The sequence below is a fragment of the Paeniglutamicibacter selenitireducens genome (assembly GCF_051550675.1).
GTDB lineage: Bacteria > Actinomycetota > Actinomycetes > Actinomycetales > Micrococcaceae > Paeniglutamicibacter.
Genome location: NZ_JBPULF010000001.1, coordinates 170,808 through 228,478 on the forward strand (window position 1 = coordinate 170,808; position 57,671 = coordinate 228,478).

General features: G+C 65.9%; 47 protein-coding genes, 1 tRNA gene and 1 pseudogene (2 of these 49 cut by a window edge). 14 read left to right on the plus strand and 35 right to left on the minus strand.

Annotated elements, in window-relative coordinates; all coding sequences use genetic code 11:
* On the minus strand, positions 1 to 2,089 hold the 5' portion of the coding sequence (locus ACSYDW_RS00735) for an SH3 domain-containing protein (RefSeq protein ID WP_438336791.1). 209 nt of this gene lie to the left of the window's left edge; only the first 2,089 of its 2,298 coding nucleotides appear in the window; it begins with the start codon at positions 2,087 to 2,089; its stop codon lies off the left edge, out of view.
* 222 nt (positions 2,090 to 2,311) lie between these two features.
* On the opposite strand from ACSYDW_RS00735, the gene ACSYDW_RS00740 reads away from it, so the two are divergent.
* Entirely contained in the window at positions 2,312 to 3,382 is a 1,071-nt protein-coding gene (locus ACSYDW_RS00740) for an alkene reductase (protein WP_438336792.1), read from the plus strand.
* A 129-nt stretch (positions 3,383 to 3,511) separates the two neighbouring features.
* Positions 3,512 to 4,540: a M12 family metallopeptidase gene (locus tag ACSYDW_RS00745; protein ID WP_438336793.1), complete on the plus strand. Its 1,029-nt coding sequence runs from the start codon at positions 3,512 to 3,514 to the stop codon at positions 4,538 to 4,540.
* A gap of 31 nt (positions 4,541 to 4,571) precedes the next feature.
* Here ACSYDW_RS00745 and ACSYDW_RS00750 read toward each other — a convergent pair whose 3' ends face one another.
* From ACSYDW_RS00750 to ACSYDW_RS00760, 3 genes are all read right to left on the minus strand, one after another.
* Complete coding sequence (locus tag ACSYDW_RS00750; RefSeq protein WP_438336794.1) at positions 4,572 to 5,258, minus strand: DNA alkylation repair protein; 687 nt, start codon at positions 5,256 to 5,258, stop codon at positions 4,572 to 4,574.
* Between the two features lie 124 nt (positions 5,259 to 5,382).
* The gene (locus ACSYDW_RS00755; protein ID WP_438336795.1) at positions 5,383 to 6,870 is read right to left on the minus strand and encodes an amino acid permease; all 1,488 of its coding nucleotides are present in this window, start codon (positions 6,868 to 6,870) and stop codon (positions 5,383 to 5,385) included.
* Between the two features lie 103 nt (positions 6,871 to 6,973).
* Entirely contained in the window at positions 6,974 to 7,369 is a 396-nt protein-coding gene (locus ACSYDW_RS00760) for an HsmA family protein (protein ID WP_438336796.1), read from the minus strand.
* Between the two features lie 870 nt (positions 7,370 to 8,239).
* On the opposite strand from ACSYDW_RS00760, the pseudogene ACSYDW_RS00765 reads away from it, so the two are divergent.
* The 5 genes and pseudogenes from ACSYDW_RS00765 to ACSYDW_RS00785 form a co-directional block, all read left to right on the plus strand.
* A pseudogene (locus ACSYDW_RS00765) lies at positions 8,240 to 8,443 on the plus strand (helix-turn-helix domain-containing protein); the annotation flags it as partial.
* A gap of 389 nt (positions 8,444 to 8,832) precedes the next feature.
* Complete coding sequence (locus ACSYDW_RS00770; RefSeq protein ID WP_438336797.1) at positions 8,833 to 9,249, plus strand: transposase; 417 nt, start codon at positions 8,833 to 8,835, stop codon at positions 9,247 to 9,249.
* Between the two features lie 844 nt (positions 9,250 to 10,093).
* Positions 10,094 to 10,399 carry a hypothetical protein gene (locus ACSYDW_RS00775; RefSeq protein ID WP_438336798.1) on the plus strand — a complete coding sequence of 102 codons (306 nt, stop codon included), beginning with the start codon at positions 10,094 to 10,096 and terminating at the stop codon, positions 10,397 to 10,399.
* A gap of 1,211 nt (positions 10,400 to 11,610) precedes the next feature.
* A complete protein-coding gene (locus ACSYDW_RS00780; protein ID WP_438336799.1) occupies positions 11,611 to 16,821 on the plus strand; it encodes an AAA family ATPase in 5,211 nt (1,736 codons plus the stop codon).
* Positions 16,818 to 17,978, plus strand: coding sequence for a hypothetical protein (locus ACSYDW_RS00785; RefSeq protein WP_438336800.1), 1,161 nt, complete (start codon positions 16,818 to 16,820; stop codon positions 17,976 to 17,978). Before ACSYDW_RS00780 ends, ACSYDW_RS00785 begins: the two co-directional genes overlap by 4 nt.
* A 497-nt stretch (positions 17,979 to 18,475) precedes the next feature.
* Here ACSYDW_RS00785 and ACSYDW_RS00790 read toward each other — a convergent pair whose 3' ends face one another.
* The 12 genes from ACSYDW_RS00790 to ACSYDW_RS00845 form a co-directional block, all read right to left on the minus strand.
* Positions 18,476 to 18,763 (minus strand): phospholipase D-like domain-containing protein, encoded by a 288-nt coding sequence (locus ACSYDW_RS00790; protein WP_438336801.1) that lies wholly within the window; start codon positions 18,761 to 18,763, stop codon positions 18,476 to 18,478.
* Positions 18,760 to 20,048 (minus strand): IS3 family transposase gene (locus tag ACSYDW_RS00795; protein ID WP_438336802.1). Its coding sequence is split into 2 segments (ribosomal slippage): positions 18,760 to 19,775 and positions 19,775 to 20,048, totalling 1,290 coding nucleotides; the frame shifts between segments, so codons are not numbered across the junction. The genes ACSYDW_RS00790 and ACSYDW_RS00795 overlap by 4 nt, the downstream gene beginning before the upstream one ends.
* A 357-nt stretch (positions 20,049 to 20,405) precedes the next feature.
* Positions 20,406 to 21,380 carry a class 1b ribonucleoside-diphosphate reductase subunit beta gene (nrdF, locus tag ACSYDW_RS00800; protein WP_438336803.1) on the minus strand — a complete coding sequence of 325 codons (975 nt, stop codon included), beginning with the start codon at positions 21,378 to 21,380 and terminating at the stop codon, positions 20,406 to 20,408.
* 149 nt (positions 21,381 to 21,529) lie between these two features.
* A complete protein-coding gene (gene nrdE / locus ACSYDW_RS00805; RefSeq protein ID WP_438337312.1) occupies positions 21,530 to 23,650 on the minus strand; it encodes a class 1b ribonucleoside-diphosphate reductase subunit alpha in 2,121 nt (706 codons plus the stop codon).
* 17 nt (positions 23,651 to 23,667) lie between these two features.
* Positions 23,668 to 24,147 carry a class Ib ribonucleoside-diphosphate reductase assembly flavoprotein NrdI gene (nrdI, locus tag ACSYDW_RS00810; protein ID WP_438336804.1) on the minus strand — a complete coding sequence of 160 codons (480 nt, stop codon included), beginning with the start codon at positions 24,145 to 24,147 and terminating at the stop codon, positions 23,668 to 23,670.
* Between the two features lie 47 nt (positions 24,148 to 24,194).
* Positions 24,195 to 24,440 (minus strand): glutaredoxin-like protein NrdH, encoded by a 246-nt coding sequence (gene nrdH / locus ACSYDW_RS00815; RefSeq protein WP_209997258.1) that lies wholly within the window; start codon positions 24,438 to 24,440, stop codon positions 24,195 to 24,197.
* A 517-nt stretch (positions 24,441 to 24,957) separates the two neighbouring features.
* Positions 24,958 to 25,461 (minus strand): hypothetical protein, encoded by a 504-nt coding sequence (locus ACSYDW_RS00820; RefSeq protein WP_438336805.1) that lies wholly within the window; start codon positions 25,459 to 25,461, stop codon positions 24,958 to 24,960.
* A gap of 165 nt (positions 25,462 to 25,626) precedes the next feature.
* Positions 25,627 to 26,388 (minus strand): YggS family pyridoxal phosphate-dependent enzyme, encoded by a 762-nt coding sequence (locus ACSYDW_RS00825; RefSeq protein WP_438336806.1) that lies wholly within the window; start codon positions 26,386 to 26,388, stop codon positions 25,627 to 25,629.
* A gap of 76 nt (positions 26,389 to 26,464) precedes the next feature.
* Complete coding sequence (locus ACSYDW_RS00830; protein WP_438336807.1) at positions 26,465 to 26,815, minus strand: zinc ribbon domain-containing protein YjdM; 351 nt, start codon at positions 26,813 to 26,815, stop codon at positions 26,465 to 26,467.
* Positions 26,816 to 26,896: 81 nt separating this feature from the next.
* Positions 26,897 to 27,220: a hypothetical protein gene (locus tag ACSYDW_RS00835; protein ID WP_438336808.1), complete on the minus strand. Its 324-nt coding sequence runs from the start codon at positions 27,218 to 27,220 to the stop codon at positions 26,897 to 26,899.
* Positions 27,221 to 27,273: 53 nt separating this feature from the next.
* Positions 27,274 to 28,026 (minus strand): DUF2071 domain-containing protein, encoded by a 753-nt coding sequence (locus ACSYDW_RS00840; protein WP_438336809.1) that lies wholly within the window; start codon positions 28,024 to 28,026, stop codon positions 27,274 to 27,276.
* Positions 28,023 to 28,379, minus strand: coding sequence for a metalloregulator ArsR/SmtB family transcription factor (locus ACSYDW_RS00845; protein WP_438336810.1), 357 nt, complete (start codon positions 28,377 to 28,379; stop codon positions 28,023 to 28,025). The genes ACSYDW_RS00840 and ACSYDW_RS00845 overlap by 4 nt, the downstream gene beginning before the upstream one ends.
* A 204-nt stretch (positions 28,380 to 28,583) precedes the next feature.
* Here ACSYDW_RS00845 and ACSYDW_RS00850 point away from each other — a divergent pair, with 204 nt between their 5' ends.
* Together ACSYDW_RS00850 and ACSYDW_RS00855 are read left to right on the plus strand one after the other, a co-directional pair.
* Positions 28,584 to 29,387 (plus strand): alpha/beta fold hydrolase, encoded by an 804-nt coding sequence (locus ACSYDW_RS00850; protein WP_438336811.1) that lies wholly within the window; start codon positions 28,584 to 28,586, stop codon positions 29,385 to 29,387.
* 64 nt (positions 29,388 to 29,451) lie between these two features.
* Positions 29,452 to 31,428: an ABC1 kinase family protein gene (locus ACSYDW_RS00855; protein WP_438336812.1), complete on the plus strand. Its 1,977-nt coding sequence runs from the start codon at positions 29,452 to 29,454 to the stop codon at positions 31,426 to 31,428.
* Between the two features lie 4 nt (positions 31,429 to 31,432).
* Here the strand turns inward: ACSYDW_RS00855 and arfB are convergent, their stop codons facing one another.
* Entirely contained in the window at positions 31,433 to 31,855 is a 423-nt protein-coding gene (arfB, locus tag ACSYDW_RS00860) for an alternative ribosome rescue aminoacyl-tRNA hydrolase ArfB (protein WP_438336813.1), read from the minus strand.
* A 127-nt stretch (positions 31,856 to 31,982) separates the two neighbouring features.
* Here arfB and ACSYDW_RS00865 point away from each other — a divergent pair, with 127 nt between their 5' ends.
* Positions 31,983 to 33,356, plus strand: coding sequence for an FAD-binding oxidoreductase (locus tag ACSYDW_RS00865; protein WP_438336814.1), 1,374 nt, complete (start codon positions 31,983 to 31,985; stop codon positions 33,354 to 33,356).
* Positions 33,357 to 33,379: 23 nt separating this feature from the next.
* Here ACSYDW_RS00865 and ACSYDW_RS00870 read toward each other — a convergent pair whose 3' ends face one another.
* A complete protein-coding gene (locus tag ACSYDW_RS00870) occupies positions 33,380 to 34,174 on the minus strand; it encodes a nucleotidyltransferase domain-containing protein (protein WP_438336815.1) in 795 nt (264 codons plus the stop codon).
* 53 nt (positions 34,175 to 34,227) lie between these two features.
* A complete protein-coding gene (locus tag ACSYDW_RS00875) occupies positions 34,228 to 34,932 on the minus strand; it encodes a TetR/AcrR family transcriptional regulator (protein ID WP_438336816.1) in 705 nt (234 codons plus the stop codon).
* Positions 34,933 to 35,062: 130 nt separating this feature from the next.
* Between ACSYDW_RS00875 and ACSYDW_RS00880 the strand changes: the two genes are divergently transcribed.
* The gene (locus ACSYDW_RS00880) at positions 35,063 to 35,995 is read left to right on the plus strand and encodes an NAD-dependent epimerase/dehydratase family protein (protein WP_438336817.1); all 933 of its coding nucleotides are present in this window, start codon (positions 35,063 to 35,065) and stop codon (positions 35,993 to 35,995) included.
* 32 nt (positions 35,996 to 36,027) lie between these two features.
* Here ACSYDW_RS00880 and ACSYDW_RS00885 read toward each other — a convergent pair whose 3' ends face one another.
* The 12 genes from ACSYDW_RS00885 to ACSYDW_RS00940 all read right to left on the minus strand — a co-directional run bounded on the left by ACSYDW_RS00885 (position 36,028) and on the right by ACSYDW_RS00940 (position 49,478).
* The gene (locus ACSYDW_RS00885) at positions 36,028 to 37,302 is read right to left on the minus strand and encodes a serine hydrolase domain-containing protein (protein WP_438336818.1); all 1,275 of its coding nucleotides are present in this window, start codon (positions 37,300 to 37,302) and stop codon (positions 36,028 to 36,030) included.
* A gap of 126 nt (positions 37,303 to 37,428) precedes the next feature.
* Positions 37,429 to 37,501: transfer RNA gene (locus ACSYDW_RS00890), tRNA-Ala, on the minus strand.
* 73 nt (positions 37,502 to 37,574) lie between these two features.
* Complete coding sequence (gene rsfS / locus ACSYDW_RS00895; protein ID WP_438336819.1) at positions 37,575 to 37,988, minus strand: ribosome silencing factor; 414 nt, start codon at positions 37,986 to 37,988, stop codon at positions 37,575 to 37,577.
* A gap of 43 nt (positions 37,989 to 38,031) precedes the next feature.
* Complete coding sequence (locus ACSYDW_RS00900; protein ID WP_438336820.1) at positions 38,032 to 39,945, minus strand: hypothetical protein; 1,914 nt, start codon at positions 39,943 to 39,945, stop codon at positions 38,032 to 38,034.
* Between the two features lie 12 nt (positions 39,946 to 39,957).
* Entirely contained in the window at positions 39,958 to 40,596 is a 639-nt protein-coding gene (gene nadD / locus ACSYDW_RS00905; protein WP_438337313.1) for a nicotinate-nucleotide adenylyltransferase, read from the minus strand.
* Positions 40,589 to 40,810, minus strand: a complete 222-nt coding sequence (locus tag ACSYDW_RS00910) for a hypothetical protein (protein WP_438336821.1) — start codon at positions 40,808 to 40,810, stop codon at positions 40,589 to 40,591. The genes nadD and ACSYDW_RS00910 overlap by 8 nt, the downstream gene beginning before the upstream one ends.
* A 103-nt stretch (positions 40,811 to 40,913) precedes the next feature.
* Positions 40,914 to 42,242, minus strand: a complete 1,329-nt coding sequence (locus ACSYDW_RS00915; protein ID WP_438336822.1) for a glutamate-5-semialdehyde dehydrogenase — start codon at positions 42,240 to 42,242, stop codon at positions 40,914 to 40,916.
* A 99-nt stretch (positions 42,243 to 42,341) separates the two neighbouring features.
* On the minus strand, positions 42,342 to 43,481 hold the full coding sequence (proB, locus tag ACSYDW_RS00920) for a glutamate 5-kinase (RefSeq protein ID WP_438336823.1): 1,140 nt from the start codon (positions 43,479 to 43,481) through the stop codon (positions 42,342 to 42,344).
* A 9-nt stretch (positions 43,482 to 43,490) separates the two neighbouring features.
* Complete coding sequence (gene obgE / locus ACSYDW_RS00925) at positions 43,491 to 45,062, minus strand: GTPase ObgE (RefSeq protein WP_438336824.1); 1,572 nt, start codon at positions 45,060 to 45,062, stop codon at positions 43,491 to 43,493.
* 150 nt (positions 45,063 to 45,212) lie between these two features.
* A complete protein-coding gene (gene rpmA / locus ACSYDW_RS00930) occupies positions 45,213 to 45,467 on the minus strand; it encodes a 50S ribosomal protein L27 (RefSeq protein WP_068737764.1) in 255 nt (84 codons plus the stop codon).
* A gap of 48 nt (positions 45,468 to 45,515) precedes the next feature.
* Positions 45,516 to 45,824, minus strand: a complete 309-nt coding sequence (rplU, locus tag ACSYDW_RS00935) for a 50S ribosomal protein L21 (protein ID WP_438336825.1) — start codon at positions 45,822 to 45,824, stop codon at positions 45,516 to 45,518.
* A 195-nt stretch (positions 45,825 to 46,019) separates the two neighbouring features.
* A complete protein-coding gene (locus tag ACSYDW_RS00940) occupies positions 46,020 to 49,478 on the minus strand; it encodes an Rne/Rng family ribonuclease (RefSeq protein ID WP_438336826.1) in 3,459 nt (1,152 codons plus the stop codon).
* A 561-nt stretch (positions 49,479 to 50,039) separates the two neighbouring features.
* Between ACSYDW_RS00940 and ACSYDW_RS00945 the strand changes: the two genes are divergently transcribed.
* Both ACSYDW_RS00945 and ACSYDW_RS00950 read left to right on the plus strand, forming a co-directional pair.
* Positions 50,040 to 50,675: a vitamin K epoxide reductase family protein gene (locus ACSYDW_RS00945; protein WP_438336827.1), complete on the plus strand. Its 636-nt coding sequence runs from the start codon at positions 50,040 to 50,042 to the stop codon at positions 50,673 to 50,675.
* Positions 50,668 to 51,066 (plus strand): ribosomal maturation YjgA family protein, encoded by a 399-nt coding sequence (locus ACSYDW_RS00950; RefSeq protein WP_438336828.1) that lies wholly within the window; start codon positions 50,668 to 50,670, stop codon positions 51,064 to 51,066. Before ACSYDW_RS00945 ends, ACSYDW_RS00950 begins: the two co-directional genes overlap by 8 nt.
* A 103-nt stretch (positions 51,067 to 51,169) precedes the next feature.
* On the opposite strand, the gene ndk is transcribed toward ACSYDW_RS00950, so the two are convergent.
* From ndk to ileS, 4 genes are all read right to left on the minus strand, one after another.
* Positions 51,170 to 51,586 (minus strand): nucleoside-diphosphate kinase, encoded by a 417-nt coding sequence (gene ndk / locus ACSYDW_RS00955; RefSeq protein ID WP_438336829.1) that lies wholly within the window; start codon positions 51,584 to 51,586, stop codon positions 51,170 to 51,172.
* 69 nt (positions 51,587 to 51,655) lie between these two features.
* Entirely contained in the window at positions 51,656 to 52,099 is a 444-nt protein-coding gene (locus ACSYDW_RS00960) for a DUF4233 domain-containing protein (protein WP_438336830.1), read from the minus strand.
* Positions 52,100 to 52,102: 3 nt separating this feature from the next.
* Positions 52,103 to 53,464 carry a bifunctional folylpolyglutamate synthase/dihydrofolate synthase gene (locus ACSYDW_RS00965; protein WP_438336831.1) on the minus strand — a complete coding sequence of 454 codons (1,362 nt, stop codon included), beginning with the start codon at positions 53,462 to 53,464 and terminating at the stop codon, positions 52,103 to 52,105.
* Complete coding sequence (gene ileS, locus ACSYDW_RS00970; RefSeq protein WP_438336832.1) at positions 53,461 to 56,766, minus strand: isoleucine--tRNA ligase; 3,306 nt, start codon at positions 56,764 to 56,766, stop codon at positions 53,461 to 53,463. Before ileS ends, ACSYDW_RS00965 begins: the two co-directional genes overlap by 4 nt.
* A 393-nt stretch (positions 56,767 to 57,159) precedes the next feature.
* Between ileS and ACSYDW_RS00975 the strand changes: the two genes are divergently transcribed.
* On the plus strand, positions 57,160 to 57,671 hold the beginning of the coding sequence (locus tag ACSYDW_RS00975; RefSeq protein WP_438336833.1) for an endonuclease/exonuclease/phosphatase family protein. The gene runs 529 nt beyond the window's last position; 512 of the gene's 1,041 nt are visible here — the first part of the coding sequence; its start codon is at positions 57,160 to 57,162; the stop codon falls past the right edge of the window.

Sequence of the window (57,671 nt, forward strand, 5' to 3'; positions counted from 1 at the left end):
GTGCCGCGGCGGAAAGCTTGGAGCTCTTCACCCAGCCGGTCTTCGATCCGAGCTTCGCCTGCGACCACGTGCCGGAGGTTTTCAGCAGCTGGACCTTCTCGTACTTGCCGACGCCCACCACTTTCGCCGCGCCGGAGTTCGCGCTCCGCAGCAGCTTGGTGTCCAGCAATGCGTAGCGGTAGCGCTTGCCGACCGGCTTGGGAGCCGACGCAAGGTAGCTGGAGGACACCCAGCCGGTCTTGCCGCCGTAGGTGGTCCGGCTCCAGTTGCCCGACGTCGCGGTGATCGCCAGCTTCTTGCCCGACGGGATGGTCAGCAGCCGCGCCGAGTCCGCGTCCGCGGCCGTGCGCAGGTTCAGTGCCGCAGTGGTCCACCGGCTGTAGTTCCGGGCCACGACGGGCGCCCCGGGCCTGGTGCTCTTCACCAGCCGCGTGGTCGCACTGACGCGTCCGGAATCGTCCCGCGCCCGGATGCCGAAGATCGCGGTTTCCCCGTAGGCCAGGGCCACCTCGGCAGAGGTCCCGGTGACGGTCCTTCCGGCCCACCAGATGCGCTCGTCATCGAGTGATCGCACCATGATCTGGTATTTGGTGGCCTTGTTGACCGGTTTCCAGGCGAGGGTGATCTTGCCGTCGCGGCTCACCGGGGAGTCGGCGGAGTAGTTCCCGCCGGCCCCGGGCGCCGCCAGCACCGGCCTGGCCGCCCCGTACGCGGCGGTGGCCTTGGCGATGCGGGTCGCGACCTCGGTGCGGATGGCGCCGAGCTTCGCGTAGAGGTACGTGCCGGGGCAAGCCGTCAGGTTGGTGTTGCGGTGCCCGAGGATGACAGGGACCGTCACCTTGACTCCGTTCGCGTACCTGGCTGTCGAAGGCCCGGCGGTGCTGGTCGTCAGCGTGGTGCTGCCTTTGACGTTGAGGTTGTGTTGGTAGCCCTTCCACGCCAGCAGTCGCGTGAGCGCCTCGATGGTGGCCTTCGGGGGTGCGACCTCGTCGAAGTTGCCCATGGCCGAGACACCGATGGTGTTGGCGTTGTAGCCACCGGCCTGGGCGCCGACAACCAGGTCGTTCAGGGACCCGCGCCGCCCTTCGTAGATGTTCCCGAAGCGGTCGACGATGAACTGGTAGCCCAGGTCGTCCCACTTCAGAACCTTGGTGTGGTAGTCGTAGATCCCCCGGATCTGCTGGAAGGCCTGCGCCTCGGTGTACTTGTTGCTGCTGGCCGTGTGGTGCACGTACATGGCCTGCAGTTTGGCGGAGCGGCGCGTGGTGGTGTTCGCCTGCGATTCGGTGGCGCCCCACTGGGCGCGGGTGATGACGGCGGGCCTGAGTGCGGCACCATCGGAGGAAGTGGCGGCGGCATCGGCCATCGGTGTCGCTGTCGCCGTCGCCGTCGCGGCCCTGGCCGTGCCGTCCGTCGCCGAGGTGCCCGCCGAGACCAGGTTGACCTCGAGGTTTTGAGGGGCCAGGCCGCTGTCCGTCAGCACGCGCGCCTGGATGCCGTCCGCGCCCAGGCTGAGCAGGGGTTCGGTGCCGGCCAGGGTCCCCTCGCCCTCGGAGCCCGGGTTAAGCACCTCAAGGCTCGTCCAGTCGGACCATTCCCCGTTTTCACGGACCTTGACCGCCGCTTCGATCACGGTGTCGTTGGCGTCCGGGGTCCAGGTCAGCCCGGCCGCGGTGAACTCCTGGGTGCTCCGCTCGGCCGACAGCGCCGCAAGCTGGTCGTCGTCCGAGGGGTCGGGTTCGATGGCGGAACCGCCAAGTCCCGTGGCACCCGCGTCCGCCGGCGCTGCCGGCGTGGGTGCAACGGCTTCCTCGCGGGCGCCCTCGCTCGCAGCGGCGGTTTCATCGACTCCCGGGACCGACAGCTGCCTCAGGGCCTCGCCGGTGACCGGTGCCGCATCCGCCGGGGCTGCCCTGGAGGGGCCCGCGTCCTCGCCGCCGGATTCGGCAGGAGCGGCGGAAACCGTCGCGGGGGCTGGCGGTGCCGCGTGGGCCGGTGCTGCGAGCGCGGGCGTGGCAACCAGCACTGCAGCAAGCAGCGCCGCAGACAGCCGGAAATTGCGAGCCTGTTCCCCGGAAGTAGTAGTCATTCCGCAACTCTATCGAAATGAAGGATTTCGCAAAGGGTTTTCACGGCATATTTCCCCGGCTTTTCCCCTTGCCCTTTTCCGGCCCCGGCGTTCACCGCCGCACCGCCGGGTGGCCGGGGCAGCGGCGGAAATTCCGGGACCTCGATCCCGCGCGAAATAATCGGCGGCCCGGTGCGGTTGTCGTTATCCAGAGACCACCACCCTGAGAGGAACCACTACCCCATGCTGTTTTCCCCCTTGAAGCTCGGCGCCCTGGAACTGCCCAACAGACTCGTCATGGCACCCCTGACCCGGGTCCGTGCCGGCCGGGACGGCGTGCCCGGCCCGTTGGTTGTCGAACACTACCGCCAGCGCGCCACGCTCGGGCTGATCGTCAGCGAAGGCACCTACCCCAGCCACGCCGGCCAGGGCTTCCCCGGCCAGCCGGGCCTTGTCACCGAGGAGCAGCTCGCCGGGTGGAGGGACGTCACCTCGGCGGTGCACGAGGCCGGTGGACGGATCTTCGCGCAGGTCATGCACGCCGGTCGCGTCACCCATGAGGACACCAACGGCGGGCACCGGGTCGTGGCACCCAGCCCCCTCGCCATCGACGGGGAAACCCGCACCTACGAGGGCAAGAAGCCCTTCCCCGTCCCCCACTCCCCGTCAACCGGAGAGCTGGCGGGGATCGTCGGGGAATTCGTCGGGGCATCGCGCAACGCCATCGATGCGGGGTTCGACGGCGTGGAGCTGCACGGCGCCAACGGCTACCTGTTGCACGAGTTCCTGGCTGCCGGGGCAAACACCCGCGAGGACGGCTACGGCGGGTCGCCCGCCGGCCGCGCGCGCTTCGTCATCGAGGTGGCCCGTGCCGTTGTGGCCGAGGTCGGCGCGCACCGGGTCGGCATCCGTCTCTCGCCCGAGCACAACGTCCAGGGCACCCTTGAGCTCGATCCGGCCGACGTGCGGGAAACCTACGGGATCCTCGTCGATGCGCTGGCCCCGCTGGGACTTGCCTACCTCAGCGTGTTGCACCGGGACCCGGCGAGCGCGCTCGTGCAGGACCTGCGTTCCCGGTTCGACGGCCCCTTCCTGCTGAACACCGGCTTCGGGGAGATCACCACGCGCGAGGAGGCCGTCTCCTTGGTGGATGACGGGCTGGCCGACGCTGTCGTCGTGGGGCGCCCCGCCATCGCCAACCCCGACCTGGTGCGCCGCTGGAGTGAGGGCCTCCCTGTGAACGAGCCTGACGCCTCGACGTTCTACGGGCCCGACGCCCGGGGCTACACCGACTACCCGGCGTACCGGAACTAGGCCGGGCCCGGGGCGGCACGTCCGCCCCGGGCCTTGTGCCTGCTGCGTCGGCGGCGGGTCCCGTGGTGTACTTCTGGCAGTGGCCCCGTGCCGCGGATGCGGCAGCGGCCCCGATCAAGGAGGAACACCATGGTTGAAGAAGCACTGCGTCCGGCCTGCAACGTCAAGCCGCGGATTCCGCTGGCCTTGCCCCCGGGGTTGCCCGACGAGCGCATGCGCCTGATCCGGATGATGTCCAGCAAGTGGGTCAACGGAACGGTGCTGCACTACTGGTTCCTGGACGGGCCGGCGGCCCAGCGGCAGGCCGTCCGGGACGCCTTCGCCGCGTGGAAGGCGCTGGGCATCGGCTTGGTGTTCACCGAGGTACAGGAGCGCAGCGAGGCGGAGGTGCGCATCGGCTTCGACCAGTCCGACGGTTCCTGGTCGTACGTGGGTCGCGACGTCCTGGGCATCCCGGCCACGGAGCCGACCATGAACTTCGGGTGGGACCTGACCACCGAGTACGGCCGCACCACGGCCTTGCACGAGATCGGCCACACCCTGGGCCTGCCGCACGAGCACCAGAACCCGTTCGCCGGCATCGTCTGGGACGAGCCGAAGGTCTACGAGTACTTCGCCGGCTCCCCCAACTTCTGGCCGCGCGAGCAGACCTTCTCCAACGTGCTGCGCAAGCTGGACCCCACCGAGGTCGAGGGCTCGAGCTGGGACCCGGACTCCGTGATGGAGTACTGGTTCCCCGCGGGCCTGATCCTCCAGCCGGCCCGGTACCATGCAGGCCTCGAGCCTGCCGGCGGGCTCTCGGCGCTCGACAAGGAGTGGATCCTGCGCTTCTACCCGAAGCTCGCGGCAGTGAACCCGCCGCTGGCCCCGTTCGTCTCGGTGCGGCTGTCCCTGGCACCCGGTGGCCAGGCCAACTTCAGCATCGTTCCGGGTGAAACGCGCAGGTACGAGCTGGGCACCTTCGGCTTCGCGGACACCGTCGTGGTGCTCTTCGAGGAGGTCAAGGGCAAGCTGCGCCACCTGGCCGCGAACGACAACAGCGGTACCGACCGCAACGCGAAGGTCCGGGTGAAGCTGTTCAAGGACCGCAAGTACGTGGCACGCGTGCGGCTGAGCTGGGCGGGGGCCTCGGGGCAGTGCGCGATCATGCTCTGGTAGCAGGTCCCGGCCAGCCTACGGCGGAAGGTTGCTACCCCTGGCGGGCCACCATGTGGTTGATCCAGATGGGCGCGAACGGGGAGGTGCACCCCGGGGGCGTCGGGTAGTCGGCAAGCACCTGCAGCCTCTCGCCGATGTCCAACGCCCGCCCCCGGTGCCCGGCATGCACGATCCCGATCTCCGCCAACGTGTGGTTCATGGCCCACTGCAGCCGTTCCGGGGCGTCCTTCATCCCGGATTCGATGGTGTCCAGGAGCATTGGCAGGTCCAGCAGCCCGGGGTTCTTGGACACCTGCATGACCGTCAGCTCCCAGCCGGCGCTGGCCACCACGGGATCGGGATCCCCGAACCACAACACGCGCAGGCCCTCGCAGTGCGGGCTCTTCTTGACCACGTAGCTGACCAGCCACTCCTGGACCTTCGGGACAACCGCTGCCCGCAGCATTCCATCGAGCTCGTCGAACCCGAACGCCTTGGGCCCGCAGATCAGCAGGGCCAGCAACCGGGCCTCGGAATCCCCGGTGCCCCACAACTCGACCGCCAGCTCCTGGTTGGTCTTGAGCGCCTTGGCTAGCGCGCGAAGCTTCGTCAGGTTGACCGCGTGGTCGTTGCCCTGCCGCTGGTTCACCGCCAGGATTCGCTCATCGTGCAGGCTTGCCAGGGCCGCCCGGATCTCCGGCACGCCGCTTGCGGGGGTCAGTGTGGTGTTCTCGGTCAAGATGGCGCCTTCCTCGTCGTGTACGGTTCCACCTTAGCCGCGGGTTTCCGGCCGGTCCCGGACCGACCCTGGGACGGGGCGTCCCCCGAACCAGGTGCGGCGCTCGCCGGGGCCTGCCCGCCTACTACGGCTTGCCGTCCGGGACGTTGAGCTTGCTGTGTTTCCTGGAGTAGGCGAAGTAGACGATGAACCCGAGCACCAGCCAGACGATGAACCGGATCCACGTCTCGAGGGACAGGTTCAGCATCAGGTAGAAGCAGAGCAGGGCCGAGGCGATGGGGATCACCGGAACCCACGGCACCTTGAAGGAACGCGGCAGGTCCGGCCGGCTCTTGCGCAGCACGATCACCCCGATGGAGACGAGGATGAAGGCGGCCAGGGTGCCGATATTGACAAGCTCCGCCAGCGTCGAGAGGGGAACGAACGTCGCAAGGATCGCAATCGGGATGCCGGCAAGGATCGTGAACCTGTAGGGCGTGCCGAAGCGCGGGTGCGTCTTGGCCAGCGAGACGGGCAACAGGTGGTCGCGGGCCATGGCGAAGCCCACGCGCGTCTGGCCGAGGAACAGGATCATGCACACCACGATCAACCCGATGCATGCACCGAGGGAGATGAGGTCCGCCATCACCGGCAGGCCCACGTTCACGAAGGCCGTGGCCAGCGGCGCACCGTCCTCCGGGTCGATGTCCCTGTAGTCCTGCATGCCGGTGATGACCAGGGACACCGCCATGTAGAGGACAGTGACGATCGCCAGCGACCCGAAGATGCCGATCGGCATGTTCCGTTGCGGGTTGCGGGTCTCCTCGGCCGTGGTGGCCACGACGTCGAAGCCGATGAACGCGAAGAAGACCATGGCTGCCGCGGCGAAGACACCCGCAACGCCGAAGACGCTCGGTTCAAGCCCGAACAGCGTCTGGACCAGCGGCAGGTGCAGCGCGCCGCCCTCGGTCGCGGGCGGGGTGCTGGCCGGCGGGATGAAGGGCGACCAGTTGGCGAGGTTGACGAAGAAGGCGCCGGCGATGATGACGGCGAGCACCACGAGGACCTTGATTCCCGTGACCACCTGGTTGATGCGGCTCGAGAGCTTCACCCCGGAGATCAGGACAAACATCAGCCCGATGACGAGCACGCCGGCGGGCAGGTTGAGGTAGCCGTCCTCGGCCGTCGCGATGGCCTCCGGAATGGCGAAGGGCGTCCCGTCGAGGATCACCCCCAGGTACTGGCTGAAGGATGTCGCAAGTGCCGCAGCTCCCACCGTGAATTCGAGGATCAGGTCCCACCCGATGATCCAGGCGAGCATCTCCCCCATGGTGGCGTAGGTGTAGGTGTAGGCGCTTCCGGCGGCCGGCACGCTCGAGGCCAGCTCGGCGTAGCAGAGTGCCGCCAGGCCGCACCCGAGACCGGCGATGAGGAATGAAAGCGCAATGGCCGGCCCCGCGTTCGTGGCAGCGGCGTGGCCTGTGAGGACAAAGATGCCGGCGCCGACGCTGACCCCGACGCCAAAGACAATGAGGTCCAGGGCACCGAGGTTCTTCTTGAGCTGGTGCTCGGGTTCCTCGGTGTCTCTCAGGGTTTGTTCGATGCTTTTCGTGCGGAAGATTCCCGATGACATGATGCCTCCTCCTGTCGGAACGAATCACGCAGTGCTGCACCTCACGATACGCCGGGGAAATCGGCTCCGATAGGGTGCGCCGGCCGCCGGGACCGGGTTCGGGTCAGCCCATGTTGGCACCGATGGCGCCGGTGAAATACGGGATCAGCCAGATGGCCCAGACGACGAGGGAAAACTTGTGGAATCCCTGCTTTTCGGACTCGCGGTTACGCACCAGGACGATGATCGCCCACGTCAGGTGTAGCACCATCAGCAGCAGGGCCAATGCTCCGGTGACCGCCATGATGGTGTTGAGTCCCGCACCGAGCCCTACGGCCTGGACTTCGCCGGAGTCGGCGATCTTCGACATCAGGAAGGTCCCACTGGCATCGCAGAGAAGGCCAAGGCCGAACAGCGCCACGTGCCACCGTTTCAGGACCTTTTGTACGTGTTCGGCCCAGACCCCGATCGTGTAGAAGACCAGGGCGAGCGTGATGAGGACGATGGCAGGTATCAGCATGCCTCCAACTTACCCATGGGGCAAAGCACCGCGAATCAACCGAATGGTCGATACCGGCCCCGCGTCAGGGTGTTTGTTTGGGGCGGTGCTGACCGGGCGCGCATGTTCACTGGTGGCTTGCAGAGCGTTATCTGGCGCAGAAACAGCAAGGGTGCCAACTGTGAGTTTCCAAGTTGGTTGAACTTTTCCAACTACTTGTCATCCCGTTTCATGCGGATCTTGCCCAACGACAATCCTCCGAATTTTCCAAACTAGTTGGCAACTTTTCTGGAAGCGTTATCCAACGAGCGTCCTCGATATTGTGCATGACAGTGCAGTACACATTCTTATGGACCAGGTTTACGAGTAGCCATCGTTCTATGCCGTGCACAAGGCTTTGGCCACGAAGGTAAACGTTCCGCAAAAATCGCTGCTCCGAGGGCAATTCCAAGTTCCGGACTTTTCCGGCGAAAAGGACGAATCTACGACCGATGAGCACGAAGGGTTCAAACAGCCGTGCACCGGGGTCGGAATACTCTGAGATGCCAATTGAGATTCCGGACCTCTGTTGGAGACTTCTTTGGCAGGTTTGGCAACTTTCCTAATATCCGCGGCATCAGTCCCAGACGGTTCACCTAGTACCACGTCTTGCAAGGTTTGCACCTCCGGCCTGACGGGCCTGGCGCCTCCCGTTGCGTGCACGGTGTTCTGGTCGCACGCTGGGTATGCGGGTTTCCGCTTTCTCTCAGGGGAAAATTCGATGTCAAACCCCCTTGATGGTGCGAGAACTTGAAAACAACGAGGAACCGCGGTTGCTGCAGATCGTGCGGCGGGTCCGGCTCGGTGGTTTCCTGGCGTCGGGCACAGATGGTGCTGCTCTCGGCGCGGGGCATGGACGTCGCGGAGGTCGCCTTCACCAGCCCAGACCGGGTCCGCGACGTGCTGCACAACTTCAACAGCGACGGGTTGGACTCGCTGCACCCCCACTACGCCGGCGGGCGACCGCCGAAATTTAGCCCGGAACAACGCGACGAGATCACCAGGATCGCACTCGGCCGCCCGGGCGATCACGGCCTGCCATTCTCCACCTGGAGCCTGTCGAAACTTGTCGACCACCTGGTGGACAAGGGGGTGGTGGAAGACATTTCCTATGAGGGCCGGCGCGTGCTGCTGCGCGAACAAGGAGTCTCCTTTCCAGTCCATCAAGACGTGGAAGAGCAGCACGGATCCCGACCACGAGGAAAGAAGAACTGCGTCCTTCACCTCAATGAAATCGCCGACGGCAAGACCGAACCCGGGGAAGTCGACCCCGACGTGGTCATCTGCTTCGACGAATTCGGGCCCCTGACCTGCAAGCGCACCCCGGGCGCCATTGGGCCCCGGCCGCGGTCGGCCACTGGGACCAGACGGCACCGCGCCGTCGGCGGAACCGGGCGACCTACAAACGCCCGCACGGGATCCGGCACCTGCTGGCCGGCTACGACTTGTCCATCGACCGGCTCTACGGGCACACCAAGGTCCACAAGCGCAGGACCGAGTTCCTGGCCTTCGCCCGCTACCTGCGGTCGCTGCGCCCGATCACCGAGCGGATCGCCATCATCACGGACAACTACGGCCCGCACCGCTCCGCCAGGGTCGACTCCCGGGTCGGGGACTGGGCCGCGGCAAACAACGTCGAACTCGCGTACACACCCTTCTACAGCTCATGGCTCAACCGGTTCGAGCCGCAGTTCACCGCGCTGCGCCGCTTCGCACTCGACGGGACCGACCACCCCAGTCACAAGGCGCCGGCCGGCATAATCCGCCGCTTCCTCACCCGGCGCAACCGGCACGCCACCGAACCGAAGCTGCGCAAGGTCATCCGCCGCGCCTCACCCATCAAGCGGGCAGAGGTTGCCTGACGAGGTAATAGCCGCCTGAACCCGCGGCTTGCCCCACCCTTCACGAGAGAAGAGAACAGGAATCCGGGATGTGGAACCCGGCGCCCCTGCCAGCGACATGGCCCTCACCACCAGGCCCGAAAACCTGCAGTGCCGCCGCTACCGGGAAAATCACGGGATCAGCGGCACTCGGACACACGATGAAACAGCTGGGTTAAACTGGCATTGTCTCGAGGAGACAAAGATTCTGCAAATATATACATCAACTATTAACGCGAACGAACGAAAACGGTTCTTCGCATGTTAGTGATTAGTAAATTTGTCAAGATATAATATATCTTCATATCTTGTGAATCGAAGAAAAATCATTGGTCAGCTTGGACACGAGTTGTTTGACGAAAATGCCTACGTTACTTATCCGGACCACCCGCTCCTTGTGAAGGGTCCCGATATTCTGGCGAGAACAGACCGTGGACTTGTTGCATGCTTCGTTTCCACACAGTTATCCAGACAAATCCAAACCCCTTCCGGCCAAAGCCACGTCCTCCTTTCACGATTTGCGCTACCAGCTACGACCCGATTCTGGTTGGTCGTAGTGGACGCTCCGGATCTAAACCTGGATGGAACCATACAGCTGTTCGATGAAATAGTTTTCACTTCGTCTGATGTTCTTAGCAGTTTTGACCGTGAGCGTTTGAACTACGGGGCGTCCAAGATTATCGACAAACTTCGCACTTTCCAGTCCTCGAGATTCGCTGAGGCCTGGACAGGAAGGGCACGCCGAAGCAGCACCATTCAGGATCCCAGAGGCTCCAGGAACGTAACGTCTTCACAACATAAAGTGAAGGTCAGAGGGACTCATTGGATGGACATTCACAATGGCAGCATCGTCGCTCGTCTCGATACGGACAGCGGACGTTCCTCTGTAATGCGCAGTGTCAAAACTCTCGTCTCTTCCACCGTTGCCCTTGATTTTGGTATCAACCAAGGCTTGGACGGACTTCAGCACACAGCATCATTGCTAAAGCATGACGATGCACGCCTTGCATTTCATGATCTAAAAATGCCTGGCCCCCCTCCCCACGCGGCCAATAAAACTAACGACATTCTTAAGCCATACCGCGCTGCGGCATTCGCTGGTGCACGAGTCATCTATCCAGAGGCAGACTAAAATGTCAACGAAAAAACGAGTGGACACCCTCCGCATACTAGTGAGCGGTCACAGTCAGCTAAAGCAATCTAACAAGTTAAGTGCAATTACAGGAGAACTCGACAGGATTGTTCAAGTCTCAAAATTGCCGAAGCACCATGGATGGCTTCTAATGGTCCTTCACACCACGCGAGCCCTCGACACCTCACTTCGGGAAGTGATCATACTCCGCGGGTGGTTGAATGGTCAGTACAGCCTAGGTGACTATTTCAAAGAACTCGCTAAAAGACAGCTGATGGAACCTAGCGAGAAACAGGCATGGATGAGGTCAATTACAGACAAACGTAACAAATACATGCACGCCGCCGGAGAAATGCCTAGTCAACTCGAATCGGACAGAATTCTTAGTGAAATGCATGCTTGCCTGACGGTGGTTTTGTCACGCTCCTAGTCGATTTATACGAAGAGCCATAGAGTACCCGAGTGGTCTCGATGAACCGTCCCGGAAATCATGCCGCCGTTCTGTGGGCGGCCATGTCGGGTAACGAGCCGGAAATTTCATCACAGTAGATACGCTCGAATTCCTCCGGGATGCTTCATTGCGAACAATTTGTGTGTTGTTTGTAGGGGAATAGCGTTGAGAATGCTTGCCGCGACGGCTTTGAGTCATAGTGCTGCGATCCCAGAGCGAAGACCGGCTGGCTCCTTCGTCTGACGGTCGCTGCCCATCGGCAATAGCGCGAGGGGGCTTGGAGTAGAGGTATCGGTCGCCGAGTGCGTCTATACGAGGTCGCCGCCGAACCAGCCCTGGGGGCAATCGAAATTGTAGCCGACGCCTGCCACCGCCCCATCTGACGCAGCCTGTTCACAATTGAGGGCGGGGCGGCACGCCTAGTTATGTTCGTTGGACGAGCATAAACAACCGCACTAATGTAATCACCTTCGACAGAAAGAGGAAGCCATGGCGCTCAAGGGCCATGGCTTCGAAATGGTGGAAATAAGCCGCTTCGGGCCGCAGCCCTTGGATTCGGCCCATTTGAACCCCGATGACAAACTAACCGTCCTCTACGGACTGAATGGAAGCGGCACGGGCGGGGCTCGGGCAACAATCGCACGAACCGGCCGCTGACGCCATATACTTTTGTTCCGTCGGGCGTGCCAGCAATCGCGCGCAACGGTGCGTTCCGGATGAGCGTAGCAACGAGCGGAAGTAAAGGGGCGGATACAACGCGATGAGTCTCGGTCCTACCCACCACGGCTACTTTTACCAGGACCTAATCACCGCAGTCGCCCTAGTCGACCTCGTCCTAGGCGTCGCGGAGACCATCACCGTCGACACTAAGGGATTCGATGCAGATCGATTTGACGACATCAACATCACATACGCGGATAATACCCGGTGCCGCCTGCAAATCAAGCACACAACTACAGACCGTCAGCTCTCGAAAGAGACGTTCACTCAAGACGGCAGAAACCTTAAGCTCAATAAGATCCTCGACTCCCTCCTAGAGGACCTAGCGACGTCCCCAGCCACCACATACCGAATCGTCGTCCGAGATCAAGAACCCGACGACTCTCTCGCAGTCGTCTTGTTGCCCTTTGACCCGTCCGACCGGCCTGCCGACCCGCTCCCGGGCATCACAACGGCGAAGTACCGGTTCGATCCCGCCGCGTTGCGCGCCAGCAAGCCCTGGGCCGAACTGGTCAAGCATCTCAGCGACAACGACCTCCGTCGCGCTTGCAGCCGTCTCATCGTCGATACGGGTGCGCCGTCCTCAACCATTAGCTTCGCTGACCCGGGCGCTGCCGAACGCGCCCTCCTCCGGCGCGTCATCGAAGATCTTGGGGCAGGACGCATGCCCAATGCTGACATCACTCCCGAATTCGCGGCACACGCACTCGTTCAAGCAGCAACATCTGCGCGAGTAGTCGAGACCGGTGTCGTCCGACGAGACCTCATCGAGCCGCGACTGGGGCTGCGCGTCGACTTCGGAGCCGTCACCGCAGGACACCCCATCGAGCCTGAAGTCGCCGTTGCTCGCGTCGGAGCAACGACACAAGTCAGCAAACACATCGACAGCACAGTGACCGGTGGAGGACGAGTAGTCGTTGTAGGCGAGCCAGGCGTTGGGAAATCGTGGCTGTGCGAAGAGCTTACAAATCGCTACCGAGACAACGCCTGGACAGTCGCACGCCACCACTGCTGGCTCGGCTCAAGCGACGACCACCTACAGGATCGAGTCTTGACCGAAGTCGTCATAGGTAGTCTCCTCGACCAGCTTGGACAAGCGGTCCCCGAAACAACCAAAAACCTGCGCCCCAAGTTCGCGACGAGCACGGAGGCACTCGAATCGGCACTCGAGAACTGCCGCGAAATCCACCCTGACAAACCAGTCCTCCTCGTCGTCGACGGTCTCGACCACGTCGACCGAGTCGTCGGACGCAGCACCAACCAGCAGAAAGACCCATCACGTCGTCTGGTCGAGGAGCTTGCCGCCCTCAACCTCCCCGCTGGCGTCTGTCTACTCGTCGCAAGCCAGCCCGGAACCCACCTCGAGCCAGCTGTCCCCGCATCCGGGCCAGTCCAGATGCTGCCGATGTCTCGGGAGGAGATCCAGGCGCTCACCGCCAAGCATGGCCTGCTTGAATCGCCCGACGGCAGCGGCCCCGTCGATTCGTCTGACGAGGACACCATCGTCACATTGGTCCACGAGCGTTCGAACGGAAACGCGCTCTACGCGACCTACCTGTGCAGGCTCGCACTTGGCGCATCACCTCTTGACGATACCCCGGCACCGCTCACAGTCAACGAACTCATCCATCGTATGGAACTGGTCGCCGACACGGCTACAACGGTCGAGGAGTACTACGACTACCTGCGCGACGCGATGACCCTTGATCAACGATTCGCCACCGATACGCTCGCGCTGTGCGACTTCTCGCTCACCCCTGACGAACTGGCGGAGCTTCTCGGCTCACCCATCAAAGCCATCGTTATTCCCGCCCTCCAGACGCTTGCCCCAGTCCTCAACACCCAGAAGGGGCTCGGCGGGCTGCGCCTCCACCATGAGAGCTTCTCGCGGCATATCCTCCGCAACATCGACCACGAGACCGCGACCTCCATCCGACAGAGCATCGCGAGGTGGCTCGAAGGTCGCGGCTTCCTTATCGACTCCCGAGCCTTCCGTCATCTCCCCGACCTTCTCGCGAACCTCGGCGAGTACGACCAGCTCAAGGCGATGGTAGGTCCACACTTCGTGGCAGACGGAATCCGGCAGTTCCACTCCCCAGAAGCGCTTCAACGGGCCCTCTGCGTTATCTCACGCCAAGCCGAATCGCGCCTCGACTGGCCGACCCTAGTCACTTGCATCGAAGTCCGCAAAGCCATCGACACGTACGAGAATGACGCCCTCGCCGACACGATAACCGACTATGCCGACGTAATCGTGAACATCCTCGGTGCCGAGATCGTTGCGGAACGCCTTGTTTACAACGGGCGTGCCACGTTCCCTCCGAGATGGGGCCTCCGCATCAGCGACGCTGTCGACCGAGCCGGCGCTGCTGCACCCTGGAAGGCGTACATCGAAGGTTGGGAGACACAGCGCAAGAGCGAAAGGAGCAGCTACTCCTCCGACCGCGACGGAACCCTCCAACTGGCCGCCCAACGCGGAGCGCTTCGACTCCGCACCCAGCGTCAAGACGTCGACCCTTCCCTCATTCCCAAAGTCGCCGAGTACCTAGAGGGCGAGCACGACGCGTCCTTGTCCGATCTCGTAGAAACGTTTACGGCAGGACTGCCCTCGGACTACATGCCCCAAGTCGCTGCCGCCATGACCGACCCGGCCAACGCCGCCGAGACTTACTTGACCCTCGCCGACCTCGCCGCAAATGGTACCATCGGGCTCCCCGGCCCCCATGACCTAGCGTGCCAAGCATGGGAATTGGATCCGACGCTCGACACCATCGGGTACCTCTTCCACGGTGTCGCACCACAGGATGTACTTGCGGGACTTTGTATTGCGGATCTCGAAGCAGAGCTGAATACCGCCACGGACACCATTCTTGAAGCGAGGACCGCCGACGAACCGTTAGTCAGCAGGTGGCATGCTCTCCTCACACTCGCGCAGGCCATCGACCCAGTCCTTGTGCTCAAGGCCGGCGCAAAATTGTCCGGCGTCGGGTTCTACCGGGCATGGCTCCGCTACACAGTCACGACTATGGGAATCGCAGAGGATGTCCGCGCCGGCACCTCAACGCCCGAAGCCGCATCAACCGTGGTTGTCGTCGCACTTGCTGACCTCGTCGCCGAGGCCAAGCCTTTCACCGGCAAGCCGCGAGCATGCGACCTGCACTTCATTCATCCCCTGATCCACCAGGTGATCGAGAACTCCCTCACGGTCGTGAGAGAAACAGATCTTGATACCGTCCTCGACCACCTCATTGCCATAGCCGATGGCACAACAACGACCACCAATCTCGGTCTCGGCGAGAACGGTCCGCTGACCACCAATGATCTACTCTCAATCCTCGGACGAGTCTCCCACCACATCGGTATCCGTGCCGTCCATGCCCTCCTCGCCGTCGTCCGTGAACGTCGCAACGACGACCACACCGGATACAGCCAGCAAGCTGCATTCGAACTTGAGATCGCCCGCATCTGCATCGCAGCAGGAGCAACCGACGAAGCACGCGAGTGCTGGAACCGGGCTACCGATTTGCTCTCAAGCTACGGCGGCCATAAAGACCCCACGCTCTCCGAGATCGTCGCAAGCATCGAAGACATCGAAGACCCGACGGATGCACGAGCCCGACTGGCCAAACTCGTCGACCTGGTCTACCTCGTACGGCAGCACACCGACGGCCGTGATACATCGCACTACGTAACTCAATGGTGGGAGATCGCCGCATCTGTTGACCCAGTTGCTGCAGCCCGCGACGCCGCTGACCTCTATCTCGACACCATCGGATTCGAAGACGCCCGAGCAGAAGCAGCGCAGACACGCCTGCTGCAGAACCACCGCGCGACAGCAGACCCGGCCGTCCTCGCCGCACTGCGGCTCACCACAAGCGTCACCTGGCGATCGCCAACGGTCGATTTGGAAATCCTCAGCCGCCTGGCACCTGAGCGAGGGACTAGCCAACCCGGCGACACGATGCTCAGCGTCCTGGTTAACAACATCGCTGCGTCGTACGACAACCAGCCGATGCAGTACTCGCGCAACCAGTCCGAAGACACCGTAGACCAGGCGCTCGTCCAAGCTGTCATGGATCTAGGTGGCCCCGAGTTTGACCCTCGAGCAGCGAAGCCAGACCGGGAAGACCAAGGCTCGTTCCTCCATGCGGAGCAGGCGCCGGACCCACACGCACTCCTCAAGCGCCTCACTGCAGCTCAACGTCCCGAGGCGCCCGAAGGACGCGCAGGCGCGATCAGCATCGCCCACGCAATCGACAAGGAGCGCTACCAAGACGAGCCCGCCACATGGGACATCGACGCAGCCACCAATGCAATTGGCTTCCGCATTCTCGAAACGACACTGGCCGATGGGGCCCACGCCGGAATTACCCTCATCGACGACATCGCCCGCGAGATTTCCACGTTCTCCCGAAACGACATATTCGCCGACCTTGGACAGGGTCTTGCCGCCTACGCTTATGGCGACACGGCGGTCGTCGAGGTAGCCAGCTACTGCCTCGTCACCGCATACCAGCGCATCCGAGGCGGCGGAGGCTGGCGACAGTTCGCCGGCCGGGAACGCCGAGCACTATGGGAGCAGGCCCATAAGCTTGCCCCCGACACCGCCGAACGCGCCCTCGCCGCAGCGGTCACCAACCGTGTCGCCGCCGCATCCTACGGCTCATACGGAAGCAGCCAAGGCATCATCACAGCATTCGCCGTGCAGCCCACGACCAGCCCCGGAGGCACCGCCTCCGACTGCTGGGACGCGGCCTTCGACATCATCAGTCACCGTCTCCCCGGGAGTGCCGAAACAGGCACGCACGTCTACCACCCCACACCAGTGCCCGACTCGACCGACGACCTCAACGTTGCTATCGCAACACTGGCGCTAGCAACCATCTGCCATGCCGCGCGAGAACCGATCCGACTCGCCCTGGTCGCTACCCAATTCCTCCTCGCCGTCCGTCCGAAGGTCGCCCAAAGCGCGCTCTCATACATACTCCGCAAAAACCTGGACGCAGGTCGCAGCACGTGGCTACTCGAAACTGTGCGCGTGAATGTATCGAAGGGGGATCTCGGAGACGACCTCGCCGCGGAACTCACCCAACTCGCGGCGAGCGACAACTTGTCCGTCCGAGCACTAGCAGGCCAAATTCTCGACACCCACGGATGCCCCGTGCCGGAACCGCCAGCCACAATGCCGGCATTGTCCGTCAGCACCGCTTTCCAAACCCTCGTCCGCGAGTACGAAGAAGAAGCAGAATGACCCGGAACAAACCCCGAGGGCAGGTCGAGGGGCTTGTCCGCCTATTCCTGAACGATCGCCTCGCGGACGCCAACGAACCCCCCGGCGTGCGCGAAGCCGTGATCCAAAATCTGGTCGACCGAGTCGAAAGCATCAAACAGCGCTCCAGCGAACAGATCGGCCAGCTCCGCTCGCCATCGTCGCGAAGTATCCCCGAAGCCTACTTCAACGATGAAGAAGAAATGGAGAACGCCATCCAATGGGCAGCAGCTGGAATTAGAGCAGCAAGTGCCCGTGCAGGCTTCCTGACAGCCGATGCCCGGAGGTTTGAGGCCGGGTACGCTTTCTCGCTTGCCCCTTCGGCCAGATGGGCACTCCTCGAAGAATCGTCGCGCGTTCCGCGTCCGGCAACCCGCCACCATCTTCTGACGCGTTCCCTGACTCCCATTCCGTGGCAGGACAACGAGGACGAATGGCCGCCGCCAACCGCGGTCGAACTCGAGCGGACACGCAGCCTCACAGGACAAGATGCAGGGCCTATCCGTGTCGCAGAGAAGCCATACAATGACTGGGTTCAAATCGGCATGTTCGAACGGCAGGCCACTTTGGCCAGCACTTACCCCAAACAGCCACGCCGACAACTACTTATCACAACTGGCCTTGAGGTAAGCGACGCGCCAATTTCGATCGATTCGATGCCCCTCGCAACCTATCCGCCAAACATCTGGCTGGCCCCGTACGACCAGCTACTCCCGAGTGTTGACCGAGCTTCAGCCGCAGAAATCTTTGAGGATCTTCAAGGGCCGTTGACCGCGATCGCCGACTACCAAGGCCAGCAGGGCGCACCCCACTCCAACCGGGGCGTCGGACTTCACCCGTTCACTCTCGTGCCCCGCCTCGAACTCGTGGCATTTCTCGACCTGCGTCCAGAGTCTCCGACAGTTCGCCACTGCCTCGTTGACGGCGAAGGACCAGCTCTGGTGGGACGCAACTGGCGCGGATTCCTCATCCACGACGGCAGCTACACCCCTCTTACGCCGGCGGTCCACGGCGGGGACCTTATAATTCGCCCAGACCTGTACGAACGCCTCGAAGCCGCCCTCGACAGGAACCACATCCAGTTCGGCATCACAGTACGGCACTTCGAAGGTGAAGACAACGACATGGAAGACGACTGAGGGGACTGCACGGGGCTCTCAAGTGCGAACAGGAAACGGGGCTGCCCCGGGTTTTATTGACTCCTGACTCGAGAGGATTCATTCCTCGCAGGAAGGATGTTCCCGGGCCCAGGCACCATCCCGTCGAGGTCCGCCGCGATGTCGTCGTGGTGGCCCGGAAGCGCGAAGCCCCGCTGGCGCCGCTGGCGCCGCTTGCCAAGGGCTTCGGCATCTCGGAAGCAACCCTGCACAACTGGCTGAAGAAGGCCGAGGTTGAGGACAGCGTCAGCTTTGAGTCACCGAGCAAGGAAGCGGCCGCTGTGCCTCGTAGTGTGTGCCACGCGGACCATCGCGTGCCTGATCACGCTCGGACCTACGCCATGAGATTGCGCGCTCTATGTCGAATCAAGTAAAGCGGAGAATTCATTCTGGGGGTTATTCTATGGCCTGGCGGGATGGCGGCGAGTTCCGTCCAGGCCTCATGCTGAGTCGCCAGGTCCAAGTATGAGTGCCCATTGTTATATCCCTTTCAGGCGCTCGTAGAGATAGTGTTCGGCCGCGAGAAGCTCGCTTTCAATTCGCTCGGCCAGATGACCATCGTCGATGACCACGCCGAGTTCGATGTTGCCGTTCTCAGCGCTCCAGCTGAAGTTTGCGCTTGTGATCACGACGAAACGGTGGTCTACGGACACAAACTTCGCGTGGTTACGGACTGGTTTTCCATCGAAGCGTTTCGTTTGGAGCACTGTACCGGGCGCCAGCCACCCTGCCACGTCAGCGGGGCTTTGAACCGTCCCGGAATTCATGCCGCCGTCTTGTGGGCGGCAGCGTCGGGTAACGAGCCGGAGATTTCATCATAGGAGCTTCGCTTGTATTCCTCCGGTGCCTGGTGGCCGAGGGAGGAATGCAGGCGTTCATTGTTGTACCAGTGGACCCAGTCGAAAACGACCCCAACGACGTCGAATTCGGTCTTCAGCGCACCGGCGCGGAAGGGTGAACCCTTGGCGACGGCCTCGTTCTTGAACAGACCGATCACCGTTTCGGCGGCCGCATTGTCGTACGCATCCCCGACGCTGCCAATCGAGGGAACCAGACCCTCGATGTCCGGGGTGTGGGTATAGCGGATCGAGGTGTATTGGCTTCCCGCATCGCTGTGATGCAGCAGCCCCTTGTCAACCGGCCTGTTGGCGTGTTTCCGGCGCCACAGCGCCATTTTTAGGCATTTTTCCACGAAGGCGGTGTCCTTCACCGTGGAGGTTTCCCATCCGACGATGGCCCGCGAATACAGGTCAATAACCAGGGCGACGTAAACGACCCCGGAATTCACCGGCACGTAAGTAAATTCCGTGACCCAGACGCGGTTCGGGGCACTGGCGCTGAAGTTCCGGTTCAGCAGGTCCCCGGTGCGCTTGCCGTCCTTTCCCGGGATTGTGGTGCGCGTCTTGCGTCCCCGGACCAGGCCGTTCATGCCCTCGTCCCGCATGAGCCGGTCCACGGTGTGTTTGGAAACCTCGGGGAAGCCGTGGCGGCGCAGGCACGCGGTCATCTTCCGGCGGCCGTAGAGGATTTCGGGCCTCGGTCGTCTCTTGGCGTCTCGGTAGCTGAGGCCGCGTAACGTGTCAATGGCCTTCGCGTCCTCGATGGCGCGCAGGGCCGGCGGTCTGGTCTTCCAGGCCCGGTAGGTTCGTGCGGCGACCTGCACGCCCTGCTCACGCAGGACGGCGCAGATCGACTCGACCGCAAAACCTTCGGCCCGCTGCTCGTCAATGAAGCGGCAGATCAACGGCGGCGAGGGTCGAGTTCCCTCGCGAAGAAAATCGAGGCCGCCTTCAGGATCTCGTTGGCTTCCTTCAGGTCCCGGTTTTCGGCGCGCAGCCGCTTGAGCTCGTCCTGTTCATCGGTCGTTGGACCGTCCTTCTGGCCGGCGTCCACCTGGGACTGGTCCACCCAGCGACGCAACGACTCGGGGCCGACATCCAGCTTCGGGGCCAACGCCTTGCAGGCTGCATACACGGAGGGGTATTCGGAAAGTCTGTCCACCACCATGGCAACGGCGCGATCACGAACTTCGGCAGGATACTTCTTTGGCATGGTTGCCATCTTTCTCTCGAAAGACAGGGGCATCAAATCAGGGACGGTTCACAATGCCAGCGTCATATTGGCTGGATCCGAACAAAACTCAAATTCCTACGCGATCCATTGGGAACACGGGATCTTCAATATCTGGCCAGATAAATTTAGAGCCCAGCTCCATTCTCGGAGCTGGGCTCTATGCATGTCTCACGATTCTCGACGAACCGAATACTGGTGTGGCCAACTATCCTGGAAAAATGGCCAGGTTTTTGAAAAATGGCCACCTAACTTGGAATTTTGGCAAACTAGCATGAAAACTCACACCAACTTCCGGTTTGGAAATTGGCACCCTTGGGCAAACAGCTGAGGCAGGACCTAGAAGTCCCAGTCCTCGTCTTCGGTGTTCACGGCCTTGCCGATCACGTAGGAAGAACCGGAGCCGGAGAAGAAGTCGTGGTTCTCGTCGGCGTTCGGGCTCAGGGCCGAAAGGATCGCCGGGTTAACATCGGTGACCGATGCCGGGAACATGGCCTCGTAGCCCAGGTTCATCAGCGCCTTGTTGGCATTGTAGTGCAGGAACTTCTTGACGTCCTCGGCCAGGCCGACTCCGTCGTAGAGGTCGTGCGTGTACTGGACCTCGTTCTCGTACAGCTCGAACATGAGCTCGAAGGTGTAGTCCTTCAGCTCCTGCTTGCGCTCTTCCGAGAGGCCTTCGAGGCCCTTCTGGAACTTGTAGCCGATGTAGTAGCCGTGGACGGCTTCGTCGCGGATGATCAGGCGGATCAGGTCTGCGGTGTTTGTGAGCTTGGCGCGGGAAGACCAGTACATCGGCAGGTAGAAGCCGGAGTAGAACAGGAAGGACTCGAGCAGGGTCGAGGCGATCTTGCGCTTCAGCGGATCTTCGCCGTAGTAGTAGCTCTCGATGATCTGCGCCTTCTTCTGCAGATTCTCGTTCTCGGTGGACCAGCGGAATGCGTCGTCGATTTCCTTGGACGAGCACAGCGTCGAGAAGATCGAGGAGTAGCTCTTGGCGTGCACCGATTCCATGAAGGCAATGTTGGTGTACACGGCCTCTTCGTGCGGGGTCAGCGCATCGGGGATCAGGGAGACGGCGCCGACGGTGCCCTGCAGGGTGTCAAGCAGGGTCAGGCCGGTGAAGACGCGCATGGTGAGCAGCTTCTCGTCCTCGGTGAGCGTGTTCCACGACTGGATGTCGTTGGACAGCGGCACCTTTTCCGGCAGCCAGAAGTTGTTGACCAAGCGGTTCCAAACCTCGACGTCCTTGTCGTCCTGGATGCGGTTCCAGTTGATGGCTTCGACGTGGCCGGCAAGCTTTAGCTTCTCAGTCATTTCCGTCCCCTCTATTCTTGCTAAGTTTGTTGGTAAATACGGGTGCACGTACGACGGCGGGTGGAGACCCGCCGTCGTACGCATTCGGTTATTAGGTTATCGCTACCTGGCAACCGGAGGTGAATCGGTGGTGCGTGGGCACCGCGCGGTTACAGTGCGCAGGAAACGCAGCCCTCGACCTCGGTGCCCTCAAGTGCCATCTGGCGCAGGCGGATGTAGTACAGGGTCTTGATGCCCTTGCGCCATGCGTAGATCTGCGCCTTGTTGATGTCACGCGTGGTGGCGGTGTCCTTGAAGAACAGCGTCAGCGACAGGCCCTGGTCCACGTGCTGCGTGGCTGCGGCGTAGGTGTCGATGACCTTTTCGTAGCCGATTTCGTACGCATCCTGGTAGTACTCCAGGTTGTCGTTGGTCAGGTACGGTGCCGGGTAGTAGACGCGCCCGATCTTGCCTTCCTTGCGGATCTCGATCTTCGCAGCCACCGGGTGGATGGACGAGGTCGAGTTGTTGATGTAGGAGATCGAACCGGTCGGCGGCACGGCCTGGAGGTTCTGGTTGTAGATGCCGTGCTCCATGATGGAGGCCTTCAGCGCACGCCAGTCGTCCTGGGTCGGGATGTCAATGCCGGCGAAGAGTTCGCGCACGCGTTCCGTGGCGGGAACCCATTCCTGCTCGGTGTACTTGTCGAAGAACTCACCCGAGGCGTACTTCGAATCCTCGAAGCCCTCGAAGGTCTCGTTCTTCTCCATGGCGATCTTGTTCGAGGCACGGAGTGCGTGGAACACGACGGTGTAGAAGTAGATGTTGGTGAAGTCCAACCCCTCTTCCGAACCGTAGTGGACGCGCTCGCGGGCCAGGTAGCCGTGGAGGTTCATCTGGCCGAGGCCGATGGCGTGGGTCTTGGCGTTGCCCTGGGCGATCGATGGAACGGAGTTGATGAAGGACATGTCCGAGACGGCCGACAGTGCGCGGATCGCAGTCTCGATCGAGGCACCGAGATCCTTGCCGTCCATGGCCTTGGCGATGTTCATCGAACCGAGGTTGCAGGAAATGTCCTTGCCCACGGTCTTGTAGCCGAGGTCCTCGTTGTATTCCGACGGGGTGGAAACCTGGAGGATCTCGGAGCAGAGGTTGCTCATCGAGATCTTGCCCTTGATCGGGTTCTCGCGGTTTACGGTGTCCTCGAACATGATGTACGGGTAACCGGACTCGAACTGGATCTCGGCCAGGGTCTGGAAGAACTCGCGGGCGTTGATCTTGGTCTTCTTGATGCGGGCATCATCGACCATCTCGTAGTACTTCTCGGTGACCGAGATGTCCGAGAACGGCATGCCGTAGACCTTCTGGATGTCGTACGGCGAGAAGAGGTACATGTCCTCGTTCTTGCGCGCCAACTCGAAGGTAATGTCCGGGATGACGACGCCCAGCGAGAGGGTCTTGATGCGGATCTTCTCGTCGGCGTTCTCGCGCTTGGTGTCCAGGAAGCGGTAGATGTCCGGGTGGTGAGCGTTCAGGTACACGGCACCTGCACCCTGGCGGGCACCGAGCTGGTTGGCGTAGGAGAAGCTGTCTTCGAGGAGCTTCATCACGGGGATGACGCCCGAGGACTGGTTCTCGATCTGCTTGATCGGGGCTCCGTGCTCGCGCACGTTGGTCAGCGAAAGGGCAACGCCGCCGCCGCGCTTCGAGAGCTGCAGCGAGGAGTTGATGCCGCGGGAGATCGATTCCATGTTGTCTTCGATGCGCAGCAGGAAGCAGGAAACGAGTTCGCCACGCTGTGCCTTGCCGGCGTTAAGGAACGTCGGGGTGGCCGGCTGGAAGCGGCCTTCGATGATCTCGTTGACCAGGGAGACGGCAAGTTCCTCATCGCCACGGGCCAGGTGCATGGCAACCATGCACACGCGGTCCTCGTAGCGTTCCAGGTAGCGCTTGCCGTCAAAGGTCTTCAGCGTGTAGGACGTGTAGAACTTGAAGGCGCCCAGGAAGGTCTCGAAGCGGAACTTCTTGGCGTAGGCCCCGCGGTAGAGGTCGCGGATGAAGTTCATCGTGTACTGGTCGAGCGTTTCACGCTCGTAGTACTCGTGCTTGACCAAGTACTCGAGCTTCTCGTCGAGGTCGTGGAAGAACACGGTGTTGTTGTTCACGTGCTCCAAGAAGTACTGGCGGGCTGCAGCGCGGTCAGCCTCGAACTGGATGCGTCCGTCGGAACCGTAAAGGTTCAACATGGCATTCAGCTCGTGGTAGCCCAAGCCCTGAAAAGCTGCAGGCAATTCCTTAGAATCCTGCTTCACGTCAGACTCTGCGACGTTCGTGTCCAAAAGACTTCCAATCCTTCGCGAACTCGGGTCACGTCTTCCTGGGTGCCCATGAGTTCAAATTTGTACAGAAGCGGAACATTGCACTTGGCTGCAATCTTTATTGCGGCCAAGCAGTAGGTGGTTCCAAAGTTTGTGTTTCCGGCTCCCACCACGCCACGCAACAGGTTCCTGTTGCGTGCGTCGTTGAGGAACTTCACAACCTGAGGCGGGATTGACCGTTCGCCCTTTTCGCCACCGTAAGTGGGAATGAGGAGCACGAATGGTTCAGCGGCCACCAGTTGTGGATCCCGACCGTGCAAAGGAATGCGCGCAGACTCGATCCCCAGCTTCCCTGCAAACCGGTGCGTGTAGCCGGATGCGGAAGAAAAGTAGATCAGGTGGCTGCTGGTGAATACCTCCGCCGCAGTGGCGGATTCTTGCATCGGTGTTGCCAACGATGAAGTAGGCATCGTGATCGCCTCGAATTTGCTTGAATCGGTAAAGCTAGGGGGGCTTGTTAGGCCACGGAAGCGCTGAGGCCCTGGGCAAGCTCTTCGATCTTGTCCGGGCGGAATCCGGACCAGTGGTCGGCGTCAGTGATGACGACCGGTGCCTGCATGTAGCCGAGGGCGCGTACGCGCTCCAGCGCAGCGGGATCCTGCGAGATGTCAACGCTCTGGTAGACGATGCCCTTTTTGTCTAGAGCGCGGTAGGTTGCGTTGCACTGTACGCATGCTGGCTTCGTGTATACCGTGACGGTCATGTCCGTAAATCCCCTCGTGCAAAAAATCTATGTATGTGGTGTGGCCGGCTCCCCGCGACTCCCTCGGATGGGGGTCGGTCGCGGGGACGATATGACTCGGTGGCTTCAAAGCCTTCGAGAGGCGGAGTTTCATACATTTCCCCGCACATTTCGGGGATTTTGCACTAGGCCTCGCCAGCTATTTCAATACTACATCTAGTGGGGCCGGAGGGGTTATACCCCAAGATGATGTATTACACGTCTGTCATTCCGGTCACCTGCAGTCCACACGCGCTGTGGATAAGATGAGCCACTTTAACCCCGTGAATCCAGCAAAATCCACTCGGCGTCCACACCCTGTGGAGTACCAACACACAGTTAATTTTTTTGGCGTGTCGCCGACTTCGGCGTGTCGAAGCATCCGGACGGGAGCACAAAATGTGGCGTGCGTCAGTGAGTGCCAGCACAAACGATGGGAACGACCAAGCCGGCGGCCACCACACCCCCTGATTCGACAACGCGGGCGGCTGGATTCGGGCTAGTGAAGCAGTTGAAAGATGAACCGGTCATCCGGCGACCAAAAGTGCGTGTCGTCGCAACGGTATCCCCGCAGCCACTGAGTCCCCTCGACCACCCGAAGGTAGAAGCCCTTGGGGAACTCGTCGTCGTCGCGCAACCTCGGGGCAGCCACGGTGAAAGATCCGTCGGGCGCATGCCCCCTACTCATGACAGGGTCGCAGGAAGACACCTGTCCCGTCATGGCCAGACGCAGATAGGGGCCGGCGGTCGGCGGACAGAGTTCCATCCCGCATTCCCGTGCCGCGGAAAGCACGTGGGACAGGGAGCCGCCGACGGGCAGTCCAAGGTCACCCACCCGGCGCCCGACAACGGTGATGGGTTGCGGCATACCCGGATCGTCAAACACGGCATCGGCAAGAAGAACCAGGGCATGTGCGTTGAGTTGGATGCCCCGGGAACGGAATTCGGCATTCAGTTCACCTCGGGATAGCCCACCGACCGAGACTTCCAGGGAACCTTCCACGAGGCAATCTATTGGGCTGTCCACCCGGCCAGCCTACATCGGGGGCTACCCTCCGCAGCCGGGATTCGATCGAAGGCGTCCGTCGGTTCGGTTCTTCGGGTCACCGTCCGCGGGCCTTGCGGGAAACGCATTGCCGGCGCCATCGGCGGCCGGCAACGCGTCGCACTACTGTCCGGCGGGCAGGGCCCGTGCGCCGAAGATCCCCTGGCCGACGCGGACGACGGTGGAACCTTCCTCGATGGCCAACTCGAAATCGCCGCTCATCCCCATGGACAGCTCCTCGATTTCCATGCCCTCCGGCGCGGTCGTCCGGAGCATGTCGCGCAGTTCGCGGAGCCGGATGAAACATGCACGGACGGCTTGCTCGTCGTCGCTGAAGAGCGCAAGTGTCATCAGGCCCTTGACGTGCAAACGGTCGAACTGCGGCAGCTGGTTCACGAATCCCTGGACATCGGCGGGGTCGACACCGGACTTGTTGTCCTCGTTCGAGGTGTTGACCTGGATAAACACGTCCAGGTGGCGGTCCTCCTCCTCGAGCCGGCGTTGCAGCGCCTCGGCCTGCCGAACATTGTCCAGGGCCTGGAACTCGTCGGCGAACTTGGCCACGTACTTTGCCTTGTTGGTCTGCAGGTGTCCGATGACGGAGAACTTGAGTCCGGGGACATCGGCCAGGGCCTCGGCCTTGCGTGCCACTTCCTGCACCTTGTTCTCGCCCAGGAACGTGGCACCGGCCGCGATGGCCAGCCGCAGCCGCTCCTCCGGCACCGTCTTGCTGACGGGCAGAAGGCGGATGGATGCCGGATCGCGGCCGACCTTGCGGGCCGCGGCATCGATACGATGGCGGATCGATGAAAGGTTGTGCTCGAAGTCCTCGACGGTGTTTGCGAGGGCCGCTGCCGGTTCCGGGGTGTGCGCAGGCTGGGTCATGAGGTGGGAACTTTCGGGGTGAGGGGTGTCGGCTGCCAGGAGTCGGGGCGGGCCGGCGGCCCGCCCCGATGCATCCCTAGACCTTTTTGACGACGGAGGACTTCAGCTGCATGGGGCCGAACCCGTCGACCTTGCAGTCGATGTCGTGGCCATCGACGCCGTTGACCAGGCGGATGTTGCGTACCTTGGTACCGACCTTGATCGACTGCGACTGTCCCTTGACCTTGAGGTCCTTGACGATGGTTACGGAATCCCCGTCGGCAAGAACGTTGCCGACCGAGTCCTTGATGGCCTTCTCCTGTGGCAGCTCGGCTTCGTCCGCCTCGGCCGCCCACTCGTGGCCGCATTCCGGGCATACCAAGAGGGCGCCCATTTCATAGGCATAGGGGCTGGAACACTGGGGGCATGGGGGCAGAACTTCACTCATGCCTTCAATCCTAGGCGGCAAAGGCGTGTTTCGGGTCCTCCACCGGGCCGCTTGGCGGGCCATGCGCGGTCCGGCTGCGGGCTACTTGCGGTTGAAGAACACCACGAAGTAGCCGACCGCGGCAAACAGGAGGGACAGGAACCCCAGGGCAAAGGCGCAGGCTGCCGGAACCGTAAAGAGGTTGGCGCAGGAACTGAAGGACATCATGCTCCCGCCGCCGGTGATCATGAACAGCACGGCGGGAAGCCCGTAGAGCACCAACCCCAGGAGGGCAAAAATCGGGCACGCAACCAAGGCGGCGAAGCTCACTTTGCTAAGACGGCACGCCTGCACGGTGGCCGCCTCGTGGGCGGGGACCTCAAGAAGCGGTGCGCCTGCTCGCAATGTGGGCTCAGATTGGCTCATACCACGCAAGTCTAGAGGCGCTAACCCCATAAACCCAGTAAATGGACTTTATGTTAACCGGAGTGTCGCACACCCCTTGCCCGCCGGCTCGCGGCAACGCCGCGCCCGTCCGGGAAGGCCGAGGCCCTCCACCTGACAGGGACTTCTCGCATGACCAAGACATGGTCAAGCGTGGCGGAGCCGGCCGGCAGGGAATCGAAGAAGGAAGACGTCACGTCGTGGATCTCGGTGGCACCGACGGCCCAGCGATCGGTGCCCAGTTCCAGGCCGTCGAGCCGTGCGCCGCCCCGGGCCGGCGACCACCCGATGGTCCCCTGGCGCTGGAACGCCGAGGCTTCCTCAAGGGTTCCGAAGATGCGGCTGCTCCACTGCTCCGAGTCCGAAACGTCTACATGCACCCGCATCTCCCGGGCCCTGGCATCGACGACCATGCGGGAAGGTGATTCGGAAACGGAGAACCGGGCGTGCTCGTGGCGGCCCGGCAAGAGGGTGCCACCCAGAACCACGGGAATCCGGGAAGCCGAATGCCTGACGGGGATGTAGACGCCTTGGCGGGTTCCGGAGTCGTCGTCCCATTCCACGGCGATGCGGTGTGCGGAGTTTTCGGCACCCCAGCCGACGTCGGCGCCGATCCACCGCGGCCTGACAGCGGCGAGCCTGATCAGGCAGATTCCCCCGACAGCCGCATCGTTTGCGAGCCGGGGCCGCAGTCCCGCGGGAAGCAGGGAACGCGCAACCTCGGGGTCCAGGCTGTAGTTGACCAGCAGGCGGCGGGAAATGGTGGCATCCAGGTCCGGCATCTTCATGGCCCGACGCTCCCTTCGAGGGCCGTTTCGGCGGGGCTCGCCGCGGAGGGCGCCAGGTGTCGCAGACCCCTGAGCAGCATTTGTTCGGGGCACACCGCCGAGAGGAAGTTGCCGACCGAGTGGGCCAGCTGCTCCCCCGCCAGCGAGTAGAGGATGCGGTTTGCCTCGCGCCGCTCGGTGACAAGGCCTGCGGACCGCAGCACGGACAGGTGGCGGGAAATCGTGGGCGCGGAGCTGGCGAACCGCCCGGCAATCTCGCCCGCCGACTGCTCGCCCCCGCGAAGGTCCTGCAGGATCTGGCGCCTGGTGGGGTGGGCCAGCGCCGCAAATACGTCGGATGCACTCTCTGTCATACCTTCAATTTAGCAGTTCTGCTAATTAGTGCAAGGGCTAAGTACGATCGGGTTCCGCGATCCGGCTCAATGGCCAATGGCACCTGCCGCCGGTCGCCGGCGAAACCGTTGTCCCGCCGGCGACCGAAGCATAGGATCGCGACAGGCAGGGGCGCTGTCGGGGCCGGGACCGGCTCCGCGGAACGCGGCACCAGGAAGGAAGGCATGGGCAGGCATTTGAACGTCCACACCGGTGCCGCGCGCATCCACTGCACCATCGGCGCCGGGACCGGGCCGGATGTCCTGTTCCTCAATGGCGCGTTCTCGACGCGGCGCGACTGGAAACACGTCCTGCGGGCGCTGCCCCCGCACGTGCGCACCGTCACCTTCGATGCCCGTGGACGCGGCAGGTCGGCCGACTCGCCCGACTACTCCTTTTCCGGCGCCCTGGAGGACGTGGGCGCCGTCATCGAGGCCACCGGGCTGGCCAACCCCGTCCTCGTCGGTTGGTCCCACGGCGCCACGCTCGCGATCCGCCATGCCGCAACCCACCCGGGCGAGGTGGCCGGGGTGGTGCTTGTCGACGGGGCCTTCCCCGTGCGGGTCTTCCATGAGAAGGCCCGACGGCGCGTCAGGCGGCAGTACCGGCTCCTGCGCCTCCCGATGCGTGTCCTGGGCTCGATGCGCCTGCTCGCGCGGATGACGCACCACCAGGCGGCACACGTCGTGATAGAACTCGACGAGATCGACGCCGGGCTGCTCCCCGACTACCGCAACCTCACGTGCCCGGCGCTCCTGGTCGTCGGCAGCGGCCCCCACCACGGATCCCCCGCCGACGAGATGCGCACCATGCGGGACGCGGCGCAGGCCGCCACGGCGGCCAACGCCCTGGTGCGCGTCCATGCGGTTGTCGCATCGAACCACCTGCGCATCCTGCGCGCCAACGCCGCCGAGGTCGCCTCGGCCGTGCTGGAGCTGGCCGGCGGGACCCCGCCGGTGCGCCGGGAACCGCCCTCCGGCGTGGGATAAAGTGTGGGGCAGGCGACGCGGGCGGGCCGGGCGGCCCGGCCGGAGCCCGTAACTGGAGGATTGCATGGAGTTTGCGGAAATACTCGGCCGGATCATCACGGCGGCCGCGGTGGCCGTGGTGTTCATCATCGTGCTGGCGATGTTTGTCCGCAGGCTGCTCGGCGTGGCCATCGGCCTGGGCCGGATCATCGTCGCCGGGCTGCTGGGCCTGGCCGCCGAGGTCGGGTTCGAGTCCCGCTACGTGTGGCGCAACCCCGATGCGAGCATCGCCCTGGTGCCGGTGCAGATCGGCATCGTGCTGATCGTCGCCACGCTCTTCCTGGTGGTTGCCGAACTCGTGGTCCCCTCCGGCTCGGTGCTTCGCCCGGACAAGTGGGTCGCCGCGTGGAAGGCCCGCCTGGCGCGCACCCGCAGGTACACCGAGGTGACAAGGATCGCCCTGTCCCACGGGCTGCTTCCGGCCAGGCTGCCCAGCGACAAGGACACCCCCGAGGCATCCGCCGAGCGGGCGGCCGGCGGCGAGTCGCTGCGCCTGGCTTTGCAGGAGTCGGGGGTCGCGTTCGTGAAGTTCGGACAGGTGCTCTCCACCCGCGGCGAGTTGTTGCCCGCCGAGTACATCGCCGAACTCTCGAAGCTTCAGCAGGCCGTCGCGCCCGAACCGTGGGAGGACGTGCGAGCGCTCATCACCGCCGAGCTGGGCCGCGACGTGGAATCCGCGTTCGCCGAGTTCGACCACGTGCCGCTCGCCGCGGCGTCGATCGGCCAGGTCCACCGGGCGCGGCTGCACACCGGCGAGGCGGTGGCGGTGAAGATCCAGCGCCCGGGCATCGTCCCGCTGGTCGAACGCGACCTGGACATCACGGTGCGCATGGCCACCACGCTGGAGCGCTCCACCGACTGGGGCCGCTCGCTGGGCATCGTAAAGGTGGCCGAGGGCTTCGCCGACTCGCTGCGCGAGGAGCTGGACTACGGGATCGAGGCGATGAACATCTCGGCGCTGCGCAGCACGCAGCTCAAGCACCCCGAATCCGAACGCGTGGACATCCCGCTGCACTACCCGGAGCTCAGCACCCGCCGGATCCTCGTGATGCAGATGGTCTCCGGGGACACGCTCAGCTCCCCCGGCACCATCGCGGCCCACCCGCCGGCGGAGCGCCGCAAGCAAAGCGTCGCGCTCTTCCGCTCGCTCATGCACCAGATCATGGACGACGGCGTGTTCCATGCAGACCTGCACCCCGGGAACATCGTGCTGCAGCCCAACGGGCACATCATGTTGCTGGACTTCGGCTCCGTCGGGCGCCTCGACAACGAGTTGCGCCAGCTGGTCTCCGAGGTTTTACTGGCCTTCTACCGCGGGGATTCGCGGGCCATCGCCGATGCGCTGCTGGGCATGGCCCCGCTGCCCGAGGACTTCGACGAGGTGACGCTGCGCCGGGAGCTCAGCCGCTTCATGTCCCTGCACCTGGGCCCGGGGGCGGTGGTGAGGGCCGAGGTCTTCACGCAGCTTGTCTCGCTGCTGGCCAAGCACCGCATCTCGATCCCCGCCGAGCTGGCCGGGGCGTTCAGGGCCGTCGCCGTCCTGGAGGGGACGCTGCGGCGCCTGGACCCCGACTTCGACCTCATCTCCGAGGCACGCGAGTACGGCGAGGCCCGCGTGCGCTCGGTGCTGCGTCCCGCCACGCTGGGCGAGGCACTGAACAACGACGTCATGGCGATGCTGCCGATGCTGCGCCGGCTGCCGCGACGCCTGGACCAGATCTCCGGGGACCTCGCGGCGGGCCGCCTGGGGGTGAACATGCGCCTGCTGGCCAACCCGCAGGACCGGCAGATGGTCAGGTCGCTGGTGCACGAGGCCATCCTGACGTTCCTGGCCGGGGTCACCGGGATCATGGCCACCATGCTGCTGGTCAGCGACGGCGGGCCGAACGTCACGGCGGACCTGACGCTGTACCAGCTCTTCGGCTACACGCTGGTCGGCGTCGCGGCGATCTTCGCGCTGAGGGTTGTCTTCGACATCTTCCGGAGGCGCCGCGGCGAATAGCCGGCTAGTCCCGCGGCGGGCGCTGCCGCTGCCGTTTGGTGTCGGAGCGCCGCCCCTTGGCCTCGAGCCGCCGCTTCACCGATCCGCGGGTCGGCTTCGTCGCCCGGCGCCGGGGGCCCTCCGGCACAAGCCCGGCGGAGACGATCGCGGCGAGCTTGGCCAGCGCCGTCTCGCGGTTGCGCAGCTGGGAGCGCTGCTCCGCGGCCGAGACCACCAGCACCCCGGAAACCAGCCGGGGTTCCAGGCGGGCGAGCAGCCGTTCGCGCTGCCACCCGGAAAGCACGGAGGACCGTTCCACGTCCCAGGAGAGTTCGACGCGGCTGTCGGAGGTGTTCACGTGCTGCCCGCCCGGGCCCGAGGCGCGCGAGAAGCGCCATTCCAGCTCGCGGGCCGGGATGGTCAGCGCGGGCGACACCTCGAGATCCATCCCCCAAGCATCCCATGGCTCGGCGTGCCGCGGCCGCCGGACCCCGGAGGCCTGCCGCCGGTGAAAACCCCTTGGCGCACCGGTTTCCATCGGCTACCTTGGGTCGTGGACCGGAAGGGAGCCACTCGTGAGTCCAACCACAGCTTTCGGCGCGGACGACCTGCGCGCACAATTCCAGGGGGCGGTGTTCGCCCCGGGCGACGCCGGGTTCGAGGAGGCGTGCCTGGGCTTCAACCTGGCCCACACGTTCCGGCCCGACCTCGCGGTGCTGCCCGAGTCCGCCGCCGACGTGGCGGCCGCGGTGCGCCACGCCGCACGCACCGGGCTCGCCGTCCACGTGCATTCGACGGGGCACGGCTACCCGCACCAGGCCCACGGCGGCATGCTGGTGAACACCTCCCGGATGCAGTCGCTGTCCGTGGATCCGGCCCGGCGCCGGGCACGCGCGGGCGCCGGGGTTCGCTGGGACAGCGTGATCGAGCAGGCCGCACCGCACGGCCTCGCCCCGCTGAACGGGTCCTCGCCCGACGTCGGGGTCGTCGGCTACACGCTCGGCGGCGGCATGGGCCCGATGGGCCGGACCTTCGGCTTCGCCGCGGACCGGGTCCGCCGCATCCAGCTGGTGACGGCCGACGGCTCGCTGCTGGAGGTCGACGCCGCCTCGGAACCCGAGCTCTTCTGGGCGCTGCGCGGGGGCAAGTGCTCGGTCGGCATCGTCACCGAGATCGAGTTCGACCTCGTCGAGGTGCCCGGGCTCTACGCCGGCGCAGTGTTCTATGCCGGCGACGACGCCGCCACCGTCCTGCATTCCTACCGCGAATGGGCGCCGGCGCTGCCCGAGTCCACCACCACGTCGATCGCACTGCTCCGGCTGCCCGACGACGAATCCTTCCCCGAACCGCTGCGCGGGCGGCTCTCGGTGCACCTGCGCTACGTCCATGTCGGCGGGGAGGAAGCCGGCGCGGCACTGCTCGAGCCCATGCGCCGAGCGGCCCTCCCGCTCATCGACCTCGTCTGCGCCATGCCCTACGCGGCGATCGGCTCGGTCCACCAGGACCCCAGCGACCCCATGCCGGTGTGGGAGGGGTCGCTGTTGTTGCGCGGGCTGGACGCCGGTGCGATTGATGCCCTGCTCGGCACGGCCGGGCCCGGGAACGACGTTCCGTTGATCATGGCCGAGATCCGCCACCTCGGCGGCGCGTTGTCGCGGGGCCCGGAGCAGGCCAACGCGGTGGGCGGCCGCGAGGCGGAGTTCTCGCTGATGGTGGTCGGCCCCTATCCGACGCCCTTGCGCCAGGCCGTGGAGGCCGCGGGCGGCGCGGTGCTTGAGGCCCTGGAACCGTGGGCCCACGGTGGCACGCAGATCAACTTCCAGGGGTTTGCCGCAACCCCCGAGGTCGTGCGCCGCGCCTGGCCCGAACCGACGGTGGAACGCCTGCGCGCCCTCAAGGCCGCGTGGGACCCCGGGTCGCGCTTCAGCTTCGGCTACCCGCTGGACTGAGGCCGGGCCCGGGGATGCGGGGATCAGGCCAGCAGCGACCTGAAGTAGTCGTCGACCCTTGTCGTTTTCCAGGCCTCAATGCCCGGGTCCGCATCCTCGTACGCGGCGTGTGCCAGGTCGAACTCCGAGAGCGCAAAACTGGCCAAGGCCCGGGGAAAGACGCCCGTGCCGAGCTCGCGGGTCACCGACTTCAGCGCCATGAGTTCCTCGGACCGGCCAACCACTTCCGCCGGCGCCTCCCCTTCACGCAGAAGCGTTGCGAGGTCCATCGGCGCGACGGCCGAGCCCGGGTGCATGCGTAGCCACCGCAGGGCGGCAGCGGGGCGCAACGCGTAGAAAACCTTCTTCAGGGGCACGACCTCGGAGGATTGGTCCCACTGGTTCCGCCCCACATGCAGATAGTGCCGCCCGACCCGCGCGGGGTCGATGACCTCGTCGGCCAACTCCAGCAGGCCTTCCCGAAGGACCGTATCGCCCCGGTACACGATCGGCGACGCCAACCACTCGACGACCGTTGCATTGCCCTTGAGCAGCAAACGCAGTGCCTTGGCAAGATCCCACCCGTTGACGTCGAAGACCTTGTCCAACGGGGTTTCAATGACATCCCGATGGGGCCACAGGCTCAGGTAGTCGTGCTTGGGGCGCAGGTAGAGGAAGCGGCAGTCGTAGTCGCTGTCCGGGGAGGGGAAACCCCACGCCCTGCTGCCGCTCTCAACCGCCCAGGAAATGGTGACACCTTCCTCGCCGGCCACCCGCTCCAGGCGGTCGTCTATCTCGGCCACCACGGCCGGGTCGAGGCTGTCGGGGATGTTTCGCATGCCAACACCCTACCGCCCTGCACGCGGCTGTCGGCTCGGCACTTCGGGGCCCGTCAGTCGGCGAGTCCCAGTCCCGCGGCAAGTTCCCTGGCCCTCAGGTCGAAGAGTTCCGCGGGGTCCCGCAGCGTGTTGGGTCCGTACTGCCCGAACACCTCGAATCCCACCGCCCCGAACAACCCCGACCACGCGCCCAGCCCGCGGGCGACAAGCCAGGCCGGGGCCGTCAGCCCGTACTCGGCCCTGATGCCCTCCATGTCCTCGGCAAGTCCCGGGGGCAGGCCGCCGCGGGGTTCGGCGGCCGCGATCCGCCCCGCACCCCAGGCTTCCTCGACGATCCCCATCAACCGCACCACCACCCGGGTTCCGGCCGCGACGGTTTGCCCGGGAGGCGCCTGGTACCCGGGAACCGGGGTCCCGTAGAGCAACCCGTAGCGTGAGGGCTCGGCAACGGCCCAGCTGCGCACCGCCCGGGCCAATGCGGCAAACCGTTCAGCGTCGGATCCACTGGGCCGTTCCAGCGCGGCGTCCACGGCGTCCCCCAAATCCGTGTAGGCCTCGACCACCAGCAGGGTCAGCAGTTCGTCCCGGCTTGAAACGTAGCGGTAGACGGCCGAGGAGACGATCCCGAGGTCCTTGGCCACGGCCCTCAACGACAGCGCTGCGGCACCCCGGGTGGCCACCTGTTCACGGCCGAGGCGCATGATTTCTTCGATGGTCCGTTCGCGCGCCAGCTCGCGCGGGGTTCGAATCTTGTGCATGACCCCATCCCACACCAACGGGGTGAGCGCAGTCAACTTTAGAGAGCACTGCTCTTGACACATCTCTCGAGAGCTCCTACATTGGTTGCGAGAGCACCGCTCTCACAACCAATGTAGGAGGCCACACACCATGTCCACGCACTATCTCGTCACGGGTTCCGGACCCGTTGGAACCACCGTCGCCCTCGAGCTGGCCGGCAAGGGGCACAGCGTGGTGCTGGCGACCCGGTCCGGCGGCGGCCCGGAACACCCGGGCATCCGCCGGATGCAGGCCGACGTCCTGGACCCGGAGCAACTGGCCGGGGCCATGGACGGCGCGCGGGCCGTGTTCCATTGCATCCACGCCGCATACACCGCCCGGGCCTGGCACGAGACGCTGCCGGCGGCCGATGAAGAGGTCCTTGCAGCGGCCGGCGCCCGGGGCATCCCCGTGGTGTTCCCCGAGAGCCTCTACTCCTATTCGGACCCCTCGCACCCGATGGCCGAGGACTCGCCGCGCAATGCCGCCGGCGGCAAGCGCGGGGTCCGCACCGCACTGCTGGCGGCGCGCGCGGCCTCGGCCACGGACACGGTCTCGGTGGTGGCCTCGGACTTCTACGGGCCCCACGTCACGACGGCCCATGCCGGATCGCGGATGCTCGAGGCCGTGTTCGGCGGCCGGCGGCTCACCGCCATCGGCAACCCCCACCTGCCGCATTCCTTCACCTACGTGCCCGACCTGGCCGCGGCCATGGTGCGTGCCGCGGAACTCCCGGAGCTGTGGAACACGGTGATCCATGCGCCCACGGCGCCGCCGGAAAGCCAGCGGGCCATGCTAGAGGCCTACGCGGCCGCTGCGGACCGCCCCGCCCCCGGGATCACCGGTTTGCCCGGCTGGCTGCTGCGGGCCATCGGTGCCGTCCACCCCGCAACCCGGGAGCTTGCAGAAACCGCCTACCAGTTCGATGCCCCCTTCGTGATGGACTCCGCCCGCAGTCAGGCATTGCTCGGTCTCTCCCCGACCAGGCTGGCCGACGGGGCGGCCACCACCGTGGCCTGGTGGAAGGATTCCGGGCGCGGCTGATTCCTGCACCGAGACTCCGTGCCGTCCTGATGCTACCCGGAGGTCGCGGTGGCCTCCGAGGCTCCGTAGAGCGCGGCGATGATGCCCTTGGCCACCAAGACTGCCGCATTCTCGCCGTTCACCGGGGAGGCGGAGAGGTTCACGGCGATGATGATCGTGTCGCCGGTGTTCTGGTGGTGGGCCATGAACGAGGAGTACCCGGGCAGCTGCCCGTCGTGGCCGAGGATTCCGGGGGCGAACCGGGCGATGCCGAGGCCGTACCCGACCCCGCCATCCTGGCCCTCGACCGTGGGCCGGATGCTCTCGAGGCGGGCTTTCTGGGTCGCCGTATCCAGCAGGCCGCCCTCCACCAGCGCCTTGGCGTAGACGGCGAGTTCCTCGGCCGTGGAGATGGCACCCCCGGCGGTCCATGCCCAGGACGGGTTTGCGTCGGTGAATTCCAGCGGCTTGAGCGTCCCGTCCAGCGCCGCCGGAAGGTCGGCGGCCGGGACGGCATAGGAGTCGACGGTCTCTTCGTTCGTTCCGAATTGGTAGCCCCGGGCATGGGGCTCCGGCAGGGTCGATTCCGTGTTTGCCGGGAGCGAGGTGTGCGTGAGGCCGAGCGGCTCGAAGATCCTCTCCCGGAACACCTCGGAGGCACTCATCCCGGTGAGCTGTTCGATCACGACCCCCAGCAGCACGATGTTCGTGTTGCTGTACTCGTACTCCGTGCCGGGTTCGGCGTTCGACGGGTGCTTGAAGTCGATCGCCAGCAGCTCATCCGGCGTCCAGGCCTTCTGCGGCTCCCTGTCGAGCGTCGCGTTGAATCCCTCGTCGAAGGTGTAGCTGAAGAGCCCGCTGCGCATCTCCGCCAGCTGGGCGATGGTGATGTTCTCCCCGTTGGGGACATCGGGCCGGAACTTCGCGATCGGGTCCTGGAGCCCGAGCTTGCCCTCCTGGACAAGCTGCAGGATGACCGTCGCGGTCATGGTCTTGGTGTTGCTGCCGATCCGGAAGACGTCTTCCAGCTTCATCGGCACCTGCCCACCGAGCTCGGCCGTTCCGAAGCTTCCCGACCAGTCTCCCCGAGTGGGCGACTTGATGAGCACCGTGGCCCCGGGAACGGCGTTGGCCTTCATGACCTCGGGGATGCGTTCCTGCAGCACCTGCGCGTAGTCAGGAACCTGCGCCGGGCCGTTGACCGGTGCGACCCCGGTGGGCGAGGCGGTTTCGGAACCCGCGGTTCCGGCACTCCCGCCGGGAGCGCAGCCCGACACGGCAAGAACCGCACCCAGTGCGAAGACCGCGATCGTGGACTTGTTGTTCATGAGTTGCCCCTGGGGTCCGGCCTGCCGCTGCCTGGAACGCGGATTCGCTCACATGATAGCAAGCCGACGCCGGGGTGCACACGAAAAACCCGCCGGATCTCAATGATCCGGCGGGTTTTCATTCGGTGGAGGTAAGGGGATTCGAACCCCTGACCTTCTGCATGCCATGCAGACGCGCTACCAACTGCGCCATACCCCCGAATGGGAGCCACCCTCGCGGGCAACTCATCCATCATAGGCCACGGTTGGACCGCGGCGCAAATCGGGTGGCCCTACAGGACGTCCGGCAGGGTTTCGACGTGCGACATGTCGGTTGCCGGCTCGCCGGAGGTCGGCAGCTCGATGACCGGGCAGTCGCCCCAGAGGCGCTCCAGGGCGTAGAAGACACGGTCCTCGTTGTGCTGGACGTGGATGACGACGTCCGAGTAGTCGAGCAGGACCCAGCGGCCGGTGCCGCGGCCTTCGCGGCGGACCGGGCGGATGTCGAAGAGCTCGTCGAGCTTGTCCTCGATCTCGTCGACGATCGAGTTGACCTGGCGCTCGGAGGCGGCCGAGGCGATCAGGAAGGCGTCGGTGACACCGAGGCGCTCCGAGACGTCGAGGGCGACGAGGTTCTCGGCAAGCTTGTCGGCGGCGGCGAGGGCTGCGGCCTTCACCAGGTTGAGGGAATGTTCGTGGGCGCTCATGGGATTCTCCTTGAGTGGTCGGGTGCGACCCGGGTGGGGTCGGCTAGTTCGAGTTGAGGATCATGATGAGGCCGGCAACGAGCGCCGCACCTCCAACGGACAATGCCGCGATGACCATCAGGTACATGTTGTTGGCACGGCGCATCCCGGCGGTCTGCGCATCAAGCGGCTCCAGTCCCTGCGCGCGGACGGCACGCACCGGGGGGTGGGAGACGGTCGGCTCGACGTCGACGGTGCCGTGGGCATCCGCCAGCGGCGTGGCCTTGGGTGTTGCCCGTGCCTCCGGCGCGGGAGTGCCCGCGGCCATCGGCCAGGCAGGTGCGGCGGCCCGGGAGGGCGCCGCACCTGCCGGTGCTGCTGCAGCAGCGGGGTTTGCTCCCTGCGACTTGGACTCGCGGGAAGCTGCCTGGGCCGGAGTAGCAGCCGCAGGCTTTTCAGCAGGTTTGGCCGCGGGCGCTGGCGCACCCGGGGCCGAAGTCTTGGTTGGTGCCGACGATGCGGCAGGGGCATCGACGATGGTCCCCTGGTCCGTCATCGAGATGTGGAAGCCGCGCGTGACGGGACCCGAGATCCCGGTGTTGACGAGCTTCTTTTCGATGTCCTCGTCGCGCAGCATGTTCATGGACCCGGTGAACGGGTCCGAGCGCCGCTGCCCGGCGCGCTGCGAGTTGGATTCCTCGAGGCGCTGGCGTTCGGCGGCGCGGCGGCTGATGATTGCCGCGCGTGCAGCGAGTTCGCGCTGCTGGGCCAGGACCTCCAGGTCCACGTCGCCGAGGTCCTCCGGCGCTTGGGCCAGCGAGGGGTCGATGGGCGCGGCTCCGCCGGAGCGGCGGCGCAGGGCCAGGGCGTCCTCGACGCTCATCTGCGCCGCGGGTGCTGCCGGCTTGGGTGCCGCAGGCTTCGCCGCCACGGGCTTGGCCGGCTCCGCCTTGGCTTGCTCGGTCTTGGCGGGCTCGGCCGGCACAGGCTTTTGCGATGCTTCGGGCTTTGCCGCAGCGGGCTTCCCGGCCGCCGCCTTGGGCGCTTCGGGCTTGGAAGGGTGTGCTTGGGCGGGGGCCGGTGCAGCGGCCGGAGCCTCGGGTTCCGGCGTGTTGCCGACCTCCGGCGCCTTGTCCTCGACCAGGGTGGATCCCGCTGCCGCGCCCAGGGCCTGCAGGCGCAGTTGCTTGCGGGTCAGCGGGGCCGGGTCGTCCCCCGGAGAAGGATCCTTGGCTGAGAGTTCGGAGACTTCCTGCTCCAGCCGGCGCCGGGTGCGCAGGGCCTCGCGGTCGCGTGCCCGCTGCAGGGAGGCGCGCTGCGGCAGCGCGTCGACTTCTCCCCCGGTGGCCCGGCGGCTGCGTGCCGGTTCCGCATTGCCGGTCGCCACGGGGGCGGGGGCCTCCGGGGCGGGCACAGGCTTGACCGGTGCGGGAACGGGCTTGACCGGTTCCGACTTGGCGGCCACCGGCTTGGCCGGCACCGCAGCGGGGGCCGCATCGATGGCCGGAGCGGACTTCGCAGCTTCCGGTTTCGCCGTTTCCGACTTTGACGGCACGACCTTCGCCGGTACGTCCTTGACGGGAGCGGGCTTAGCGGCTTCGGGTTTCGCTACTTCGGGCTTCGAGGGTGCCGCAGCCGTGGCTGGCTGGTCCTTGGTCTCCGCGACGGGCTTCGGAGCCGACTTGGGCGCCTGTGACGGGGCCTGCACCGAAGCCCCGGGACGGGCAGGCTCCGCGGGACGAGCAGGGGCCGCGGGAGCTGCCACGGGGGCGGCGTCCACGGCGCGGCCCGCACGCGGCTTGGCGGCTGGCGCGGAAGACGAAGGCTTGACGACGACCGGTTTCCCGATCGGTTCGGCGGCCTTCGCCTCCTTGCCTTCCGCCTGGAGGGCAAGCTGGGCTTCGGCCTCGGCACGGCGCTGCTCACGCAGGGCTCGCCTGCTGAGCGCGGGCCCGGTCTCGTCGCTCATCTTGTCCATTTCCCGGCCGTCCTACTTGTGGCCGTCTACTGCGTAGTTCTTATCGTTGTAAAGCTTGTACTTGCCGATGTACTGGACCACGCCGTCCGGCACCAAGTACCACACCGGATGGTGCGTACGCACGCGTTCGCGGCAATCCGTCGACGAGATCGCCATGGCCGGCACCTCCATGAGGGAGATGTCGTTCCGGTCCAGGACCGGAAGCTCGTGGCCCGGCCGCGTCACCCCGACGAAGTGCGCGAGCGTCCAGAGTTCCTCGGCGTCCTTCCAGCTGAGGATCTTCGCCATGGCGTCCGCGCCGGTGATGAAGAACAGCTCCGCGTCCGGACGCTGGGCCCGCAGGTCGCGCAGCGTGTCGATCGTGTAGGTCGGACCCGGGCGGTCGATGTCCACCCGGCTGACGGTGAAACGCGGGTTTGCGGCCGTGGCGATGACCGTCATCAGGTAACGGTGTTCCGCCTCCGCAACCTCGCGGTCCGACTTCTGCCACGGTGTGCCGGTGGGCACGAACACGACTTCGTCAAGGTCGAACACCGAGGCGACCTCGCTGGCCGCGACCAAGTGGCCGTGGTGGATCGGATCGAACGTGCCGCCCATGACGCCGAGGCGAAATGGGCGGTCCGTGCGTTCGGCCTCGAGTCGGCTAGTGATGGCCGTGCTTGTTGGCGTGCTGGCGGTGGGTGTCCTCGGCCTCCGCCTTGACCTCGTGGCGGTTGCCGACGTTGGTGTAGGACATGGTGACCAGCAGCATCAGCATGAAGACCAGGAAGATGCCGCCGCCGATGATCAGGGCCATCGTCTCGGTCGGGATGCCCTCGGCCGATTCGGAGGCAAGGACGGCCGCATTCAGGGACTGGGTAAACATGTTTCTCCAGGATGTTGTGTGCCGCGGATTCGATGCGAACCCGCGGCACGGTGTTCTAACTATTTGTCTCGTTGTCTTCTATCGTACCCACCTTGGCGCGTGGCTACGAACGAACATGCCCATCACCTTGGACAATCCACTTGGTGGTTGTCAGTTCGCGCAGGCCCATCGGACCGCGCGCGTGCATCTTCTGCGTCGAGATCCCGACCTCCGCACCGAGGCCCAGCTGCCCGCCGTCCGTGAAGCGGGTGGAGGCGTTGACGATGACCGCGGCCGAATCGACCTCGGCGATGAAGCGCTCGGCGTGGGCCAGGTTGTTCGTCAGGATCGCCTCGGTGTGCCCGGTGGTGTGCCGGCGAATGTGGCCAATGGCACCGTCGAGGTCGTCGACGACGGCGACGGCCAGGTCCAGGTCCATGTACTCGGTGTCCCAGTCCGCGTCCACGGCGGGGATCGTCGGGGTGGACCCGGCCAGCGCGGCGGCCCGTTCGTCGACGTGCAGGCGCACCCCGGCCTTGGCCAGCGCGGCAAGGACCTCCCCGGCGGCACCCGCGTTGGCGTTCACCAGCAGCGTCTCCACGGTGTTGCAGACCGAGGGGCGCTGGGTCTTGGCGTTGAGCAGGATCGGCACCGCCATCGCGGCGTCGGCCGACTCGTCAAGGTAGATGTGCACGTTTCCCTCGCCGGTCTCGATGACCGGGACGCTGGCGGTGGTCACCACGCGCTGGATCAGCTCGCGGCCCCCGCGCGGGATCAGCACGTCGATCTTGCCGCGGGCACCCATCATCGCGTCGGCCCCGTCGCGCCCGTAGGCGTCGACCGAGGCGACGACGTCGGCGGGCAGGCCCACCGATTCCAGGGCGTCGCGGATCAGCACCAGCAGGGCGCGGTTCGACTCGGCGGCGGCGGTTCCGCCGCGCAGCAGCACGGCATTGCCGCTTTTGAGCGCCAGGCCGGCGATGTCAACGGTGACATTCGGGCGGGCCTCGTAGATGGCGCCGATGACGCCCATGGGCACGTGCACCTGGCGCAGGCGCAGGCCGTTGGGCAGGGTCTGCCCGCGCAGCACGGTGCCCACCGGGTCCGGCAGCCCGGCCAGTTCGCGCAGCGCCGCGATGAGCCCGTCGACGCGCTTGTCGTCAAGCCTGAGGCGGTCCAGCATGGCATCGGAGGTGCCGTTGGCGCGGCCGGCCTCGAGGTCCTTCGCGTTTGCGGCGATGATGCGTGCGCGCTTCGCGTCCAGCGATGCCGCGATCGCCTCCAGCGCGCGGTCCTTCCAGTTCCGGTCGGCGCGGGCCAGCACGCGCGATGCGGTGCGGGCGCGGTCGGCCATGGCGGCCACCGCGGCGACGGCATCCAGCGGGCCGCCGGACACTGCGGCCTCGGCTGTAGCGTCGCTGGTGTTCAGGGGTGCATTGGCAATCTGGCTCATGCATATCAGTCTACGCACGAAGCGGCCGGGCCCGCCCTTTGTGTCAAGGGCGGGCCCGGCCGCTTGGTGCACCGCGAAGCGGTGCCAGGGGTCGGGGTGCTAGACGACGACCAGGTCGTCCACGTGCACCACGGCACGCTCGTACTGGGTGCCGAGGTCCTGGGCCAGCTCGTGCGTGGAGCGCCCGAGCATCTGCGGCAGTTCCTCCGAGGAGTAGTTCACCAGGCCGCGGGCGATGACCGTACCTTGGGCATCGGAGATCTCCACGGCGTCGCCGGCCTCGAAGGAGCCGTGCAGGCCGGTGATGCCCGCGGGAAGCAGCGAGGCCACCCCGGAGGCCACGGCCCTGACGGCTCCCGCGTCAAGCAACAGCCGGCCCTGCGTGGCGGCCAGGTGGGCCAGCCAGAGCATGCGTGTCGAACGGCGTCCGCCGCGGGCCGAGAACCAGGTTCCCACGTCCTGCCCCGCCAGCGCCGCTGCGGCGTTGGCGGTGGAGGTGACAAGGGCCGGGATGCCGGATTCCGCGCTCATGGTGGCGGCCTCGACCTTGGTGGCCATGCCGCCGGTGCCCAGGCCCGCGCCACCGGTGGAGCCGATGCTCACTGCCTCCAGGTCGGCGTTGCTGTCCACGCGGGCGATCCGCACCCCGCCGTCGTTCGGAGGGGCGTCGTAGACCGCGTCGACGTCCGAGAGCAGCAGCAGGGCGTCGGCCTTGACAAGGTGCGCCACGAGGGCCGCCAGCCGGTCGTTGTCGCCGAAGCGGATCTCGTGCGTCGCCACGGTGTCGTTCTCGTTCACGATCGGCACCACTCCCAGGGCCAGCAGCCGGTTCAACGCGCGGAACGCGTTGGCATACTGCTGGCGGCGGATCAGGTCATCGGCCGTGAGCAACACCTGCCCCACCGTGACCCCGTGGGCGGCGAACGCCTGGGTGTACTTGGCCATCAACAGTCCCTGCCCCACGGAGGCTGCGGCCTGCTGCGTGGCAAGGTCGCGCGGCCGGCGCCCCAGGTTCAGGGGCGCCAGGCCGGCGGCGATGGCGCCGGAGGACACGAGGATCAGTTGCGTCCCGGCCGTGCTGACCGCCGAGAGCCGGTCCACGAGGTTGGAGAGTGCTTCCTCGGAGATCCCGCCGTTGAGCGTGGTCAGCGACGAAGAACCGACCTTGACCACGATGCGCGAGGCGCGCGGCAGGTCCTGGCGTTCGTCAATGCCCGAAGGGTGGTTGGTGGCGCGCACGGTGGTTTCCTACTCCCCCTTTTTGGGTTCTTGGTGCTTGTAGTTCACCGACTCGGTCCAGATGCCGGCCTTGCGCTCGGCCTCGAGCTCGGCACGGGCGGCCGCCTTGGCATCCTTGCGGTCCGAGTGGATGGCCTTCTTCTCGCCGCGGGACGGGCGGGCGCCGTATTCCTCAAGTCGCACGTCCTGGCCACGGCGCGAGCCGAGGAGTTCGGCACCGGCGGCCATTGTCGGCTCCCAGTCGAAGACGACGGCGTCGGCCTCGGAGCCGATGACCACGGCGTCGCCCGGGCGGGCACCCTTCTTGAACAGTTCGGTTTCAACCCCGAGCTTGGCCAGGCGGTCGGCCAGGTAGCCGACGGCCTCGTCGTTGCGGAAGTCGGTCTGCTTGATCCAGCGCTCGGGCTTCTCGCCGATAACGCGGTAGAGCGGTTCGAGGTTGCGCTCTTCCTTGCGGATAACGAAGCCGGCGCCGCTGTTCCTGACGCCGCGCGGGCGAACCACCTCGACCGGAACGGCCAGCGGGGCGGCCTCGAGCTTGGCGCGCGCCTCCGAAACCAGTTCGGCCATGGCGAAGGACAGGTCGCGCAGGCCCTCGCGGCTCATCGCGGAAACCTCGAAGACGCGGTAGCCACGCTTTTCCAGTTCCGGGCGCACGAACTCGGCCATGTCGCGGCCGTCGGGCATGTCGACCTTGTTCAGGGCGATCAGTCGCGGGCGCTCGTTCAGCGGGATGATCTGGCCGTCGGCGCCGGCGAAGGAGGAGTCGGTCTCGTAGGCATCGAGTTCGGCCTGGATGATGTCCAGGTCGGTGACCGGATCGCGGTCGGCTTCCAGCGTGCCGCAGTCCAACACGTGCACCAGTGCGGCGCAGCGCTCGACGTGGCGCAGGAACTCGTGGCCCAGGCCCTTGCCCTGCGAGGCCCCGGGGATCAGGCCCGGCACGTCGGCAACGGTGTAGCGGACGTCGCCGGCTTCCACCACACCGAGGTTCGGGACCAGGGTGGTGAACGGGTAGTCGGCGATCTTCGGGCGGGCGGCGGACAGCGCAGCGATCAGCGAGGACTTACCGGCCGAGGGGTAGCCGACCAGGGCGACGTCGGCAACGGACTTCAGCTCGAGGATGATTTCGGCTTCGTCACCGGGAATGCCCAGCAGCGCGAAGCCGGGCGCCTTGCGCTTCTGGCTGGAGAGCCCGGCATTGCCCAGCCCACCCAGGCCGCCGGCCGCGGCAATGTATTCGGTGCCTTCGCCGATGAGGTCGGCGAGGATGTCGCCGGCTCGGTTCTTGACCACGGTGCCCTCGGGCACCGGAAGGATGAGGGATTCGCCGTTCTTGCCCGGGCGCAGGTCGCCCTTGCCGCCCTCGCCGTTGCCGGCGTGGCGGTGCGGCGAGTGGTGGTAGGACAGCAGCGTGGTGGTCTGCGAGTCGACGCGAAGGATCACGTCGCCGCCGTTGCCGCCGCTTGCCCCGTCGGGGCCGCCGAGGGGCTTGAACTTTTCGCGCTTGATGGAGACACAGCCGTGCCCACCGGTACCACCGGAGACATGGAGGACCACTCGGTCGATGAAGGCTGCCACGGTTGAAAGCTCCTAGCAAAAAGGGGTGGATTGTCTCGTTCGGTCTTTATTGTAGCGATCGAACGGACAGTGGTTTTTCGAACAAATGCACAAGGAGGGTGAGCCGTGCGGCCCACCCTCCCATGTGTAATGAATGCGGTTATGCGCTAATTAGTCAGCGATAACGATGTTCACGACGCGACGGCCGCGACGGGTGCCGAATTCGACGGCCCCGGCCTGCAGTGCGAACAAGGTGTCGTCCTTGCCACGTCCAACGCCGGCGCCCGGGTGGAAGTGGGTGCCACGCTGGCGAACGATGATTTCGCCGGCCGAAACGACCTGACCACCGAAGCGCTTGACGCCGAGGTACTGGGCGTTGGAATCGCGACCGTTGCGAGTGGAGCTCGCGCCCTTCTTATGTGCCATTGAATATGCCTACCTTCAGGTAATGAGAATTCTTGGAATCAACCGCAATTAAGCGATCGAGGTGACCTTGACCTTGGTCAGCGAAGCGCGGAAACCCTGGCGCTTCTTGTAACCGGTCTTGTTCTTGTACTTCTGGATGACAATCTTCTGGCCACGAAGGTTCTCAACGACCTCAGCGGTCACCTTAACCTTGGCCAGGTCGTCGGCTGCCGAAGTTACCTTCTCGCCGTCTACCAGCAGCAATGCCGGGAGTTCGATGGAGGCGCCTGGGGCAGCCTTCAGGCGGTCAAGGGTAACGAGGTCTCCAACAGAAACCTTTTCCTGGCGGCCGCCAGCGCGGACAATTGCGTACACCACGTGGGTACTCACTTCTACTCGACGTTCAATATGTCTTGCTGCGCATCACTACCTCAAATACTTACGAGGATTGCGCTGTGCTGGCACGCCGAGCGGAAGAATCCGATAGCTGGCGTTCGCACCGAGGATCCAGACTACGCTAGAAAGCGCTGTCGGGGCAAATACAACTTACCCCAACAAGTCGTCAAGACCCAATTATTTCAACTCGTTGACCGGCACCCCGACACCCAGCATGATCGGCGCATTCGCGTCGTTCAGGGGCTGCGGGGCCTTCTGGATGCCTGCCAGCGAAGCAACATGGGCGGAACCCGGTGTTGCAAGCGTGTCCGATGCCACAGAAACTGCGGCGTCGGACCCGCCCTGCGGGCTCGTGGCGCGGCGGCTGCGCTTGGCGCGCGCCACCGGCTCGATGCCCGAAGTCTTGGTGGTTGCCACTGCGGCCTTCGTCTCCGAAGGTGCCGCGGCGGAAGCCTGGCCTGCCACGCCCGAGATCACGGGTGCAGACGGCTCGGCAGCCTCTTCCTGGGCCTGCGCCGGGGCCGGGGCCTTGGAGCGGGCCTTGCGGCGGCTGCGGCTGCGCGGGGCACGGGTGCCCTGCGCCTCGTCAGTGCCGCCCGCGTCGTGGGACTGCACCTCCGGGGAGTTGTCCGGAAGCGCTGCCTCGAGGTTCTCCAGGGTCAGTTCCGGGGCCGAAGCCTCGGAACCGGCGCGGCGGCGTCGTGCGTTGGGCACGAGGACCTGCTCCCCGCCCACGGTCAGCGTGGCGCCTGCGGCCTGGGCCGCGGCATCCTCGTGCTCGTGCGCGGCATGGGCGGCTGCGGCGATGTTCGCGAAGGCGGTGCGTGCAGCTGTCGCCTTGGCCTCGTCGGCCACGGGTTCCGCGGCGTGCGTCTCGCCGGCGGCCTCGACGGCTTGCTCCGGGGCAGCCGGCTCTTCCGAGGCACGGTTGCGGCGGCGGCGCTCGGCCCGCGACGGCTTCTCCTGGGTGCGGGTGGAGGCCGCGTGCGGCTCCCCGGCGGAGTTGAAGGCGCGCCGGTGCTCGACGGGCTCGTCGTGGGTGATCACGCCGCGGCCGTTGCAGGCCTCGCAGTTCTCACCGAAGACCTCCAGCAACCCGGTGCCCATGCGCTTGCGCGTCATCTGCACCAGTCCCAGCGAGGTGACCTCGGCAACCTGGTGCTTGGTCCGGTCGCGGCCCAGGCACTCGACCAGGCGGCGGAGCACCAGGTCGCGGTTGGACTCGAGCACCATGTCGATGAAGTCGATGACGATGATGCCGCCGATGTCGCGCAGGCGCAGCTGGCGCACGACCTCCTCGGCCGCCTCCAGGTTGTTCTTGGTGACGGTTTCCTCGAGGTTTCCGCCGGAGCCGGTGAACTTGCCGGTGTTGACGTCGACAACGGTCATGGCTTCGGTGCGGTCGATGACCAGCGAGCCGCCCGAAGGCAGGAAGACCTTGCGGTCCAGCGCCTTGTGGATCTGCTCGTCGATGCGGAAGCTGCTGAAGATGTCTTCGTTGTTCTCCCACTTCTCCAGGCGCGAGATCAGGTCCGGGGCCACGTAGGTCACGTAGGCCTCGATGGTGTCCCACGCCTCGTTGCCGGAGACGATCAGCTTGGTGAAGTCCTCGTTGAACACGTCGCGGACGACCTTGATGGTCAGGTCCGGTTCGCCGTAGAGCAGTTCCGGGGCCAGCGTCTTGGTCGACGTCGAGGCGGCCTCGATGCCTTCCCACTGGGCGCGCAGGCGGTTGATGTCGTTCATCAACTCTTCCTCGGAGGCACCCTCGGCCGCGGTGCGCACGATCACGCCGGCGTTCTCCGGCAGGTGGTCCTTGAGGATCTTCTTCAGCCGGTTGCGCTCAACGTCCGGGAGCTTGCGGGAGATGCCGGTCATCGAGCCACCCGGCACGTAGACCAGGTAGCGGCCCGGCAGCGAGATCTGGCTGGTCAGGCGGGCACCCTTGTGTCCCACCGGGTCCTTGGTGACCTGCACGAGCACGGTGTCACCGGACTTCAGCGCGTGCTCGATGCGGCGCGGCTGGCCGTCAAGGCCCGCGACGTCCCAGTTGACCTCGCCGGCGTAGAGCACGGCGTTGCGTCCGCGTCCGATGTCGACGAAGGCCGCTTCCATGGACGGAAGCACGTTTTGCACCTTGCCGATGTAGACATTGCCGATCAGCGAGTCCTGCTGGGTCTTCGAGACGAAGTGCTCGGCCAGGATGCCGTCCTCCAGGACGCCGATCTGGATGCGGTCCTCGCGCTGGCGCACGATCATCTGGCGGTCGACGGATTCGCGGCGTGCGAGGAACTCGGCCTCGGTGATCACCTGGCGGCGGCGGCCGGACTCACGGGAATCGCGGCGGCGCTGGCGCTTGGCCTCGAGGCGGGTCGAGCCCTTGACGGACATGACCTTGTTGGACATGACCGAATCCAGGGAGGTGCGCGGTGCGCGCACACGGGTCACCGTGTTCGGCGGGTCGTCCTGCTCGCCGCCGGCCAGCTCCAGGTCGGCATCGCCGCGGCGGCGGCGACGGCGACGGCGGGAAACCACTGCATCGCCGTCCGCATCGTCCTCGTCGGACTCGGCGTCCTCGGAGGCCTCGCCCTCGGTGCGGGCACGGGAACGCGAACGGCGGTTGCGGCGGCTGGCGGCGGCATCCTCGTCCTCGTCGTCCTCGGCGGCTGGGGCCACCGCGGAAAGGTCGGGGGCCTGGAACAGCACGGAGAGCGCCATCTCCGGGATCGCGAACGGATCGGTGATGCCGGCGGATTCGGTGCTGGCCATGGCCTCGGCGGCGACGGCCTCGACGATGCTCTCGGCGGCGGGGGCCGGTGCGGCTTCCTCGGCGGTTTCGGCCGGGGCTGCGGACTTGGTCGAGCGGGAGGAACGGGTCGGGCGCTTGCGGGACTGCTTGGCGGGCGCCTCGGCAGCAACCTCGGCGGTTTCCCCGGCCGGCGTCTCAACGGCCGGCGCCTCAACGACGGGGGTTTCGGCGGCAGGGGTTTCTACGACCGATTCTTCGGCAGCCGGTGCTTCGACGGTTTCGACGACCGCGACCTCGGCCGCTGCCGCTTCCTTCGCCGGGGTGCCTGCGGAGTCGCCGGCGGGCGCCGAGGCGCGGCGGGAACGCGAGCGTGCCGGGCGCTTGGCAGGGGCCTTCGCCTCGGTCTTGGTCTCGCTCTTGGCTTCTGCCTGCTCCTGGACCGGCGCCGGGGTGTCGGCGACCGGCTCGGCGGCGGATGCCGCGACGGGGGCCGGTTCGGTGGTTCCGGCGGCAGCGGTGCCGGGGCTGGTCACGGCGGAGGTGGCGCGGCGCGGGCCGCGCTTGGCCGGGGCCTTCTTAGCGGGGGCCTCGGCGGCGGGGGCGGCTGCCGGTGCCTCGATGACGGCCTCGACCGGCGCCTCGTTCTTGGCGGCGGGGCGGCGGCGTGCCGGGGCCGTGCGTGCGGGGGCGGTGCGCGCCGGGGCTGCGGCACGGGTCTTGCGGGTGGGTGCCGCAGCGGCGTCGTTGAGCTCGGCGAGCGTCATCGCACGGCGCACGGGACGCGCCGGGACGTTCGGTTCGCTGGAGGCGTTGCGTGGGCGGCTGGTTCGGCCCCGCCCCTGGGGTGCCTGACCTGCGGCTTTTGAATCTTCGCGTTTTGTAGCCATGTTAAAAGAGTGCTCCTCATGGATCGGCAGCTCCCACAGATAGCTCGCCGAGCCTTGGTAGGTTCGCAGTAACCGGGCCGGTGTGGCCGCGTGTCCTAGCGGAAGTCGTGTGCTCGTCCTGCAGGGTGCGCCAACCATGGTGGGGCGCGGCATCCGGCAGAACCAACGGCGCTTTTCCAAACAAGCCGCTTTCTGTTGCGGCGGCCGTATCGCGGTATTCGCTGAAGACCTTCATATAGGCGGTCTCTTCGCAGCAGATGCATCGCAATCGGGCTTGAAAGCCTGTCGTTGGGTTGAAAGCAGACTGTGGATCCGCGAACAACCACAGCAATTGTCTCACACCAAGGAAGTTCGGCCGACCCACCCGCACGTTTCGGCGCGTCCCGGCATGTCGCCCGGTGCCCGCCCCGCACCTGCCGCCTGCCCTGTGACCTGCGGCAGGGCGTGGTCCGTGGCGCGCCGGGAGACCCGCGGCCGGGTCGCGGGACACTAGACTTCAAGCAGCGGCACCGCATTGCCGGCGCCGTGCGAACCACTGCAGGGAAACCAAGGGAGTTATTGATGAGCACGTCCCGAGCCGACGCGGACTCGACAGGCATCGACGAGGCGGGGCTGCCGGCGCTGCGGCGGGCCAAACCGTTCGGCCTCTTCCTGGTGATCACCGGCGCCGTCGCCTGGATCGCCTCCGGCATCCTGGTCCTTGAGCGCGTGGCCCTCTACAAGAACCCGGACTACGTGACAAGCTGCGACATCAACCCGTGGGTCTCCTGCGGCACCGTCATGAAGTCCGCCCAGGCCGCGCTGTTGGGCTTCCCGAACCCGTTCCTGGGCATCGTGGGCTTCGGCATCGTCATCACCATCGGCATGGCACTGCTGGCCGGGGCCCGCTTCGCCCGCTGGTACTGGGTGGGGCTGCAGGTGGGCGTGACGCTGGCGATGGTCTTCATCACCTGGCTCTGGTCCCAGGCCCTGTACGAGATCAACGCCCTGTGCCTGTACTGCATGGTGGTGTGGACGATGATGATCCCGATGTTCATGTTCACCACGGCCCGCAACGTGGCGCACGGGGTCATCCCCGCGCCGTCCGGGGTCAGGCGGTTCTTCGCCGAATGGACCTGGGTGATGACCATCGTGCTGCTGGTGCTTCTGGCCGCCAGCGTCGTCCTTCGCTTCCCGCAGGCGTTCTTCGGTGGCTGAGCCGCGGGCGCGCCGGAGGCGGATCGCCGCGGCGCTGCTGGTGCTGCCGGTCATCGCGTTGGGCCTGGCGGCGCGCTTCCTGGCCGCAGGACCCGTGGCGGACCTCTCCGGCGGGGTGTTCTACGCGGTGCTGGTCTACGTCCTGCTGGTGTTCCTGCGCCCGGGGGCGGCGCCCTGGCGGACCGCGGCCATCACCCTGGCGTTCTGCACGGCGATCGAGCTGCTGCAGCTCACTCCCCTCCCTGCGGCACTTTCCGCCGCCTTCCCGCCGGCCCGGCTGGTGCTCGGTTCCACCTTCGTCCCGCTGGACCTCGCGGCGTACGCGCTCGGGGCGGTGCTGGCGCTGGGCATCGACTCGCTGGTTGCCTCGGTACGCGCCGGCAGGCAGTGATCCCGCCCCGCCGTTGATATCCGTCCGGATGCACCACGGGCCCGGCACCACTCCCCTACGGGGGAAGGTGCCGGGCCCGTGGCGTATCGCGTGCCGGGGCGCCTTAGGCGAACCAGATGCCGATCTCGCGGGCTGCGGATTCGACCGAGTCCGAACCGTGGACAAGGTTCTGCTGGACCTTCAAGCCCCAGTCGCGGCCCAGGTCGCCGCGGATGGTGCCCGGGGCGGCGGTGGTCGGGTCGGTGGTGCCGGCCAGCGAACGGAAGCCGGTGATCACGTTGTGGCCCTCGGCGATGACCGCCACGACCGGGCCGGAGAGCATGAACTCCACGAGCGGCTCGTAGAACGGCTTGCCCACGTGCTCTTCGTAGTGCGCCTCGAGCAGTTCGCGGGTTGCTGCAACCTGCTTGAGTTCGGCGATCACGTAGCCCTTGGCTTCGATGCGGGCCAGGACCTGGCCGGTCAGGCCGCGCTTGACGCCGTCCGGCTTGATGAGGATGAGGGTGCGTTCAATGGTCATGAAGCTGCTCCTGTCACGGGTAAGTGGTTCAAAACGGTGTTTGGTACTGATTCTACGGTTGCGCGCCGGCTACGGGGCGCCGGGTTCCGGGTTCGCGGCGTCCCACGCGGCCTGTTCCCTGGCGCGCCGCGCGGACTCCACGTCCATCGAACGGCCCTTGGTCAGCGCGTACCACCAGGTCGCCGCGAAGGCCAGGCCGATCACGAACATCTCCGTCATCAGGAAGCCGGTCAGCACGAAAAGCACCTGCAGGCCCCAGCCGATCGCGTATCCCAGCGGTTTTTTCAGCAGGGCGCAGGTGAAGATGCACACCAGCGCCAGCACCACGCCGGCGCCCAGCGCGAGCACCGGCGAAACGGTGTCGCGGTTCAGCCCGGAGTAGGCAAGGGCGACGAAGACCGCCAGGAACGCCTCGAGCGTGAGCACCGTTGAGGCGAACATCACACGGGTGGAGCGGGGCTTCTTCGGCTGCCCGGGGCGCCATTCGCGCTGCGCCTTGGTCATGCGCGCCATCGCCTACTTGCCCCCCATCAGCATCCGGGTCTCCCCGATCAGCGTGATGGACCCGGTGACGAGCACGCCGCCGCCGAAGTCCTCGGAGTCTTCCGCGCGCCCGACGGCCCATTCCAGCGCGTCGTCGAGGCGCTCGGTGACGAAGAGGTCCTCCTCGTCGAACCCGGCCTCCAGTGCCATGGCCGCCAGTTCCCCGGCGGGGATGGCGCGCGGGGAGTTGGACTGGGTGATGCAGATGTCCTCGACCAGGTCGATGTACTGCTCGCGCAGCTCGGCGAGCATCGCCGGGGCGTCCTTCTCCGCGAGGATCCCAATGACAAGCACCAGCTTGGAGAACCCGAAGGCCTCCTTCACGGCGCGGGCCGAGGCGCGGATGCCGTCCGGGTTGTGCCCGGCGTCAAGCAGCACGCTCGGGGCCGTGCGGATGACCTCGAGGCGGCCCGGGCTGGTGGCGGCGCCGAAACCCTCCAGGACCAGGTCGTGGTTCAGCTGCGTTTCGCCTCCCCCGATGAACGCCTCAACGGCGGCGAGGGCCACCGCGGCGTTCTGCGCCTGGTGCTCGCCGTGCAGCGGCAGCAGGATCCCCGGGTAGCTCCCGGCCAGGCCGCGCAGGTCGAGCTGCTGGCCGCCGACGGCGACGATGCGGTTCTCGACGCCGAACTCGATGCCCTCGAAACGGTACGGGACCCCCAGCTCGCGGGCCCGCTCCAGCAGCACCTGGGCGGCGTCGGCAGGCTGGGCCGCGGAGACCAGGAAGCCGCCGGGCTTGATGATGCCGGCCTTCTCGGTGGCGATCAGCTCGGTGGTGTCGCCCAGCAGGTCGGTGTGGTCGAGCGAGATCGGGGTGACCACCGAGACCTGGCCGTCGCCCACGTTGGTGGCGTCGGTGATGCCGCCCAGTCCCACCTCGATGATCGCCACGTCCACCGGGGTGTCGGCGAAGATCGCGAAGCCGAGCACCGTGACGGCCTCGAAGTAGGTCATCCTGTTCTCGCTCTGGGCCGCCAGCTCGTCGTCGACGATCTGCAGGTAGGGGGCGATCTCGTGCCAGATGCGCACGAACGTCTCCTCGTCCACGGGTTCGCCGTCGATCGCGATGCGTTCGGTCACGGAGACCAGGTGCGGGGAGGAGTAGCGGCCGGTGCGCAGGTCGTGGGCGCGCAGCAGCGACTCGATCATGCGGGCCGTGCTGGTCTTGCCGTTGGTGCCCGTCACGTGGATGATCGGGTACGCCCGCTGGGGCGAGCCGAGGATCTCCATGGCGCGGTGCATGGGTTCCATGCGCGGCTCGATCTTGTTCTCCGGCGCGCGCGCCAGCAGTTCGGCGTAGACGCCCTCTACGGAGTACTTGTCGTGGGTGCTCACGTGGTTGGTCCCATTTCCTTCTCGGCGGCCTCTGCGGCGGCCACTGTTTCGACACGGACGACCGGTGCGGCGCCGTCCTCGGCGGTGTGCAGCACCAGGCCGGTGCTCAGGGTCTCGCCCTTGACGAGCTCGGCGTTGGCGTGCAGCGCCGCCACGGTCGCGGCGTCGGCGGTGATCTCGGTGCGGATGCGGTCCCCGACCAGCAGGTCGGCGTCCTTGCGGGCGGACTGGATGGCGCGGACCATGTCGCGCGCGATGCCCTCCGCGGCGAGCTCGGCGGTGACCTCGGTGTCGAGCACCAGGAACCCGCCGCCGGGCAGCACCGCGGCGGCGATCGACTCGTCGCCCTCGGTGGCAGCGACGACCGTCTCCAGCGTGTACTCGTGCGGTTCCAGGTCCAGGCCGCCGGCGGTGACGGTTCCGGCGTCGGACACCGACCAGTCCCCGGACTTGGCGCCCTTGATGGCCACCTGCACGTTCTTGCCCAGGCGCGGGCCGGCCGCGCGGGCGTTGACCACCAGCTGCTGGCTGATGCCGTACTCGGCGGCATTGGCCTCGGCGGCGTCGATCAGCGTGACGCCGCGCAGGTTCAGCTCGTCGGCGATGATGGTGGCGAAGGTGCCGGTGAGCGCCGCGGCGTTCGGTGCGGCAACCGTCATGCCGGCCAGCGGCAGGCGCACGCGCAGGTTCGCGGCCTTGCGCAGCGAGGAGCCGACGGAGGCGATCCGGCGGGTGGCCTCCATCGCTTCGACAAGCTCGTCGTTGCGGCCGAAGGCCTCGGCGTCGGGCCATTCGGCCAGGTGCACCGAGCGGCCGCCGGTGAGCCCGCGCCAGATCTCCTCGCTGGCCAGCGGCAGCAGCGAGGCGCTCACGCGGGTCAGCGTCTCCAGGCAGGTGTAGAGCGTGTCGAACGCGTTGGTGTCCTCGTCGAAGAAGCGCTGGCGGCTCCGGCGCACATACCAGTTGGTCAGCGTGTCCATGTACTGGCGGATCGACTCGGCGGCCTCGGAGATGTCGTAGGCGTCGAGCTTCGCTGTGACCTCGCGGACCAGGTCGCCGGTGGCGGCGAGCATGTACGCATCCAGCGGGTCCGTCGAGGAGTACGAGAGCTTCGCCTGGTAGCCGGCGCCGTGGTTCGCGGCGTTGGTGTACAGGCAGAAGAAGTGCCAGACGTTCCACATGGGCAGCAGCACCTGGCGCACGCCGTCGCGGATGCCGCCCTCGGTGACCACCAGGTTGCCGCCGCGCAGGATCGGGGAGGCCATCAGGAACCAGCGCATGGCGTCGGAGCCGTCGCGGTCGAGGACCTCGTTGACGTCCGGGTAGTTGCGCAGCGACTTGGACATCTTCTGCCCGTCCGAGCCCAGCACGATGCCGTGGCTTATCACGTTCTTGTACGCGGGGCGGTCGAAGAGCGCGGTGGAGAGGATGTGCATGGTGTAGAACCAGCCGCGGGTCTGTCCGATGTACTCGACGATGAAGTCCGCCGGGTGGTGGGTGTCGAACCAGTCCTTGTTCTCGAACGGGTAGTGCGCTTGGGCGTAGGGCATCGAGCCGGAGTCGAACCAGACATCCAGCACGTCCTCGACGCGGCGCATGGTGCCGTCCGCGGCGCAGCCCTCGTGTGTCTTGACCAGGTCGTCGATGAACGGGCGGTGCAGGTCCGGGGCGCCCTCGTGGTTGCGCGGCAGGCGCCCGAAGGCCGCCTGGATCTCATCGAGCGAGCCGAAGACCTCGCGGTGCGTGCACTCCTCGCCGTCGCATTCCCACACCGGGATCGGGGAACCCCAGTAGCGGTTGCGGGAGATCGACCAGTCGCGGGCGTTTTCCAGCCACTTGCCGAACTGGCCGTCCTTCACGTTCTCCGGGATCCAGTTGATCTGCTGGTTCAGCTCCAGCATGCGGTCCTTGATCTTGGTGACCTCGACGTACCAGGAGGAGATCGCACGGTAGATCAGCGGGGTGCGGCAGCGCCAGCAGTGCGGGTAGGAGTGCTCGAACGAGGCCTGCTTGATCAGGCGCGCGTCGTTCTTCAGCAGGTTGGTGATGGCCTTGTTGGCCTCGAACACCTGGACGCCGACGATTTCCGCCAGCTCCCCGCCCTTGAAGAGCGGCAGGAACCTGGCGCCCTCGTCGACGGAGAGGATCACCGGGATGCCGGCGGCCTCGCAGACCTTCTGGTCCTCCTCGCCGTAGGCCGGGGCCTGGTGGACGATGCCGGTGCCGTCGGTGGTTGTCACGTAGTCGGCGAGCAGGATCTGCCACGCATTGGCGGTGTTGTACGTCTCGACGTCGGTGAAGGTGTCCCAGAGCGGCGCGTACCTGATGCCGGCGAGTTCCTTGCCGGCGTAGCGGGCGGTGATGGCTGCCTGCGCCGCAGCGGCGTCCGCGTAGCCCAGGTCCTTGGCGTAGGCGCCGACCAGGTCCTCGGCGAGGATGAAGTCGCCGGTGGCGTTCGATGCCTTCACGCCGTTTTCGCCGGCGGGCAGCACCGCGTAGAGAACGTCGGGGCCGACGGCCAGGGCCATGTTGGTGGGCAGCGTCCACGGCGTGGTGGTCCAGGCCAGCGCCTGCACGCCCGCCAGCTCCTTGGAGATTTCCGACTCGCCGGCCAGCAGCGGGAAGGAGACGGTGACTGTCTGGTCCTGGCGGTCCTTGTAGACGTCGTCGTCCATGCGCAGCTCGTGGTTGGACAGCGGAGTCTCGTCCTTCCAGCAGTACGGCAGCACGCGGAAGCCCTGGTAGGTCAGGCCCTTCTCGTGCAGCTGCTTGAAGGCCCAGATGACCGATTCCATGTACTCGACGTTCAGCGTCTTGTAGTCGTTCTCGAAGTCGACCCAGCGTGCCTGGCGGGTGACGTAGCTCTGCCACTCGTCGGCGTACTTCATCACGGAGGTGCGGCAGGCGTCGTTGAACTTGTCGATGCCCATGGCCTCGATCTGCACCTTGTCGTTCATGCCCAGCTGCTTCATGGCCTCGAGCTCGGCCGGCAACCCGTGGGTGTCCCAGCCGAAGCGGCGCTCCACGCGGGAACCGCGCTGGGTCTGGTAGCGGGCGACAAGGTCCTTGACGTAGCCGGTGAGCAGGTGGCCGTAGTGCGGCAGGCCGTTGGCGAAGGGAGGGCCGTCGTAGAAGACGAACTCGTTGGCGCCGTCGATGCCGGCGTCGCGGGCGTCGATGGAGGCCTGGAAGGTTCCGTCGTTCTTCCAGTAGGAAAGGACGCGCTCCTCGATCTCCGGGAAACGGGGAGAGGCTGGCGTCGCGCCATGCGGGTCGGTCGAGGCCTTGGGGTAGCTGGTCATCTGCGGCAGTCCTGGGATCGGTGGCGCACGTTCGCGCCGGGCTTCTCCAACACAGGGACGAGTCCCAGTGATTGGTCACTGCGCCTCGCGGTACCACCCCGCTTGCCCTCCCCGCCCGGTCTCCCGGGGCCGGGTCCGGCCGCTCATTGACTGCTGTGACGGGCTTACCCGCCCGGTTCTACTGGGGTCCCCCGCGCGTTGCGGGTTAGCCGTTCTTCCGGGGACTCACCGGTGATGGCCGGGTCGACGTCGTGTTGCACCAAGTCTAGCGCGCAGGGGTGCCGAAACTTCAACCCGCGGGCGGTCCAACCCGGGCGCGCCCCGACCGGGGGTGCGCACCGGGCCCGTCGGCGCATCGGGCCGGCTCCCGGGAACACCCGCTATCCTTGTCCGATGCCCCCGAGCTCCGCATCCCCCGCCATCTCCCGCCCCCGCCGCCGGACCCTGGCCGCCGGAACCGGCTGGGTCCTGCTTGTCCCGGTGCTGTTGCTGCTGGGGCTCCGGCTGGCCGGCCAGCCGGTGGGCACCCCGTGGGTGCAGTTGCTCTCACTGACCCCGCTTTTCATCGTCCCGGCACTCGGGGCCCTGCTGCTCTTCGCGCTCGCGCGCCGTTGGGTCCCCGCCGCGCTGGCCGGCGGCGCCGCGATCGCCCTGGCGGTGCTGCTCGTGGCCCCGTTTGCGCCCCGGCCCGCCGAAGCCCCTGCGGGACAGAGCATTCCAGGCAGTGAGTGTTCGGCCACGGGGCTGCGCATGATGAGCCTCAACGCCAGGCTTGGCCGGGCCGATGCGGCAGCCATCGTCGAAACGGTCCGCCGCGAAAAGGTGCAGCTGCTGGCCCTCCAGGAGTTCACACCCGCGCTCGGTGAGGCGCTGGAGGCGGCCGGGCTGGGCGAGCTGCTTCCGCA

Coding starts and splice junctions, on each gene's coding strand:
- ACSYDW_RS00740 (WP_438336792.1), top strand. CDS start 2,312: ATGCTGTTTTCCCCCTTGAAGCTCGGCGCCCTGGAACTGCCCAACAGA.
- ACSYDW_RS00745 (WP_438336793.1), top strand. CDS start 3,512: ATGGTTGAAGAAGCACTGCGTCCGGCCTGCAACGTCAAGCCGCGGATT.
- ACSYDW_RS00755 (WP_438336795.1), bottom strand. CDS start 6,870: ATGTCATCGGGAATCTTCCGCACGAAAAGCATCGAACAAACCCTGAGA.
- ACSYDW_RS00760 (WP_438336796.1), bottom strand. CDS start 7,369: ATGCTGATACCTGCCATCGTCCTCATCACGCTCGCCCTGGTCTTCTAC.
- ACSYDW_RS00775 (WP_438336798.1), top strand. CDS start 10,094: ATGGACATTCACAATGGCAGCATCGTCGCTCGTCTCGATACGGACAGC.
- ACSYDW_RS00780 (WP_438336799.1), top strand. CDS start 11,611: ATGAGTCTCGGTCCTACCCACCACGGCTACTTTTACCAGGACCTAATC.
- ACSYDW_RS00785 (WP_438336800.1), top strand. CDS start 16,818: ATGACCCGGAACAAACCCCGAGGGCAGGTCGAGGGGCTTGTCCGCCTA.
- ACSYDW_RS00790 (WP_438336801.1), bottom strand. CDS start 18,763: ATGAATTCCGGGACGGTTCAAAGCCCCGCTGACGTGGCAGGGTGGCTG.
- nrdF (WP_438336803.1), bottom strand. CDS start 21,380: ATGACTGAGAAGCTAAAGCTTGCCGGCCACGTCGAAGCCATCAACTGG.
- nrdI (WP_438336804.1), bottom strand. CDS start 24,147: ATGCCTACTTCATCGTTGGCAACACCGATGCAAGAATCCGCCACTGCG.
- nrdH (WP_209997258.1), bottom strand. CDS start 24,440: ATGACCGTCACGGTATACACGAAGCCAGCATGCGTACAGTGCAACGCA.
- ACSYDW_RS00825 (WP_438336806.1), bottom strand. CDS start 26,388: ATGACCCAGCCTGCGCACACCCCGGAACCGGCAGCGGCCCTCGCAAAC.
- ACSYDW_RS00830 (WP_438336807.1), bottom strand. CDS start 26,815: ATGAGTGAAGTTCTGCCCCCATGCCCCCAGTGTTCCAGCCCCTATGCC.
- ACSYDW_RS00835 (WP_438336808.1), bottom strand. CDS start 27,220: ATGAGCCAATCTGAGCCCACATTGCGAGCAGGCGCACCGCTTCTTGAG.
- ACSYDW_RS00840 (WP_438336809.1), bottom strand. CDS start 28,026: ATGAAGATGCCGGACCTGGATGCCACCATTTCCCGCCGCCTGCTGGTC.
- ACSYDW_RS00845 (WP_438336810.1), bottom strand. CDS start 28,379: ATGACAGAGAGTGCATCCGACGTATTTGCGGCGCTGGCCCACCCCACC.
- ACSYDW_RS00850 (WP_438336811.1), top strand. CDS start 28,584: ATGGGCAGGCATTTGAACGTCCACACCGGTGCCGCGCGCATCCACTGC.
- ACSYDW_RS00855 (WP_438336812.1), top strand. CDS start 29,452: ATGGAGTTTGCGGAAATACTCGGCCGGATCATCACGGCGGCCGCGGTG.
- arfB (WP_438336813.1), bottom strand. CDS start 31,855: ATGGATCTCGAGGTGTCGCCCGCGCTGACCATCCCGGCCCGCGAGCTG.
- ACSYDW_RS00870 (WP_438336815.1), bottom strand. CDS start 34,174: ATGCGAAACATCCCCGACAGCCTCGACCCGGCCGTGGTGGCCGAGATA.
- ACSYDW_RS00875 (WP_438336816.1), bottom strand. CDS start 34,932: ATGCACAAGATTCGAACCCCGCGCGAGCTGGCGCGCGAACGGACCATC.
- ACSYDW_RS00880 (WP_438336817.1), top strand. CDS start 35,063: ATGTCCACGCACTATCTCGTCACGGGTTCCGGACCCGTTGGAACCACC.
- ACSYDW_RS00885 (WP_438336818.1), bottom strand. CDS start 37,302: ATGAACAACAAGTCCACGATCGCGGTCTTCGCACTGGGTGCGGTTCTT.
- rsfS (WP_438336819.1), bottom strand. CDS start 37,988: ATGAGCGCCCACGAACATTCCCTCAACCTGGTGAAGGCCGCAGCCCTC.
- ACSYDW_RS00900 (WP_438336820.1), bottom strand. CDS start 39,945: ATGGACAAGATGAGCGACGAGACCGGGCCCGCGCTCAGCAGGCGAGCC.
- ACSYDW_RS00910 (WP_438336821.1), bottom strand. CDS start 40,810: ATGTTTACCCAGTCCCTGAATGCGGCCGTCCTTGCCTCCGAATCGGCC.
- ACSYDW_RS00915 (WP_438336822.1), bottom strand. CDS start 42,242: ATGAGCCAGATTGCCAATGCACCCCTGAACACCAGCGACGCTACAGCC.
- rpmA (WP_068737764.1), bottom strand. CDS start 45,467: ATGGCACATAAGAAGGGCGCGAGCTCCACTCGCAACGGTCGCGATTCC.
- ACSYDW_RS00940 (WP_438336826.1), bottom strand. CDS start 49,478: ATGGCTACAAAACGCGAAGATTCAAAAGCCGCAGGTCAGGCACCCCAG.
- ACSYDW_RS00945 (WP_438336827.1), top strand. CDS start 50,040: ATGAGCACGTCCCGAGCCGACGCGGACTCGACAGGCATCGACGAGGCG.
- ndk (WP_438336829.1), bottom strand. CDS start 51,586: ATGACCATTGAACGCACCCTCATCCTCATCAAGCCGGACGGCGTCAAG.
- ACSYDW_RS00960 (WP_438336830.1), bottom strand. CDS start 52,099: ATGGCGCGCATGACCAAGGCGCAGCGCGAATGGCGCCCCGGGCAGCCG.
- ileS (WP_438336832.1), bottom strand. CDS start 56,766: ATGACCAGCTACCCCAAGGCCTCGACCGACCCGCATGGCGCGACGCCA.